This window comes from Nocardiopsis oceani, from assembly GCF_054777395.1.
On the sequence record NZ_BAAHAR010000053.1, the window covers coordinates 1 to 55,582 of the forward strand.

The 55,582-nt window shown below is 70.3% G+C and carries 54 protein-coding genes, 1 pseudogene and 1 riboswitch; of the genes and pseudogenes, 26 read left to right on the plus strand and 29 right to left on the minus strand.

What is annotated here, in order from left to right:
• Positions 1-379: 379 nt before the first annotated feature.
• The 5 genes from ACYVDG_RS27310 to ACYVDG_RS27330 all read right to left on the minus strand — a co-directional run bounded on the left by ACYVDG_RS27310 (position 380) and on the right by ACYVDG_RS27330 (position 5,905).
• Positions 380-733 carry a MerR family transcriptional regulator gene (locus ACYVDG_RS27310; protein ID WP_460760085.1) on the minus strand — a complete coding sequence of 118 codons (354 nt, stop codon included), beginning with the start codon at positions 731-733 and terminating at the stop codon, positions 380-382.
• A 57-nt stretch (positions 734-790) separates the two neighbouring features.
• The gene (locus ACYVDG_RS27315) at positions 791-2,008 is read right to left on the minus strand and encodes an MFS transporter (RefSeq protein WP_460760088.1); all 1,218 of its coding nucleotides are present in this window, start codon (positions 2,006-2,008) and stop codon (positions 791-793) included.
• A 208-nt stretch (positions 2,009-2,216) separates the two neighbouring features.
• A complete protein-coding gene (gene thpR / locus ACYVDG_RS27320) occupies positions 2,217-2,801 on the minus strand; it encodes an RNA 2',3'-cyclic phosphodiesterase (RefSeq protein ID WP_460760091.1) in 585 nt (194 codons plus the stop codon).
• A 40-nt stretch (positions 2,802-2,841) separates the two neighbouring features.
• Complete coding sequence (locus ACYVDG_RS27325; RefSeq protein ID WP_460760094.1) at positions 2,842-4,272, minus strand: MFS transporter; 1,431 nt, start codon at positions 4,270-4,272, stop codon at positions 2,842-2,844.
• Between the two features lie 169 nt (positions 4,273-4,441).
• The gene (locus tag ACYVDG_RS27330) at positions 4,442-5,905 is read right to left on the minus strand and encodes an NCS2 family permease (protein ID WP_460760098.1); all 1,464 of its coding nucleotides are present in this window, start codon (positions 5,903-5,905) and stop codon (positions 4,442-4,444) included.
• A gap of 221 nt (positions 5,906-6,126) precedes the next feature.
• Here ACYVDG_RS27330 and ACYVDG_RS27335 point away from each other — a divergent pair, with 221 nt between their 5' ends.
• Positions 6,127-6,402 (plus strand): DUF2530 domain-containing protein, encoded by a 276-nt coding sequence (locus ACYVDG_RS27335; protein ID WP_460760101.1) that lies wholly within the window; start codon positions 6,127-6,129, stop codon positions 6,400-6,402.
• A gap of 52 nt (positions 6,403-6,454) precedes the next feature.
• Complete coding sequence (locus tag ACYVDG_RS27340) at positions 6,455-7,951, plus strand: DUF7059 domain-containing protein (protein WP_460760106.1); 1,497 nt, start codon at positions 6,455-6,457, stop codon at positions 7,949-7,951.
• 74 nt (positions 7,952-8,025) lie between these two features.
• Here the strand turns inward: ACYVDG_RS27340 and ACYVDG_RS27345 are convergent, their stop codons facing one another.
• Complete coding sequence (locus ACYVDG_RS27345; RefSeq protein ID WP_460760110.1) at positions 8,026-9,612, minus strand: MFS transporter; 1,587 nt, start codon at positions 9,610-9,612, stop codon at positions 8,026-8,028.
• Positions 9,609-10,247 (minus strand): TetR/AcrR family transcriptional regulator, encoded by a 639-nt coding sequence (locus ACYVDG_RS27350; RefSeq protein WP_460760113.1) that lies wholly within the window; start codon positions 10,245-10,247, stop codon positions 9,609-9,611. The genes ACYVDG_RS27345 and ACYVDG_RS27350 overlap by 4 nt, the downstream gene beginning before the upstream one ends.
• 149 nt (positions 10,248-10,396) lie before the next feature.
• Between ACYVDG_RS27350 and ACYVDG_RS27355 the strand changes: the two genes are divergently transcribed.
• The 4 genes from ACYVDG_RS27355 to ACYVDG_RS27370 all read left to right on the plus strand — a co-directional run bounded on the left by ACYVDG_RS27355 (position 10,397) and on the right by ACYVDG_RS27370 (position 13,615).
• The gene (locus ACYVDG_RS27355) at positions 10,397-11,281 is read left to right on the plus strand and encodes an MOSC domain-containing protein (RefSeq protein WP_460760118.1); all 885 of its coding nucleotides are present in this window, start codon (positions 10,397-10,399) and stop codon (positions 11,279-11,281) included.
• A 1,085-nt stretch (positions 11,282-12,366) separates the two neighbouring features.
• Positions 12,367-12,873 (plus strand): hypothetical protein, encoded by a 507-nt coding sequence (locus ACYVDG_RS27360; protein ID WP_460760122.1) that lies wholly within the window; start codon positions 12,367-12,369, stop codon positions 12,871-12,873.
• Positions 12,874-12,956: 83 nt separating this feature from the next.
• Entirely contained in the window at positions 12,957-13,268 is a 312-nt protein-coding gene (locus ACYVDG_RS27365) for a hypothetical protein (RefSeq protein WP_460760126.1), read from the plus strand.
• Entirely contained in the window at positions 13,265-13,615 is a 351-nt protein-coding gene (locus tag ACYVDG_RS27370) for a hypothetical protein (protein ID WP_460760129.1), read from the plus strand. The genes ACYVDG_RS27365 and ACYVDG_RS27370 overlap by 4 nt, the downstream gene beginning before the upstream one ends.
• A gap of 66 nt (positions 13,616-13,681) precedes the next feature.
• Here the strand turns inward: ACYVDG_RS27370 and ACYVDG_RS27375 are convergent, their stop codons facing one another.
• The 4 genes from ACYVDG_RS27375 to ACYVDG_RS27390 all read right to left on the minus strand — a co-directional run bounded on the left by ACYVDG_RS27375 (position 13,682) and on the right by ACYVDG_RS27390 (position 19,717).
• Positions 13,682-16,822, minus strand: a complete 3,141-nt coding sequence (locus ACYVDG_RS27375) for a sacsin N-terminal ATP-binding-like domain-containing protein (RefSeq protein WP_460760132.1) — start codon at positions 16,820-16,822, stop codon at positions 13,682-13,684.
• A 303-nt stretch (positions 16,823-17,125) separates the two neighbouring features.
• Entirely contained in the window at positions 17,126-17,881 is a 756-nt protein-coding gene (locus ACYVDG_RS27380) for a DUF3027 domain-containing protein (protein ID WP_460760280.1), read from the minus strand.
• Between the two features lie 234 nt (positions 17,882-18,115).
• Positions 18,116-18,499, minus strand: coding sequence for a cold-shock protein (locus tag ACYVDG_RS27385; protein WP_460760135.1), 384 nt, complete (start codon positions 18,497-18,499; stop codon positions 18,116-18,118).
• A 456-nt stretch (positions 18,500-18,955) separates the two neighbouring features.
• On the minus strand, positions 18,956-19,717 hold the full coding sequence (locus ACYVDG_RS27390; protein WP_460760138.1) for a hypothetical protein: 762 nt from the start codon (positions 19,715-19,717) through the stop codon (positions 18,956-18,958).
• A gap of 165 nt (positions 19,718-19,882) precedes the next feature.
• Between ACYVDG_RS27390 and ACYVDG_RS27395 the strand changes: the two genes are divergently transcribed.
• The 5 genes from ACYVDG_RS27395 (at position 19,883) to ACYVDG_RS27415 (ending at position 25,606) form a co-directional block, all read left to right on the plus strand.
• Positions 19,883-22,330, plus strand: a complete 2,448-nt coding sequence (locus ACYVDG_RS27395) for a helicase C-terminal domain-containing protein (RefSeq protein WP_460760141.1) — start codon at positions 19,883-19,885, stop codon at positions 22,328-22,330.
• Positions 22,331-22,467: 137 nt separating this feature from the next.
• Positions 22,468-22,911 carry a hypothetical protein gene (locus tag ACYVDG_RS27400; RefSeq protein WP_460760145.1) on the plus strand — a complete coding sequence of 148 codons (444 nt, stop codon included), beginning with the start codon at positions 22,468-22,470 and terminating at the stop codon, positions 22,909-22,911.
• A gap of 104 nt (positions 22,912-23,015) precedes the next feature.
• Complete coding sequence (locus ACYVDG_RS27405; protein WP_460760148.1) at positions 23,016-23,474, plus strand: hypothetical protein; 459 nt, start codon at positions 23,016-23,018, stop codon at positions 23,472-23,474.
• Positions 23,467-23,886 (plus strand): CD225/dispanin family protein, encoded by a 420-nt coding sequence (locus tag ACYVDG_RS27410; RefSeq protein ID WP_460760151.1) that lies wholly within the window; start codon positions 23,467-23,469, stop codon positions 23,884-23,886. Before ACYVDG_RS27405 ends, ACYVDG_RS27410 begins: the two co-directional genes overlap by 8 nt.
• A 73-nt stretch (positions 23,887-23,959) precedes the next feature.
• The gene (locus ACYVDG_RS27415) at positions 23,960-25,606 is read left to right on the plus strand and encodes a DNA repair helicase XPB (protein WP_460760154.1); all 1,647 of its coding nucleotides are present in this window, start codon (positions 23,960-23,962) and stop codon (positions 25,604-25,606) included.
• Positions 25,607-25,679: 73 nt separating this feature from the next.
• Here the strand turns inward: ACYVDG_RS27415 and ACYVDG_RS27420 are convergent, their stop codons facing one another.
• Positions 25,680-25,916 carry a hypothetical protein gene (locus ACYVDG_RS27420; protein ID WP_460760157.1) on the minus strand — a complete coding sequence of 79 codons (237 nt, stop codon included), beginning with the start codon at positions 25,914-25,916 and terminating at the stop codon, positions 25,680-25,682.
• A gap of 222 nt (positions 25,917-26,138) precedes the next feature.
• On the opposite strand from ACYVDG_RS27420, the gene ACYVDG_RS27425 reads away from it, so the two are divergent.
• The gene (locus ACYVDG_RS27425; RefSeq protein WP_460760160.1) at positions 26,139-27,110 is read left to right on the plus strand and encodes a R2-like ligand-binding oxidase; all 972 of its coding nucleotides are present in this window, start codon (positions 26,139-26,141) and stop codon (positions 27,108-27,110) included.
• Positions 27,111-27,189: 79 nt separating this feature from the next.
• Here the strand turns inward: ACYVDG_RS27425 and ACYVDG_RS27430 are convergent, their stop codons facing one another.
• Positions 27,190-27,777 (minus strand): LURP-one-related/scramblase family protein, encoded by a 588-nt coding sequence (locus ACYVDG_RS27430; RefSeq protein WP_460760163.1) that lies wholly within the window; start codon positions 27,775-27,777, stop codon positions 27,190-27,192.
• Between the two features lie 11 nt (positions 27,778-27,788).
• Positions 27,789-28,889 (minus strand): zeta toxin family protein, encoded by a 1,101-nt coding sequence (locus ACYVDG_RS27435; RefSeq protein WP_460760166.1) that lies wholly within the window; start codon positions 28,887-28,889, stop codon positions 27,789-27,791.
• Positions 28,890-29,030: 141 nt separating this feature from the next.
• On the opposite strand from ACYVDG_RS27435, the gene ACYVDG_RS27440 reads away from it, so the two are divergent.
• Positions 29,031-29,480, plus strand: coding sequence for an NUDIX hydrolase (locus ACYVDG_RS27440; protein ID WP_460760170.1), 450 nt, complete (start codon positions 29,031-29,033; stop codon positions 29,478-29,480).
• A 55-nt stretch (positions 29,481-29,535) separates the two neighbouring features.
• Here the strand turns inward: ACYVDG_RS27440 and ACYVDG_RS27445 are convergent, their stop codons facing one another.
• From ACYVDG_RS27445 to ACYVDG_RS27460, 4 genes and pseudogenes are all read right to left on the minus strand, one after another.
• Positions 29,536-30,414, minus strand: a complete 879-nt coding sequence (locus ACYVDG_RS27445; RefSeq protein ID WP_460760173.1) for a lysostaphin resistance A-like protein — start codon at positions 30,412-30,414, stop codon at positions 29,536-29,538.
• Positions 30,415-30,549: 135 nt separating this feature from the next.
• A complete protein-coding gene (locus ACYVDG_RS27450; RefSeq protein ID WP_460760176.1) occupies positions 30,550-31,164 on the minus strand; it encodes a Uma2 family endonuclease in 615 nt (204 codons plus the stop codon).
• 132 nt (positions 31,165-31,296) lie between these two features.
• Positions 31,297-31,644: pseudogene (locus tag ACYVDG_RS27455) on the minus strand (DUF488 family protein, N3 subclade); the annotation flags it as partial.
• A gap of 234 nt (positions 31,645-31,878) precedes the next feature.
• Positions 31,879-32,274, minus strand: coding sequence for a RidA family protein (locus ACYVDG_RS27460; RefSeq protein WP_460760284.1), 396 nt, complete (start codon positions 32,272-32,274; stop codon positions 31,879-31,881).
• 176 nt (positions 32,275-32,450) lie between these two features.
• Between ACYVDG_RS27460 and ACYVDG_RS27465 the strand changes: the two genes are divergently transcribed.
• Positions 32,451-33,440, plus strand: coding sequence for a helix-turn-helix transcriptional regulator (locus ACYVDG_RS27465; RefSeq protein WP_460760179.1), 990 nt, complete (start codon positions 32,451-32,453; stop codon positions 33,438-33,440).
• A 36-nt stretch (positions 33,441-33,476) separates the two neighbouring features.
• Positions 33,477-34,586 (plus strand): protein-L-isoaspartate O-methyltransferase family protein, encoded by a 1,110-nt coding sequence (locus ACYVDG_RS27470; protein WP_460760183.1) that lies wholly within the window; start codon positions 33,477-33,479, stop codon positions 34,584-34,586.
• A 252-nt stretch (positions 34,587-34,838) separates the two neighbouring features.
• On the opposite strand, the gene ACYVDG_RS27475 is transcribed toward ACYVDG_RS27470, so the two are convergent.
• Together ACYVDG_RS27475 and ACYVDG_RS27480 are read right to left on the minus strand one after the other, a co-directional pair.
• Positions 34,839-35,021, minus strand: coding sequence for a DUF397 domain-containing protein (locus tag ACYVDG_RS27475; RefSeq protein ID WP_460760186.1), 183 nt, complete (start codon positions 35,019-35,021; stop codon positions 34,839-34,841).
• Positions 35,008-35,898 carry a helix-turn-helix domain-containing protein gene (locus ACYVDG_RS27480; RefSeq protein WP_460760189.1) on the minus strand — a complete coding sequence of 297 codons (891 nt, stop codon included), beginning with the start codon at positions 35,896-35,898 and terminating at the stop codon, positions 35,008-35,010. Before ACYVDG_RS27480 ends, ACYVDG_RS27475 begins: the two co-directional genes overlap by 14 nt.
• Positions 35,899-36,177: 279 nt before the next feature.
• On the opposite strand from ACYVDG_RS27480, the gene ACYVDG_RS27485 reads away from it, so the two are divergent.
• The 6 genes from ACYVDG_RS27485 (at position 36,178) to ACYVDG_RS27510 (ending at position 39,248) form a co-directional block, all read left to right on the plus strand.
• Complete coding sequence (locus tag ACYVDG_RS27485; protein ID WP_460760192.1) at positions 36,178-36,705, plus strand: hypothetical protein; 528 nt, start codon at positions 36,178-36,180, stop codon at positions 36,703-36,705.
• Positions 36,705-37,046, plus strand: a complete 342-nt coding sequence (locus ACYVDG_RS27490; RefSeq protein WP_460760197.1) for a hypothetical protein — start codon at positions 36,705-36,707, stop codon at positions 37,044-37,046. The genes ACYVDG_RS27485 and ACYVDG_RS27490 overlap by 1 nt, the downstream gene beginning before the upstream one ends.
• On the plus strand, positions 37,043-37,243 hold the full coding sequence (locus ACYVDG_RS27495) for a hypothetical protein (RefSeq protein ID WP_460760202.1): 201 nt from the start codon (positions 37,043-37,045) through the stop codon (positions 37,241-37,243). Before ACYVDG_RS27490 ends, ACYVDG_RS27495 begins: the two co-directional genes overlap by 4 nt.
• Positions 37,244-37,439: 196 nt before the next feature.
• Positions 37,440-37,772, plus strand: coding sequence for a hypothetical protein (locus tag ACYVDG_RS27500; RefSeq protein WP_460760208.1), 333 nt, complete (start codon positions 37,440-37,442; stop codon positions 37,770-37,772).
• Between the two features lie 90 nt (positions 37,773-37,862).
• Complete coding sequence (locus tag ACYVDG_RS27505) at positions 37,863-38,618, plus strand: SAM-dependent methyltransferase (RefSeq protein ID WP_460760211.1); 756 nt, start codon at positions 37,863-37,865, stop codon at positions 38,616-38,618.
• A gap of 144 nt (positions 38,619-38,762) precedes the next feature.
• Positions 38,763-39,248 (plus strand): NUDIX domain-containing protein, encoded by a 486-nt coding sequence (locus ACYVDG_RS27510; protein ID WP_460760214.1) that lies wholly within the window; start codon positions 38,763-38,765, stop codon positions 39,246-39,248.
• A gap of 171 nt (positions 39,249-39,419) precedes the next feature.
• On the opposite strand, the gene groL is transcribed toward ACYVDG_RS27510, so the two are convergent.
• The 3 genes from groL to ACYVDG_RS27525 form a co-directional block, all read right to left on the minus strand.
• Positions 39,420-41,051 (minus strand): chaperonin GroEL, encoded by a 1,632-nt coding sequence (groL, locus tag ACYVDG_RS27515; RefSeq protein ID WP_460760218.1) that lies wholly within the window; start codon positions 41,049-41,051, stop codon positions 39,420-39,422.
• 353 nt (positions 41,052-41,404) lie between these two features.
• Positions 41,405-42,211 (minus strand): ABC transporter permease, encoded by an 807-nt coding sequence (locus ACYVDG_RS27520; protein WP_460760222.1) that lies wholly within the window; start codon positions 42,209-42,211, stop codon positions 41,405-41,407.
• Positions 42,208-43,173 (minus strand): ATP-binding cassette domain-containing protein, encoded by a 966-nt coding sequence (locus tag ACYVDG_RS27525; protein WP_460760225.1) that lies wholly within the window; start codon positions 43,171-43,173, stop codon positions 42,208-42,210. The genes ACYVDG_RS27520 and ACYVDG_RS27525 overlap by 4 nt, the downstream gene beginning before the upstream one ends.
• A gap of 323 nt (positions 43,174-43,496) precedes the next feature.
• Between ACYVDG_RS27525 and ACYVDG_RS27530 the strand changes: the two genes are divergently transcribed.
• On the plus strand, positions 43,497-44,627 hold the full coding sequence (locus ACYVDG_RS27530) for an endonuclease/exonuclease/phosphatase family protein (protein WP_460760228.1): 1,131 nt from the start codon (positions 43,497-43,499) through the stop codon (positions 44,625-44,627).
• A 133-nt stretch (positions 44,628-44,760) separates the two neighbouring features.
• Here the strand turns inward: ACYVDG_RS27530 and ACYVDG_RS27535 are convergent, their stop codons facing one another.
• The 3 genes from ACYVDG_RS27535 to thrC form a co-directional block, all read right to left on the minus strand.
• On the minus strand, positions 44,761-45,348 hold the full coding sequence (locus ACYVDG_RS27535) for a PadR family transcriptional regulator (RefSeq protein WP_460760232.1): 588 nt from the start codon (positions 45,346-45,348) through the stop codon (positions 44,761-44,763).
• 116 nt (positions 45,349-45,464) lie between these two features.
• Positions 45,465-45,743 carry a ubiquitin-like small modifier protein 1 gene (locus ACYVDG_RS27540; RefSeq protein WP_460760235.1) on the minus strand — a complete coding sequence of 93 codons (279 nt, stop codon included), beginning with the start codon at positions 45,741-45,743 and terminating at the stop codon, positions 45,465-45,467.
• Positions 45,744-45,799: 56 nt separating this feature from the next.
• Complete coding sequence (gene thrC, locus ACYVDG_RS27545) at positions 45,800-47,059, minus strand: threonine synthase (RefSeq protein WP_460760238.1); 1,260 nt, start codon at positions 47,057-47,059, stop codon at positions 45,800-45,802.
• 13 nt (positions 47,060-47,072) lie between these two features.
• Positions 47,073-47,217: riboswitch (SAM riboswitch) on the minus strand.
• Positions 47,218-47,602: 385 nt separating this feature from the next.
• Between thrC and ACYVDG_RS27550 the strand changes: the two genes are divergently transcribed.
• A complete protein-coding gene (locus ACYVDG_RS27550; protein ID WP_460760243.1) occupies positions 47,603-49,048 on the plus strand; it encodes an alpha,alpha-trehalose-phosphate synthase (UDP-forming) in 1,446 nt (481 codons plus the stop codon).
• A 63-nt stretch (positions 49,049-49,111) separates the two neighbouring features.
• Here the strand turns inward: ACYVDG_RS27550 and ACYVDG_RS27555 are convergent, their stop codons facing one another.
• Together ACYVDG_RS27555 and ACYVDG_RS27560 are read right to left on the minus strand one after the other, a co-directional pair.
• Entirely contained in the window at positions 49,112-49,717 is a 606-nt protein-coding gene (locus ACYVDG_RS27555) for a GrpB family protein (protein ID WP_460760248.1), read from the minus strand.
• A gap of 193 nt (positions 49,718-49,910) precedes the next feature.
• Complete coding sequence (locus ACYVDG_RS27560) at positions 49,911-51,074, minus strand: S8 family serine peptidase (RefSeq protein WP_460760254.1); 1,164 nt, start codon at positions 51,072-51,074, stop codon at positions 49,911-49,913.
• Between the two features lie 231 nt (positions 51,075-51,305).
• Between ACYVDG_RS27560 and ACYVDG_RS27565 the strand changes: the two genes are divergently transcribed.
• Both ACYVDG_RS27565 and otsB read left to right on the plus strand, forming a co-directional pair.
• Positions 51,306-51,590 (plus strand): DUF3263 domain-containing protein, encoded by a 285-nt coding sequence (locus ACYVDG_RS27565; protein ID WP_460760259.1) that lies wholly within the window; start codon positions 51,306-51,308, stop codon positions 51,588-51,590.
• 137 nt (positions 51,591-51,727) lie between these two features.
• On the plus strand, positions 51,728-52,591 hold the full coding sequence (gene otsB, locus ACYVDG_RS27570) for a trehalose-phosphatase (RefSeq protein ID WP_460760262.1): 864 nt from the start codon (positions 51,728-51,730) through the stop codon (positions 52,589-52,591).
• Here the strand turns inward: otsB and ACYVDG_RS27575 are convergent.
• Complete coding sequence (locus ACYVDG_RS27575) at positions 52,560-53,594, minus strand: serine hydrolase domain-containing protein (protein WP_460760267.1); 1,035 nt, start codon at positions 53,592-53,594, stop codon at positions 52,560-52,562. The two genes, otsB and ACYVDG_RS27575, sit on opposite strands and share 32 nt — an antisense overlap.
• Positions 53,595-53,789: 195 nt before the next feature.
• Between ACYVDG_RS27575 and argJ the strand changes: the two genes are divergently transcribed.
• Positions 53,790-54,950 carry a bifunctional glutamate N-acetyltransferase/amino-acid acetyltransferase ArgJ gene (argJ, locus tag ACYVDG_RS27580; RefSeq protein WP_460760271.1) on the plus strand — a complete coding sequence of 387 codons (1,161 nt, stop codon included), beginning with the start codon at positions 53,790-53,792 and terminating at the stop codon, positions 54,948-54,950.
• Positions 54,951-55,582 lie beyond the last annotated feature (632 nt).

Here is a 55,582-nt window from a genome sequence, read left to right on the forward strand (position 1 = left end):
CGCAGCGAAGCGGGTCAAGGTGGAGCGCCAATGACGCGCGAAGCGCTCGATGGCGACGACCTTGACGCGCGCAGCGGAGACGGCCACCATCAAGCGGCAGGAAACGGGGAAACCCGCACCCGCAGGGGACCTCCCACACTCACAGGAAACGTGGCAACCCGCACCCGCAGGGGACCTCGGACCTTCCCCCTGAGTAGTGGACATCTCCCACACTCACAGGAAACGTGGCAACCCGCACCCAACAACAAACCCCCGCCACCCTCAGCCCCACCCACGGAGCCCCCACCCCGGACCCCATGCCCGCGCGGAATCCCGCACCTGCGTGGAAAGGGGCACACCCCAAGGGCAGGGGAGCCCAAGACCCCTTGCCAAAAGGCTCTCAGGCCCGGCGCCCTTCGGAAAGGCGGCGTTCGAGCCGCTCCTCGGTCGCGGCGAGGGCCTCGATGCGCTCCCGGACGGCCTGGAGCCGCTGTTCGTACAGGGCGACGGCCTCGGCGCAGTCGGGTTCGCGGGCCAGGTCGAGTTCGAGGCAGGACCGCAGTTCCTGGATGTCCTCTGAGGTCAGGCCCGACTCCAGGAGCAGCCGGATGTTGCGCACGCGCTCGACCGCTTCGGGCCCGTACTCCCGGTAGCCGTTGGCGGCCCGCTCCGAGGTGAGCAGGCCGCGCTGTTCGTAGTACCGCAGGGATCGTGCGCTGGCGCCGGTACGTCCGGCGAGTTCCCCGATGCGCATACCGCCTCCGCTTCCGTCGACGACTGCGCCCAGCCTAGGGAACTCCGCGGCCCCGGGTCAGGCCGCGTCGGCCTTGTGTTCCAAGGTCCCGGGCACGGCCGTGGGGAAGCGCCGGACGGAGAGCGCCATGGCGGTCAGGGCGAGCAGGCCGATCGCGGCGGCGGTCGCCGCCACCCCCGCTCCCCCGTACCCGGCGACGACGGCGCCGCCGACCGCGCCGGCCACCGCCGTCCCTACGTAGAGACCGCCGGTGTTCAGGGCGAGGGCCTCGGTGCCCGCGTCCCCGGCCAGTCCCAGCAGCCGTGCGCTCATGGGGGCCGCGAAGCCCCAGGCGGCGAAACCCCACAGGGCAAGCACGAACGCCAGGGCCCACACCGGGACGCTGCCCGCACCGAGGTATCCGAGCGCAGCCAGGACCAGGCTGGTCGCGACCATCCCCGCAAAGCTGACGAGGAGGATCCGGTCGGCGCCCCACCGGTCGGTGGCACGGCCGCACACGAGGGTTCCGACGGCGCCCGCGGCACCCACCACCGCGATCAGCGGGGCCAGGGCCACCCCTCCGGCGCCGGTGAGGTCCCGTGTGAGCGGAGCGATGTAGGTGTAGACCATGAAACCGGAGCTGGCGCCCATGACGGTGCCGGTCACGCAGGTCAGGATGGCCGGTCGGCCCAGCTGGCGCAGCTGCTGGCGGACCCCGGCCTCGGGGGCGCCGGGCAGGGCAGGCAGGCGCAGGGCCGACGCGGCGAGGACCGCCAAGGTGAACAGGGCCACGGCCACGAAGGCCGAACGCCACCCGAAGACGGAGCCGAGGAAAGCGCCGATCGGCACCCCCAGGAACAGAGAGACGGTCAGGCCGGCAGCGACCATGCCGACGGCGCGCCCGGTCCGTTCGGCGGGGGCCAGCCGGGCCGCCATGGAGAAGGCGGCGGGGGTGAGCACCGCGGCGATCAGCGCGGTGGCCACGCGCATCGCCATCAGGGTGGCGTAGGTGGGCGCGAGGGCAGTGACCAGGTTGGCGAACGCGAAGAGGGCGAGCCCGCTCAGGAGCAGGGTTCGGCGCGGGAACCGGGCGGTCGCCACGGCGAGCGGCGGGGCGGCCACCGCGTAGGTGAGGGAGAAGACCGTCACCAGCTGTCCGGCGGCGGCGACGCTGACGTCGAGTTCGTGGGCGATGGCGGGCAGGAGTCCCGCGATGACCAGGTCGTCGGTCCCGACCGCGAAGGCGGTCAGGGCCAGGCACACCAGCCATCCGGAACGGAGCGTGTGGGGTGACATGCCGGCACGCTAGAACCCTGACGCCGGTGTCAACGTCAAGCCCGGACTCGGGGCACCCGTGGGAGACCGGGGCGCGCGGGAACCCGGGGCGCTCCTGAGGAGGCGTCCGGGGCTCAGGTGACCAGGGCACCCAGGATGACGATGAGCATGATCGAACCGAGCACCACCGGCAACAGCCAGCGCTGTTTCCTGTTGTTGGTGAGCATGCTCATGACGTGCCCCGCTCCGGTGCTCGTTGGGATTCGCTACCCCAGGGTAGTCCCCAGGTCCGGGCGGTTCGGTAGCGGTCCTGCCTGCCGGGGCGGCTCTCCACCAGGTGGACGCGGTCGGCCCGCCAGCCGGTGGCCCCCACAGGCCCGAGTGCACGAAGGGCCTCGGTGAGGTCCCGGGGCGGCCGGGCCCGGGCCAGAGTGATGTGCGGCACGAACAGCCGTGACTCAACGGGCACCCCCGCGCTACGGGCTGCGTCGCGCACCGCGCCCGCGAGCTCGTGCAGCCCCTCCCCCGTCACCCCGCACCACAGCACCGAGGCCCGCTGCGCCCGGTTTGGAAAGGTGCCCCAGAGGTCCGCGGCAAGGTAGGGGGCGGGGTGCCCGCCGAGCGCGCGGCCCAACGCGGAGGTGAGTTCGGGCAGCCGGTCCTCGGGCACCTCGCCGAGAAAGGCAAGTGTGAGGTGCCACTCCTCCGGGCGGGTCCAGCGCAGGCCGGTGGCGCTGGGGCGGGCCGGACGGACCGCTTGCGCGAGTTCGTCGACGACCTCCTGCGGGGGCCACAACGCGACGAACAGACTCATGGCCCCTCCTCTCCGGTTCCGGCCCGCCGGCGGGTTGGCACTACCCCCGCGCGTCGGCGCCCTGCTGTTCGGCGTTCCGACCCGGTTGACCTGGGCGGTCGGGGGAATCCGCTTCCGCGGCTCCGGAGCCGGGCTCTTCCGCTGAACCGTACCGGGGCCGTTCAGGGCTTTCCGCCCGCTCAGTGTCCTCGGCCGCGGCTTCCTTCTCGGCTGCGGCTTCGCCCGAACCGGCCAGGAGGCGGCGGGGCAGCAGTTCGCGTACCCGCACCTTCTTGACCCGCATCAGCAGCACCGAGAGCACGCTGACCACCACGATGGTCACCACGCCGCCCACCATCAGGCTGGCCTGCGGGCCGAAGGCGTCAGCGATCAGGCCCACGACGGGCGCTCCGATCGGTGCCACCCCCATGAACACCAGCAGGAACATGCTCATCGCCCGGCCGCGCATCTGCGGGTCGACGCTGAGCTGGAAGGTGGCGTTGAGCGTGGTCACGAAGGTCATGAACAGCACACCCATCGGGACCAGGACCACGACGAACGCGATGTAGCCCGGCATCAGGCCGGCGACGAGCTGGGCGACGCCGAAGCCCATCGAACCGATGAGCACCAGGCGCAGCCTCGGATGGTCGCGCCGCGCGGCCAACAGCGCACCGGCCAACGCGCCGACCGCGAGCGCGGCCGCGGCCACTCCGAAGGCCTCGGCACCGGTCTCGTACACGTTGTTGACCATGAGGGCGATCTGGTTCTGCCCGTTGGCACCGAAGAACTGGACGGAGCCGGCCAGGATCAGTAGCAGGACGAGGTCGCGCCTGCCCCCGATGTACCGGAGGCCCTCCCGGATCTGGCCCTTGCCGCGCGGCATGGGTTCGGTGGGGTTGAGTTCGGCGGGCCGGATCATCATCAGGGCCACGATCGTGAAGGCGAAGGACAGCCCGTTGATCATGAAGACGGGGCCGCTGCCGATCAGGCCGATGAGCAGGCCGGCGATGGCGGGGCCCGTGACGCGGCCCAGCTGGAAGCTGGCGCTGTTCAGGGCGATCGCGTTGGGCAGCATGTCCCGGTCGACCATCTCCGGGACGAAGGCCTGCCGCCCCGGGTTGTCGAGCACGGTGATCATGCCCAGGCCGAAGGCGAACAGGTAGACGTGCCAGACCTCGGCGGCACCGAGTGTGGCCAGGATGCCCAGGCCGACGGCGAGCACACCCATGCTGGCCTGGGTGAAGATCAACAGCTTGCGCTTGCCGAACCGGTCCACCATGGCACCGCCCCAGAGCCCGAAGAAGAGCATGGGCAGGAACTGGAGCGCGGTGGTCATGCCCAGGGCGATACCGCTGCCGCCGCTGAGTTGGAGGACCAGCCAGTCCTGGGCGATGCGCTGCATCCAGGTGCCGGGGTTGGAGACCAGTTGTCCGAGCGCGTAGATCCGGTAGTTGCGGACCGACAGCGAACGGAACATCGCGATACGGCGCATCACTCACTCCCCGGACAGGAAGAGCATCGGAGAGTGACTGAAACGACCACCGGAGCGTGGATTCGGGAACCTAGAAGTAAACGGCGTTGACTCATCACTTGAGCCAACGCCGTTCACCGTGCCGTTCATTCCCCGCAACGGGAGACCGTGCCCCCGCGCCGGGGACGGGTCAGCCGATCAGGTCGTAGATCGGCGCTTCCGCGAAGTGGATCAGGAAGACGACCGAGATCAGCCACAGGAGCGGGTGGACCCGGCGGGCCCTGCCCGTGACCAGCATGACGAAGGCGTAGGCCAGCAGGCCGAAGCCGATACCGTTCGCGATCGAGTAGGTGAGGGGCATCATGATGATCGCCATGAAGGAACCCATGCCGATGGCCGGGTCCTTGAAGTCGATGTTGGTGACCTGGGTCATCATCATGAAGCCGACGATCACCAGCACCGGGGTGGCGGCTTCGAAGGGCACCAGCGTGACCAGCGGGGTGAAGAGTGTCGCGATCAGGAACATCGCGCCGGTGACGATCGGGGCGATACCCGTCCGGGCACCCTCACCGACGCCCGCCGCGGACTCCGCGTACAGGGTGGCGACCGAGGCGGAACCCAGACCACCCAGGATGGTGCCGAAGGAGTCGGCGACCAGGACCTCGCGGGTGCCCTCGATCTGACCGTTCTCGTCGGCCAGGCCGCCCTGGTGGGCGACGCCGACCATGGTGCCCATGGTGTCGAAGAAGTCGGCCAGCAGCAGCGTGAAGATCAGCATGACGACGGTGGCGACACCGACGTCGGACCAGCGGTCCAGGATGTTGAAGCCGCCGTCGGCGAACAACAGGAACAGCGAGACGTCGGGCACAGCGACCAGGTCGCCCACGCTCGTTGGCACGCTCGGGACGCTCAGCCCCCAGCCGAGGCCGTCCGCACCGTCGCCCAGAAGGGTCTCGACCACGATCGCGACGATGGTGGTGGCGACGATACCGATGAGCAGGGCGCCGCGGACGTTGCGCACATAGAGGGCGATGCTGAGCGCCAGACCGATGACGAAGATCAGGATCGGCCAGCCGTTGAGGCCGCCGTCCCCGAGCTGGACCGGCGTACCGTCGCCGGGCTGCACGAAGCCGGCGTTTACCAGGCCGATGAAGGCCAGGAACAGGCCCACGCCGACCGCGATCCCGATCTTGAGACCGGGCGGGACCGCGGCGAACACCGCGGCGCGGAAACCGGTCAGCACGAGGATGAGGAGGAGGACGCCTTCGATGATGATCAACAGGAAGACGTCGGACCAGCTCATCAGCGGTGCGATGGCGTAGGCCACGATCGCGTTCAGTCCCATGCCCGCCGCGATCGCGAAGGGGTACCGGCTGACCACACCCATGAGGACGCAGGAGAGCGCAGCGACCAGGGCGGTCATCGCGGCGACGCCCTCGATCCCCAGGGTCTCGCCGTTGACGTCCTCGGCGGTACCGATGATCAGCGGGTTGAGGACGACGATGTAGGCCATGGCGAAGAAGGTCGCCATGCCGCCGCGGACCTCCGTGCCCAGGGTGGATCCGCGTTCGGTGATCTTGAAGAAGCGGTCAAGGGAGCCCTTGGGGACTCTGTCCTGTTCCGATGTGTCTGAGGAGGGTGTTGGTGCGTTCACGTCGTCAGCCTGACCTGGTCGTGTTAAGGGACAACAAGGATTCTGGGCCACATTAGTTGCATCTTCGTACAACATCAGCCGCATGTTTCACATGGCTTTCGTAGCAAGCGCCATATGGTCGGATGATCCGCCGGTCGGGTGTGACCAACGCGTCCCCGTCCCGGGCCCGACCGAAGCGGCGGCTCTCCCGCTGTCCGGCCGGTACCGGATAGCCTGATTCCGTGCGTAAACCCCGCCAGCCAGACCCCGAAGTCCACGAGAGCGACTACCGCGTTCCGGCCGCCATCGGCACGGTCGGGTGGGCCATCGCGCTCCTGGTGCTGCTCGCCCTGGGAGACGGCCTGCCCGACACCGAGCGCTGGTGGATCGGCGTCTGTGTGACCGGGATCGCCCTCGGCGTCTTCGGTTTCCTGTTCATCCCCTACCTGTTCCGCAAACGCGACCAGGCGGGGGAACGGGCCTCCGAACGGGCCGCGAAGAAGTCCGACGCTTCCTGAGGCGAAGCTCCGGACCCGACAGGGCACGGCTCACCTGACCGATAATGGGCGGGTGTCTGAGACAGAATTCCCGCGCGGCCTCGCCGACCGCCTCCGCGGCATCCTCATCGGCGCCGACTACACGGTGTCCGGGGTCCGCGACCGGCTCGGCAACGCCGCGGCCAAAGCCCTGGCCCGCGAGCAGCTCGTGCCCGCCCTGCGTGCCACGGGCGGGGAGGAACACCTTGGACTGCTTCTGCGCCTGTGGTGGCTCCAAAGCCCCATCCCGGCCAGGGCCGCCCGTTCCATCCTGCCCGTCGAGGAACTCGCCGAAGCCGGCCTGGTCACCGTCGAAGAGGGCCGGGACGGCCCCGTGGTGCAAGCCCTCGTCCACCTCGGACCGTGGGAGCTCGAGGACGGCCGACCCGGTTTCGTCGTGTCCGACCCCAAGGTGCGCCCCGGCAGCGGTGGCGTCCCCGGCCACGACCACGTCGTGGGCGCGGGCGGTGCCTCCGCCAACCTCTCCCGCCTGATCGTCGAAGGACCCTTCGAACGCGCCCTCGACCTGGGCACGGGCTGCGGCGTCCAGGCCCTGCACCTGGCCTCCCGCGCCCGCGAGGTGGTCGCCACCGACCTCAACCCGCGCGCCGTGCACCTGGCCGGGATCAGCCTCGCGCTGTCCGGGGTCAAGGACGCCCGCCTGTCCCAGGGCTCCCTGTTCGAACCCGTCAAGGGCGAGCGCTTCGACCTGATCGTGTCCAACCCGCCGTTCGTGATCACCCCCGAGTCGGCCCGCTACACCTACCGCGAGTCCGACCTGCCCGGTGACAGCCTCTGTGCCGAACTGGTCCGCCAGGCGCCCGGCTATCTCACCGAGGGCGGCTGGGGGCAGTTCCTCGCCAACTGGACGCACACCGACAGCGACGACTGGGAGGACCGGGTCGGCGGCTGGATCACCGGCACCGGCTGCTCCGGCTGGGTGGTGCAGCGCGACGTCCAGGACCCCGCCGAGTACGTGGAGCTCTGGTTGCGCGACTCCTGCGAACACGGCACCCCCGAGTACACGAGGCGCTACGACGCCTGGCTGGACTACTTCGACCGCGAGGGCATCAAGGGCATCGGCTTCGGTTGGATCAGCCTGCGCAACGACGCCGCCCAGGACGCCACCGTCAAGGTGGAGGAGCTCCGGCACGAGGTCGAGCAGCCTGTCGGCCCCTATCTGCCCGACGTGGTGGACGGCGCGATGACCGCGCACCGCCTCACCGACGCCGCCCTACTCTCCACCCACGTGGCGCTCGCCCCGGGCGTGGTCGAGGAGCGCGTGTCCGTCCCGGGTGCGCCCGACCCCGAGAAGATCGTCCTGCGCCAGCGCGAGGGCCTCCGGCGCGTCGCACGCATCGGCACCGTCGAGGCCGCGCTCGCCAGCGTCTGCGACGGCACCATGCCGGTCGGCCCGCTCTTGGACGCCATCGCCGAACTGATGGGCGAGGATCCGGTCATGCTCCGCGAACGCACCCCCGAGGCCCTGCGCACCCTCATCTCCGAGGGTTTCTTCCGCGTCGCCCGCTAGGCGTCGCCCAGGCGCGGGCACAACCCGGCCGCAAGGGCGGGTCGGAATCTCCGTCGTTCACGACGGGGAGGACGTCAAGGGCTCGGGGAGTCCGTCTTGGCCGCCGGTGCACCCTCTCCGGTCAGCTCCTGGTCCCGCGCCGACCGGCCGGTCCCGCCCCGTTTGTAGAGGAAGCTGAAGACGCTCGCCGCGAACAGCACCGTCGCGGCGATGAGGAGGGTGGCCCGGTAGCCGTTGTCGAAGGCCTGGGTGGCTGCCTCCAGCAGGGGCACCGCAGCGCCGGGGTCCAGCTGGGCGGCGGCCGCGCGGGCCTCGTCCATGCCCTCGGCCGCCGTGTCGGGCGACTGTGCCGGCAGGGTGACGGTGCGGGCGTAGACGGCGGCCAGCAAGCTTCCGAGGACCGCGACACCGGTCAGGCTGCCCAGCTCGTAGGAGACCTCCTCCACCGAGGAGGCCATGCCCGCCCGGTGGGCCGGTGCGTTGCCCACGATGGCGGCGGAGGCCGCGGTCATCGCCGCGCCGGTACCCGCGCCGACGATCAGCAGTCCGGCGACCGTCCAGCCCAAGGGGGCGGAGGTCGACAACAGCACGCCGGCCGTTCCCAGTGCGGTGGCCAGCAGGCCCAGGACGATCACCGGTCGGGTGCCCACACGGAACAGCAGCGCACCGGCGGTTACGCCCACGGGCAGCGCGCCGAGCGCCATCGCCGCGACGGTCAGACCCGCCTGGAGCGGGGTGAACTCCAGCACCAGCTGCAGGCGCTGAGTGAGGACCAGCTGCACGCCGGCGATCGCGAACATCGCCATCCCTGCGGCGATGACACCGATGAGGATGCGCGGGTCACGGAAGAGCGTGAAGTCGATGAGCGGGTAGGTCTGACCGCGCTGGCGCCGCACGAACGACCAGAACCCGGCAACGGACGCCAGGAGGGCTACCGCGATCGCGGCCACCGACGGTTCCGGTCCGGTGACCTCCTTGATCGTGTAGACCACGCCCACCAGGCCCACCATGACCTGGGCGGAGGCCAGCAGGTCCCACGGCCGTTCGGAGCTTCCCGAACCCCCGGGCGCGACCAGGACGGCCAGGACCAGGGCGGCCAGCACGATCGGCACGTTGATGAGGAAGACCGAACCCCACCAGAAGAACTCCAGCAGCAGGCCGCCCACGATCGGCCCGATGGCGGCGCCGACCATCGCCATGGTTCCCCAGACCCCGATGGCGATCCCGCGTTCGCGCTCGTCCACGAAGGTGATGCGGATCAGTGACAGGGTCGCGGGCATCATCGCGGCGGCGCCCACCGCCAGGAAGACGCGCCCTGCGATGAGCATGGCCGGGTTCACGGCGTAGGCCGCGACCACTGAGGCGGCGCCGAACAGGACGAGGCCGATCAGGTACATCCGCTTGTGGCCGACGCGGTCGCCGAGCGTCCCCGCGCCCAGGAGGAGTCCCGCCATCACCAGGGGGTAGGCGTTGATGATCCAGAGCCGTTCCGAGGCGCTCGCCTGGAGCTCACTGCTCAGGGTCGGAAGTGCGGTGTAGAGGACCGTCATGTCCACCGCGATCAGCAGCAGACCGGCCGAGACGGCGACCAGTACGAGCCAGCGCCTGGCCTTGGAGACCGGCTGTTGCCCGGTCTCGATCGCGTCGTTCACGTCGCTCACGAGCCCTCCCCCTTGGTCCGCGGTGCCGTTCTGCCCTGCGGGCTGTCTTGCGGGCTGTCTTGCGGGACTGCTTCGCCTCGCGGTGCTGATGTGTCCGGTGGCGGAGCACCGGTCAGGCCGGTCACTCGTGCGAGCACGGCCCGTTCCACGTCCGGCGGTATCCGGCACCCGGCCGTGGACTTGTGCAGCCAGAGCCCGTCGGCGATCAGCCTGGCCAGAAACAGGTCCAGCCCGGCGGGTTCGGGGGAGCTCGGCGTGGGCGCCCACCTCTCCATGAGCTCGTTCCAGATCCGGGTGAGCTCGGGCTGGGAAACGGACTCCAGCATGAAGGCCAGGTCCGCCTGCCTCTTGCTCCCGCGCGCTATGACGCGGGCGTAGGCGGCGCCGCGCTCGGTCGGGTCGGCGTCGTCGTAGGGCTTGCCGAGTTCGGCGAGCAGGCGCTCTTCCCAGCCGTCCACGAGGTGCCGTTGGATCGCGAGGATCAGGTCCTCCCGGGTGCGGAAGTGGTAGAGCAGGCCGCCTTTGGTCAGCCCTGCCTCCTCGGCCGTCGACTCCAGGGTGAGCCCGGTGATGCCTTCGCGCTCGGTCACCCTTGTCGCGGCCTCCAGAATGAGGTGCCTCGAACTTGGTCGCATGGGAGTAACTGTACCTTCCGGAAGGTACAGTTACTGGGGTGGGTTGGCTCACCCCTACGTTCCGGTCGAGGCCGCCGATCCCCTGCCGCCCTCCACCACGGCGACGTCATTCCGAGCGCTCTCCAGAAGGCACGGGTAACGTTCTCGCCATGAGCCCCTCTCCCACGGCCCGCGTCTCCGAACTCGTCGTCCACCCCGTCAAGGGCTGTGCCGGTCTGCCGCTGCGCACAGCCGACCTCACCCCCGCCGGGATCGCCCACGACCGCTCGTTCATGGTGGTCGACGACTCCGGTGACTTCCGCAGCCAGCGCAAGGACCCCCGCATGGCGCGGATCGTTCCCGAGCTCGACGCGGACGGGTCCAGGCTCGTCCTGCACACCGGAGGGTTCTCACCGGTCAAGGTCGTCGTGGATCCCGAGGGCCGCCGCCTGGACGTGGCCGTGCACGGCCGACCCTTCGTGGGCGTCGACCAGGGTGACGAGGTCGCGGGGTGGCTGTCCGAGGTGCTCGGCGCGTCCAGCCGCCTGGTGCGGGTCCCCGAAGACCACCGGCGCGAGACCAGCGGGCTGACCCCCGGCACCGCCGGTTTCGCCGACGGCCACGCCGCCGTGGTGGGTTCGCTGTCCTCCCTGGACCTGCTCAACGAGCGCATCCTCGCCACCGGGGGCGAGGCCGTCCCGATGGCGCGGTTCCGACCCAACATCGTGGTGTCCGGCTGGCCCGAGCCGCACACCGAGGACCGGATCCGCCGGGTCCGCCTGGGCACCGCCGAGCTGGGTTACGCCAAAGTGTGCGTCCGCTGCGCGGTCACCACCGTCGACCAGGAGACCGGCGAGAAGCGCGGGCCCGAACCGCTGCGCTCCCTGGCCGGTTACCGCAGGACGGACGAGGGCGGGGTGGCGTTCTGCGCGAAGTTCGCCGTCACCGTCCCCGGCACCGTCTCCGTCGGCGACCCCCTGGACGTGACCGAGTGGGCCGAAGAACCGGACGAGGGACTGGGACCCCGACTGGCCGGAGCCCTGCACTCTCGGTGAGCCCGTTGCCTGCCGGGGCGGGGGTGCCACCCCGGGGCGGGAGGAAGCCCCGCGCGGGTGGGGGTTTGCTGTCGGGTGCGGGTAGCCCCGTTTCCCGCCGCCCGATGGTGGCCGTCTCCGCTGCGCGCCTCAAGGTCGTCGCCATCGAGCGCTTCGCGCATCATTGGCGCTCCACCTTGACCCGCTTCGCTACGACGGCGGGTCGGCGGCAGTCAGAAAACGGGGGGCCTGTGGTCGGGGCCCGAAAGGGGTCCCAAAGGGGCCCTTCGGGCCCCGGGCCTACAGCCCGGTGGGCCGGGCTTTGCCCGGTCCGGGCCGGCCGGCCCCGGCCCTCCGGCCGCGGCCGGCCGGATTCCTGCCCGTCCGCCTGGCTTCATCGGCCAGCGCGTCGCAATCCAGTGGCCAGCCAGCGACGAAGTGCCCGAGCAGGCTAGGCGCATGGTCGAGCGCGTCCCACCGGGCTTTCGGTCGGGGGTGGGCCCCCTTCTCGAAGATGATCTTGCTACCAGTAGCAATTTCGGCGCCGAAGTTGCTACTGGTAGCAAGATCATCGGGGATGAACCGGTTTCGGACGCAGCGGACACCACTAGCGGGCCAGTTTCGGACACCAGGACCGCACCGGGGCGCCCGCTACCCCCACTCGGAGGCCCCGGGGCGGTGAACCCCCCTCTCAGAAGCACACTCGGCGCCCAAAATGCTTCCAGCAGGGGGGGGTCGATGCCCTGGAAACCACACCCGCCTATACCCGGCCGGGCCACCGGCGTCACACACCCGGCAGCACCACCGGCCCGACCCGCCACCGAGCCGACAGACCGGTGGGACGCGCCCGGCCATCCAGGCACCTGATCGGGCCCTTCGTCGCCGACCGGCCACTGGATTGCGACGCGCCTGCCGACACAGCCAGACGGAAGGGCAGGAATCCGGCCGGCCAGGGCCGGACCGGGCGAAGCCCGGCCCTCCGGGCCGTAGGCCCGGGGCAGTTCCCGGCCGAAGGCCGGAGTGCCTGCCGCCCCGACCACACGCCCCCCGTTTTCTGACTGCCGCCGACCCGCCGTCGCAGCGAAGCGGGTCAAGGTGGAGCGCCAATGACGCGCGAAGCGCTCGATGGCGACGACCTTGACGCGCGCAGCGGAGACGGCCACCATCAAGCGGCAGGAAACGGGGCAACCCGGAACCCGCAGGAAACCCCCGCACAGAGGAAACCCCAGCTCACGATGCACCGGCTGCTCCTGGCCGCGGTCTGGGTAACCAAACCCCTGTGTCAGCAGGCTCTAAGAGCTGCCGCCCGGTGCGACGAACGTGCCGCGCTGCGGCAGAGTCACCACCCAGCCTTCCTCCCGCAGTACCGCAATGGCCCGTCGCGCGGTCTCCCGAGCGACCCCGTGTTCAGCGACCAGCTTCGACTCGGAGGGCAGTGGGTCACGCGGCTTGAGAACCCCGGCCTTGATCTGTTCGCGAAGCTGGTCAGCTACCTGGGCGTACAGGGGTGTGGGATCGAAACGGTCAACATGCATATCTCAGACGTTAGGCATGTGCGATACGCCTTGCATATGGCATACGTAGTAGACGACCTAGACAAGATAGACGTATAGTGAGTGCTTGAACCGAACATGAAAGCGGCCCGGCGGCGCTACCAACACCCCGGGCCCGGTCCACCTGGAAAAGGCAGGCAGACATGCTCACCCTACTGTCCATCTTCGGCGTGCTCGCACGGCTCCTCAGGCCAACGCGGGGCGCCCACACCACCGCCATCGGCTACCTGCGGGAGCTGGGCGCTGAGGTCCGACGCAACCGTTCCCGCCGGGTCCGCCGCTACGTCGACGCGCTCACCCCCGTCGAGGCCATCGAACCCGCTCCCACGATCCCCGCGCCTCGAAAGCCGGTCGAGGACGCCCACTGGGACGGGTTCCCCCGGGTCGAGATCGTGCGCGGCCCGTACCGGGCCTGGGAGGCCCACCGCGCCGAGCTCAGGGAGCTGGCCGCGTGAACGAGCACACCGAAGCCCTGGCCGCCCGACTCACACAACTCCTCAACGACCCCGAACTGTGCGCGGACGCGGTCACCCGGCTGGTCTCCGCCGACGCGGTCTTCGGCTACCTCGATGACGCGCTGCGGTCCGGCGACGCCCTGCCCCACCGCTGGACCGCCCGTGTCGGTGACCTCACCGAAATCGACGAGGTCACCGACCACTACGACGCTCTCTCCGAAGCCCTGCGCTCCGTCGGCGAACCCGTCACCTGTTGGCAGGCACTCGCCAAGGCCCGAGGCCGCTGGGCCCTACTGAAGGCCGCCATGGTGTGCGGCTCCCCGCTGCCCGAACCCTGGCAGCACTGACCGTCGAACCCAAGCAGGTCGCCCCGCCGAACCGCGGTTCGGCGGGGCGACCCCTACACCAAGCCTCTACTCCAGGTCGGCTTCGGCCAGCAGGTGCGCGGCAGCGGACGGGTCCCGCAGCACGGCGGCGAGCAGGTGGCGACGGGACCACTGTCCGGCGCGCCAGCACAGCGCACGTGCCAGCCCTTCGGTCCCGGAGGCGTGCACCGCACCGTCACCCGTGTACCACTCCACGTCCTCACCGTCGACAGTGAGCTTCCGGTGGTGCAGGTACGTGCGGTCCGGATCCTCGCCCCCGGCGAGGAACAGCGCGGCCTCGTCGGGCACCGCCCGGATCTGCCCCGCCGAGTTCACCTTCCCGGTGACGCTCTCCGAGGCCAGGTCCAGGTCGAGGACGTCGGCGAGCCGGTCGGCCGCTTCGGCGGCGGCCAGGACCAGCGGCCGGTCCTTGACCAGTGGAAGCAGGTCCGGTGAGTCGATCACTACGGCGTCCTCGGCGTCGGCGACCACGATCGCCCCGCCCTTGACCGCGCGCACGAGCGTCGGAGGGGTGACCAGGTCGGCGTCCACGTCGGCCAGGGCCGTCCACAGGCGGCGCAGCGCGAAGCGGTCCACGTGCCGGGCCGGATCGGCGAGCCGGTTCAGCAGGTCGTCGGCGCCGTCCGGATCGGCGAGCAGGTCGGCGAGGGTCGTACGTACGCCGAGGGCACGGGCGAACTCGGGGTCGACGTCCGCGGGCACCTCGTCGTAGAGCCCGGTGAGCGCGGACTCGGCGTCGGCGGTACGCAGCCCGACCGGGGCCCGGCCGCCCAGCAGCGCCCGGCTGCGCAGCCACCAGGCGGTGTAGGAGGGCACATCGACGACCCGGCCGTCCGGCATGAGCAGGCGGGCGGGGGCGGTGACGGCCTCGCGCAGCCGCCCCTGGGAGAGTATCGTCAGTGCCTGGGGCCAGGCGTCGTCGGCGATGTAGTCGAGGTCGGCGACGCACACCAGTTCGGGCACCACGGGCGGGAGGTCGGGGTCGCCGACGCGTTCGAGGACCTCGTCGGCCCAGTCGTCCAGCCCGTCGGGGCCGTCCTCTCCGGCCGCGCCGTCGAAGGCACCCGCGGGGTCCTCCCCCAGGGCCACCTCCTCGGCGCGGACCACGGTCAGGCCCCACAGCGCGCCCACGGCCCGCAGGGCGTCGGTGCCGTGGCGGCGGACGAGGTCGTCGTGGACCGTGCCGAAGGGCGAGTCGTCCACCAAGAGGTCCGCCAAGGGAGCTCCGGGAACGAGGAGTTCGGCGGCGATCGAGTAGCCGTCCTCGTCGTCGCGCAGGGCCAGTTCGGACAGCCAGGGCGCGTCCTCGACCGTCGTGCCGGACGCCGCGACCAGGTCCAGGACGGCCTCGGCGACGGGCTCGGGGTCCTCGGCGTCCAAGGAGCCGCGTACGGCGGCCTCGGTGTTCGGGTCGGCCAGCACCGTGCCCGCACCGGCTTCGGCCGCGCCCAGGCGCAGCAGGAGGGGGTGGGCGGCCTCAGGGTGCACCATGCGCACGCCCAGGGTGGCCAGGGCTGCGGGGTCGAGCCTACGGCCTTCGGTGTCGGCGACCTTGGCCCAGTCGTCGGTGGGCAGCAGCAGGGAGCGCGGCCCCCGGACGAGGCGGCCGTCGGCCAGCGGGACCGGAAGGGAACCGAGCTCGTCGATGTCGGCCCCGTCGCCCCCGGCGGTTCCCAGGGCCGCGTAGAGCGTCGCCCACCACTCCGGTTCCCGTTGGGTGTCACCGAGCAGGTCAGCAAGGTCGGCCAAGCCCAGTCGGCGTACGCGCAGCGAGGCCAGGGCCGGGTGGCGCGGGCTCCAGGTTCCGGGCAGCAGCGGCGGGACGAGTTCGGCGAGCAGGCTGACGAGGTCGGCCGAGCCGTTCGCGCCGCCGGTGTCCAGGAGCACCGCTTCACGCGGGGCTACGGGGTGTCCGGCCGCGGTGACCAGGAACGGGGCGTCCAGCAGGGGCTCGGCGACCCGGGCCCGGAAGACCGCGTCGATGGCGCCGCCGCCCACGCGGGCAGCGGGCACCAGGTCGAGAGCGGCCCAGGGCACGAAGCGGCGCAGGAGCGCGCAGTAGGCGTTCGCGGCCTCCATGAGCAGCAGGTCGGTGGCGCCTCCCGGCTGGACCGCGCGCCGGTCGGAGCTGAGCGGGAACGTGCCGATGAGGAGGGCGGGCAGGTCGAGTTCGGTGTCGGTTGGGGTGGGCGCGTGCACCACGTTCTCTACGTCGGCGGGCAGCGCGGCCACACCGCCTGCGGCGTCCACGGGGGCGGCCCAGGTCAACGACCACGCGGTGCGTTCCCGCTCCTCCGTGGGCCGGTCCGCCAGCAGGTCGGGGTCGAACTCGCCGGAGGTGCTGACGACGCGCCAGGGTGTGACCCGGGTCCCGCCGGCGTCGCGGTGGGTGGTGACCAGGTCGGTGTCGGAGTCCTCGTCGCCGGGCTCGCGGGTGAGGACGCGCTCGGCGCCGTCGACCACCACGCGGACCTCGGAAAGGCCGTCGAGGGCGAGCAGGATGGCCTCGCCGGTCCGGTCCAGCAGTTCCCGTACCCGCTCCTGTGCCTGTTGGTCTCGGAGTGCCAGGGTGACGACGGTGTCGTAGCCGCCATCGGGCCGTTCGGGGACGACGTCGGCCGGGAAAGGCAGGCGCAGCATGGGCACGTGGCCGGAACGGCGGCCCACCTCGTCGGCGAGGTCGGCGTGCGTACCGTTGCTGTCGAGCAGGTCGGTGACCACGGCACGGGCGCGCTCAGCGGAGAAATGCACCGCAGCTCCGCCGGAGTCCACGGTGACGTCGTCGCTGAGCGCCACCACCGCGGAGAAGCCGACCCCGAACCGGCCCGCGGAGCCTTGGTCGTCGCGTTTGGTGGACGCCCTCAGGGTGGCGAGGGATTCCACGCCCTCCGCGCTCAGGGGGGCGCCGGAGTTCGCGGCGGAGAGCCGGTCGCCGTCCAGGGCCAGGCGGAGGTGTCCGGGAACGCCCGCGCGGCGCGCCGCGTCGGCGGCGTTCTGGGCGAGCTCGACCACGACCCGGTCCCGGTAACCGCCCAGGGCGAAGTCCTCTTCGGCGTTGGCGTCCTCCCGGAAGCGGGCGGGCGCGTCAGCCCACGCAGAGAGCACACGTCTGCGCAGTTCAGCGGTGTTGTAAGGGTCGGCCACCGAAGCGGTCACCGGCTCGGCCATGGTGGTCTCCTCCTGCGCTGGGCGCGCGGTCCGATCGGCCCCTGCATGTTCGCGGACATGCAAGGTCCCGGCAAGGCGAGCGTGATGGTGGGTCGAGCCTAGCCGACGGTGGGGGCCGGGCGGGTTGTGGCCGTCGCGCGTGGCGCGCGTGGCGCGCGTGGCACGCGTGGCACGCGTGGCACGCGTGCCTGAGGCGCGGGCGAATACGGGAAGGGTCCCGCCGCGCACTGCGACGGGACCCCGCAATCGTTTTCGGTGGATCTGCCCGTGGTGACTGCCGTTGTCGTCGGAAGTCGGTCGTGGTCAGGAGTCGCTGGAGACCAGTTCCAGTTCCGCGGTGTCGTCGAAGACGATGTGGTCGTACCCCATCTCGTCGACGACCGGTGCGACCGGCTCGTTTTGCGGGCCGGGGCGGCGGACTTCGGAGTGTGCTCCGCATCCGTGGTCGAGGGACACGACCTTGCCGTCGTCCGGGGCGTACTCGTTGGTGCACACGCCGAACATCTGGCGCAGCTCGCCGGCGAGCGGGGTCAGGAACCCACAGGAGGTGCAGCGCGCCGGGGCTGCCGAGGCAATGGGGCTCCGCGGCCCGGCCTCGCCGTTGTACCAGCGTTCCGCGGCCTGCTCACGGCCGACCTCGGAAAGCACCTGGCGGCGGCCGAGTCCCAGCTCCCACACCATCTGCTGGTCCATGCCCTCGGCGTCGAGCTCGCTGTCGGGCACCTGCGCGTAACCGGGGACGAGGCGCTCGTCGTCCTCTTCGGTGGGGAGGAGGTCCCCCACACCGACGTCGCCCGGGCGCAGTCGCTCCTTCCACGGCACCCACTCGGGCGCGACCAGGGCGCCCTCGCCGGGCAGCAGGACCACTTCGTTGACCGTGACCTTCTTGGCCCGCGAGGCGCGGACCACGGTGACGGCGTAGGTCCACCCCGGATACGAGGGGTCCAGGCACTCGAAGTAGTGGGTGACCAGGCGTGTGTCCTCGACCTGGGCGGTGAGGTGCTCACCCACCCAATCGGGTCGCCCGACCTCCGCTGCCACCGAGCGGGCCAGATCCACCGCGTCGACACATGCCTTGTCCGGTACAGGAGAACGTCGAGAAGGGCTCACGTCCCCCATTCTCACTGATCGCGGGCACCGATTTGACCATAACGCGGGTCAAGGTTCGCCCGATTCACCCTCTTGGCGGGGTATTGCCAGCGGGCGGGGCGGACGGCACGGAGGCCGTGGCGGACCGTGTTCTCGGTCACCACGGCCTCCGTGGACGGGTTCCGGCGATCGGGTTCCGGAGTGTCAGGCCTCCAGGTCGTCGGCCACCACACGCAGAACGGCGGCGACCTTGGCCGCCTCACGCTTGTCCGGGTGGCGGCCGCGCCGGTAGCCGTTGGAGACGTTCTCCAGGAGTTTGATGAGGTCCTCGGTGATGAGCACCATCTCGTCCGGCTTCTTGCGCTGTGCCTTGGCCACCGAGTGCTGTGAGTCCAGGACTTTCACTTGGAGCGCCTGGGCGCCCTTGCGCCCCTCGGCCACACCGAACTCGACCCGTTGGCCGGGTTTCAGGGCGGTGGTTCCGGGCGGCAGGGAGGTGGAATGCACGAACACCTCACCTCCGTCGTCCCGGGTGAGGAATCCGAAACCCTTGTCGCCGTCGTACCACTTGACCTTGCCGGTGGGCACGTAGAGACCTCATGCTTTCACTGACGGGCACCCCGGGAACGGCGACCGGAAACGGTGCCGTCCACCCTTTCCTCCGCCCCGGGCGACCCCTGGTTTCCATGGGTGCGCCCAAGGCTAATGCCCAGGGCCTCGACAACGCGACCGGGTATTGGTGTGACCGATTCCCCGCACACGCGAAACGAGGCCCGGATACGGCTTACCCGGACCTCGTTGGCGTCGACGTCTCCCCTGGAACCGCTGGGTGCGGAGTGTGGGACGGTACTCGGCGGAAGCAGGGGCTCCGTCGACGGGTTGGGGCCCGGGCTGGGAGCCGGGCCGCCCGACGTGACCGCCGCGAAGCGTCACCGGCGGTGCACAGTCATGACTACCCGATACAACACGCACGAATGCGCTTTAACGGGCCGACCGGAAAAGGTATTCCCCAGCGTTTGCCAACCAATGACCGTCCGGGCCTCGTCAGCTCCCGGCGGAGCGGTCGGCGACGCGGGCCGAGCGGGCGGCCTTCGGGAAGAGGAAGAGGACGCACACCAAGGAGGCGAGCCCGAGCCCGGCGACACCGGTGACCGGCAGGGCCTGCTGGATGTACTGGTCGATGAACTTGGCGTCGCCGGTCCACAGGATCATGCCGACGACACAGGCGAACAGCGGGACGCCCACCCCGATCCACTTGTCGCGGCTGTTCCACACCGTGCTGAGCACGATGAGGGCGGCGCCGAGCACCCACAGGAAGGCGACGTCCCACCACAGCCCGGCCAGGACGTACACGGCCAGGGCTACGGCCTCGGGCGGGTGGTGCCGCACCAGGAGGAGGCTGCCGCGTGCCACACCCGGCTTGCGCGTGACCTTTCCGTCCATGCGCATGTCGGTCTGGCTGGGCCCCTCGAGGAGGGCCATGAATCCCTGGCTGGGTCCGCCGCGCCAGGGCGGGGGCGGACGGTCTGCGTGTCTGGGTTTGTTCGGGATCATCTCGTCGTCTTCGAGGTCGAACTCGCGACCGGTGAGCTCCTCTTCCACGATGTGCCGGGGGGAGCCGAAACCACGGAGAATCCGCCGCACAGTGTCAACGTCGTCGTTCTCGGCCGCCTCACGCCGCTCATCGATGCGCGCACGCAGGCTCGTCAGGTAGGCGGTCCGTTCCTTCGCCGTCACACGACCGTGCAGCGCGAGCCCGACCTTGGAGAGGTAGTCGAGTACCACTTGTTCGGAGCGCTGGGTCATGGACCCATATTGGCCCACAATGACCTGCCTTTTAACCCCTCCTCCGCAATTTCGGTCGAAGAATTCCCTCCCGATACGGCTCAGGAACGCGGTGAAGGGGGTGGCGGCAAGGGTCAGAAGGGGAGGGGTGCGCTCTCCGAGCCGCCATCGCTTAGCGTTGACACGATGACCGACAACGCGCGACCCGAGCCCGTCCAGGGCACCGGCGCCCCCGACGGCACAGCCGTTTCGGGGCGTCCCCCCACGTTCACCTCCTGGCTGCGTTCCCGCTCCGACGAAGAGCTCACCGCCCTGTTGAACGCCCGGCCGGACCTGGCCCAGCCGGTTCCCGCCGATATCGGGGCCCTGGCGCATCGCGCGACCTCGCGCAACGCCGTGCTGCGCGCCCTGGAGCGGCTCGACCGGTTCACCCTCCAGGTCCTGGAGTCCGTGGTCGCCCTCGGAGACGACCGGCTGTCCGAACCGGTCGGTGCGCGCCCCGAGGACATCGCTCGCGGGCTCGATCTCACCCCTTCCGCCTCCGCTGGGAAGGACCCGCTCGACCACGCCCTGGACACGCTGTCCTCCCTTGCCCTCGTCTGGCCCGACCAGGGGCGTCTGCGCCCCGTCCAGGTCCTGCGCGAGCTCCTCCCCCAGCCCGCCCAACTGGGTCCGCCCGCCCGTGTCCTCCTGGCCGCGCTGCCGCACGGCACCGCCAAGCGGCTCGCCGACGACCTGGTGCCGCACAGCACCGCCGACAGCCCCGTGGAGACCGTCGCCACCGCCCTCACCGACCCCTCTCAGGTGGGGGCCCTCATCTCCCAGGTCGGTTCGGCCGCCCACCGTCTGCTGGACAGCCTCGCCTGGGGACCGCCCAACGGCACGGTCTCCGACGCCCGCCGCGAGATCACCCTGGCCACCGCCTCCTCTCCGGTGGAGACGCTCATCGCCCGGGGCCTGCTCGTGGCCACCGGCGACGACACTCTGACCCTGCCCCGCGAGGTCGGTCTGCACCTGCGCTCCGGGCAGCTGTTCGGCGATGTCAGCACGGACCCGCCAGACTTGGAGGGCCGTCAAGGATCCCCCACCACGGTTGCCCGGGCCGCTGCTGGACAGGCCTTCAGCGTGCTGCGCGGGGTGGAGGAGCTGCTGGAGCGCTGGTCCGACGACCCCGCCGCGGTCCTGCGCAACGGCGGCCTGGGCGTACGCGACCTGCGCCGGGCGTCCCAGGTGATGGACACCGACGAGGACACCGCCGCCCTGTACTTGGAGGTCACGCGTGCCGCCGGGCTGATCGGGACGGACCACCGGCTGGAGGGCGAATGGCTCCCCACCCGCGAGTACGACCTGTGGCGCCAGCGCACACCGGAACGCCGTTGGCTGCAGTTGGCCCGGGCCTGGCTCGGCTCGGACCGGGTAGCGTCCCTGACCGGATCGCGTGACTCCGGCGGCCGGGTGCGCAACGTACTCGGCCCCGGCCTGGTCCGCCCGGCGGCCCCGCAGGCCCGCCGCGACGTCCTCACCGAGATGGGCGCGACCGAAGCGGGCCTGGCGCCCACAGAGGGTTCGCTGGCGGCACGGTTGGACTGGCGCCGCCCGCGCCGCCAGTCGCCGGTCTACACCGAGCTCGTGGGCGCCGCGGCGACCGAGGCGGCCGCGCTCGGCCTGACCGGGATGGGAGCGCTCGCCGAACACACGCGGCTCCTGCTCGCCGGCGACGAGGAGACCGCCGCGCGGGTCCTGTCCGCCGAACTGCCCCAGCCTTTGGACTACGTGCTGGTCCAGGGCGACCTGACCGCCGTGGCCCCGGGCCCGCTCGTCACCGAGCTGGCACGCGAGCTCGCCCTGACCGCCGACGTGGAGTCCACCGGCGGGGCCACCGTGTACCGCTTCACCGAGGACTCGGTCCGCCGGGCACTGGACGCCGGACGCGGGGTCGCCGACATCACCGGCCTGCTGGAGCGCCACTCACGCACGCCGCTGCCGCAGGCACTGCGCTACCTGGTGTCGGACGTGGGGCGCAGGCACGGCAGGCTGCGCACCGGATCGGCCTCCAGCTACCTGCGCTGCGACGAGCCCGCCCTGCTGGCCGAACTGGTGGCCGACCGCCGGGCCGCCGACCTGGAGCTCCTGCTGCTGGCCCCGACCGTGGTGGTCAGCGGGCTCAACCGGTCGGCCCTGACCGAGCGGCTCCGGCAGCTGGGCTACCACCCGGTGCCCGAGAGCGGCGACGGCACGATGCGGCTGAGCCGGCCCGAGGTCCGCCGCGCCGAGCCCGAACCCTCCTCCCCCTCCGAGAACGCGCCGACCGCGGAACTGACGCAGGCCGCCGTACGCGCTCTGCGCGCCGGTGACGAGGCCGCCAACATCGCCCGGATCCCGGTGTCCCTGCCCGAAGGAGGCACCGCCGGTTCCCGCGCCACCGCCGTCATGGAGGTGCTGGCGGAAGCCGCCGAGGGCGAGCGCAGGGTCTGGATCGGCTACACGGACACCGACGGCCGCCAGGTCAGCCGGATCGTGGAACCCACCCGCGTGGACGGCGGTTTCCTGACCGCCTACGACACCACCAGGGACGCCGTGCACCGGTTCGCGATCCACCGCATCACCGGCGTGGCCGAACTCGACGAGAACTGACCGGAAGGGAACGCCACCTCACCGTTGGAGCTCAGGCGCACCAGGGGCTGCGGCCGACCCCGCCTCCGACCGCCCAGCGGCACCAAGCCCCTAGAGTGTCCTCAGATCGGTTGGCCCGGACGCCGGAAGAGATCCCCATGAGCAACGCACCGCTGCCCCCTGGAGCCTCCTCCCCACGTGACCGGGGGCAGGGCGACCGTGCCCCGGAAGGGCGGGACCGGGCTCCCGAGCGGGAGCGCGAGGACGACCGGCCGGAACGCGGGGACGACCGCCGGGACTCGGCACCGGTGGGCACGACCGGCGGCGCCAACAGTTCGACCATGGCGCTGATCCTGCACGCGGTCACCGCCCTGTGCTGCGCCAACTGGATCTTCGGCATCGCCGGGATCACGTTCGCGGTGCGGGCCGCCCACGCCCGCGACCGGGGGCGCCCTGACCAGGCCGAGGTCCTGACCCGGTACTCCTGGTACTGCCTGGGTGCCGCCGCGGTGATGTTCTTCGTCATGCTGGTGCTCACCTTCGTGGTGTTCACGCAGGCGGGGAGCTGGATCGAGGGAATCGTCCCGGTCCCGCAGTGGTGACCCCGGTTTGACAGAACCGGACCCCCGGTGTCCGCATCCGAACAGGGTAGGACGGGTATGCGACCCCATGTGAGGATGCGCGGTGCGGAAAGAGATGGAGCGCGGTGAACGGCGACCCGAGCAACCCCAGGGCCTTCTGGGAGCGGGGACGGACCACCGTCCCGGGAAGCGCCGCGCCCACGGAAGCTCCCCGGAAGGCCGCGACCGCGCCTCCGGCGGCCCCGTTCGCCGCGCCGCCGATGGCACCGGTGCCGGGGGCCCCGCGCCCTTCGGGCCCGCCGGCGCGCGTCGGCGGGGCCGTAGCCGCCCTCGTCGTGGCGCTGTGCACCCTGGTGATCCCGGCTTTCGGCATGTACCTGGGGTTCTGGTTCTTCGCTTTGGCCACCAACCTCCCGGGCATCGCCCTGGGGATCTTCGCCCTGGCCAAGGTCCCGGACGCCGACGAAGTGGACCGCTACATCCGGTACACGTGGGCGTGCACCTTCGTCTTCCTCGCACTGTCCGCGGTCTTCCTGGTACCTGTGGTCGTCTTGGCGGTGCTGTTCCTCTTGGTCGGTGTCTGACAGCACCGGCCTCCACCTACGGGCGCGCTCCGCGCCCCTGCCGCACGGAAGCAACACCATGAGCGACAACTGGCAGTACGGCACGCCCGGCCCCGGGTACCCCGGCGACCCGAACAACCCCTACGGCGGGGGTTACCCGCCGCCCTACCCGCCGCCCGGCGGGTACTACGTCGAGCCCCCTTCCCGGGGCATCGCGATCGGCGCCCTGGTGACGTCCATCATCCTTGCGGTCTCCTGCTGCAACCTGGTCGCGATCGCCGGTCTCGTCTTCTCTTCCCTGGCCCTGAACGAATCGCACGACCACGAGAAGGCCGAGCGTTACACGCGCTACGCCTGGATCTCCAACGGGGTGGCCATCGGCATCTTCGTTTTGGTCGGCGCCCTGTTCTTCACTCTGATGCTGGCCGCCTGACGGGCATGTTCCGAAGGCCTGCGGTGTTGCACGTGGAGCCGCCCTCTTCTCCGCACCTGTAGGAAGGTCCCGCGTGTCCTGCCTGATCGTCCAGTCCGACAAGACGCTCCTCCTCGAGATCGACCACGAACTCGCTGCGGAGTGCCGCCGCACCATCGCCCCGTTCGCCGAACTCGAACGGGCACCCGAACACGTCCACACCTACCGGATCACCCCGCTGGCGCTGTGGAACGCGCGCGCCGCCGGACACGACGCCGAGCAGGTGGTGGACGCGCTCATCACCTTCTCCAAGTTCCCGGTACCGCACTCCCTGCTCGTGGACATCGCCGAGACGATGGACCGCTACGGGCGGCTCAAGCTGATCGGCGACCCGGTCCGGGGGCTGGTGCTGGAGTCCTCCGACCGCGCAGTCCTGGAGGAGGTCGTCCGGGCCAAGAAGCTCAAGGGGATGCTGGGCGAGCGCCTGGACGAGGACTCCGTCGCGGTCCACCCCAGCGAGCGCGGCAACCTCAAACAGGCCCTGCTGAAGATCGGCTGGCCCGCGGAGGACCTCGCCGGTTACGTCGACGGTGAGGCCCACCAGATCGATCTGGCCGACGGCGACTGGGAGCTCCGCGGCTACCAGCAGGAGGCGGCTGAGAGCTTCCACGCGGGCGGCTCCGGCGTGGTCGTGCTGCCCTGCGGGGCCGGCAAGACGATCGTCGGCGCGGCGGCGATGGCGATGACCGGGGCGACGACGCTGATCCTGGTGACCAACACGGTGGCGGTGCACCAGTGGAAGGCCGAGCTGCTCAAGCGGACGTCCCTCACCGAGGACGAGATCGGTGAGTACTCGGGGAGCCGCAAGGAGATCCGCCCGGTCACCATCGCTACCTACCAGGTCATGGCGGCCCGGAGAAAGGGCGCGTACACGCACCTGGAGCTGTTCGACGCCAAGGACTGGGGCCTGGTCGTCTACGACGAGGTCCACCTGCTGCCCGCGCCGATCTTCCGGATGACCGCCGACCTCCAGGCCCGTCGCCGCCTGGGACTGACCGCGACCCTGGTCCGCGAGGACGGCCGGGAGGGCGATGTGTTCTCACTGATCGGGCCGAAGCGCTACGACGCCCCGTGGAAGGACATGGAGAACCAGGGGTGGATCGCCCCCGCGGACTGCGTGGAGGTCCGAGTGGACCTGTCGGAGTCCGAGCGGTTGGCGTACGCGACCGCCGAGCCCGAGGACAAGTACCGGTTCTGTGCCTCCTCGGAGACGAAGACCGCCGTGGTACGGCGGATCGTGGAGCAGCACCCGGAGGAGCAGGTTCTGGTCATCGGTTCCTACATCGACCAGCTCGACGATCTCGGGGAGTCGCTGGACGCCCCGGTGATCAAGGGCGAGACGCGCAACAAGGAGCGCGAGCGCCTGTTCGAGGCCTTCCGCACGGGTGAACTGCGCACCCTGGTGGTCTCCAAGGTCGCCAACTTCTCGATCGACCTCCCCGAGGCCGGGGTGGCGGTCCAGGTGTCCGGTTCCTTCGGCTCCCGCCAGGAGGAGGCCCAGCGGCTGGGCCGGGTGCTCCGCCCCAAGACCGACGGCCGCACCGCGCGCTTCTACGCGGTGATCGCCCGGGACACCTTGGACCAGGAGTACGCCGCCCACCGGCAGCGGTTCCTCGCCGAGCAGGGTTACGCGTACCGGATCACCGACGCGGGCGACCTCCTCGCCGACGAGGAGACCTGACGGGGAGACCGGAAGGGCCGGGTCGGAAGGCCCGGGGCGGAAGGGCCGGGGCGGAAGGGCCGGGACCGCTGCTTCAGACCGAGGGCAGGACGCCGATGGCGTAGGTGGCGGCGGCGATGCCCCAGGCGACGAGGGAGTAGCTGAGGGTCCGGGTGCGCAGCACCCGGTCGCCTCGGACCGAGGGCGCGGTGAAGGCGGCCACCATCAGGGCGAGGCCGAGCAGCGCGGGGATCACCGAGGCCAGCGCGAAGAGCTGGGACTGGGCGGCGCACGCGGCGTAACCCGGACTGCCGGGATCACCACAGAACACGTCGTCCCCCGATCGGATCGTTCCAAGATTCGTACCCCCTGACCGTACCGTTTCGGCGGGGTCGGATCGCCGCTGGCCTTGACCGGATCGCGGGTCGGGGCGGGGATCCGGCGCACGGCACCCGCGCCCACGCCACAGTGATCCAGGCCACGACCAGGGGTTTACACGAGGCCTCTCCGTGTCCAATCATGAGGGCACCACACTCTTACGGAGGTACCCCTCATGACCGAAGCCCCCGCCACAGAGCACCGCAGTGGTTTCCACTCCCTCCGCGGCGGTGGCCTCAACTGGGACTCCCTCCCCCTCAAGCTGTTCGTCAAGGGCAACGCCAAGTTCTGGAACCCCGCCGACATCGACTTCAGCCAGGACGCCGAGGACTGGAAGAAGCTCGACGAGGAAGCCCAGACGCGCATCCTGAGGCTGTGCGCCTTCTTCGTGGCGGGCGAGGAAGCGGTCACCGAGGACCTCCAGCCCTTCCTGCGCGCCATGGCCGCCGAAGGCCGCCTGGGCGACGAGATGTACCTGACCCAGTTCGCCTTCGAGGAGGCCAAGCACGTCCAGGCCTTCCGGATGTGGCTCGACGCGATCGGCGTCCGGGACGACCTCCACGGGTTCGTCAACGCCAACCCCGCCTACCGCGCCCTCTTCTACGAGGAGCTCCCCGGTTCCCTCGAAAGCCTCCTGGACGACCCCAGCCCCCGCAACCAGGTCCGCGCCTCAGTCACCTACAACCACATCATCGAGGGCTCCCTCGCGCTGACCGGGTACTACGCCTGGAACCACGTGTGCACCGTGCGCGGCATCTTCCCCGGCATGCGCCAGATCATCCGCCGGATCGGCGACGACGAACGCCGCCACATGGCCTGGGGTACCTTCACCTGCCGCCGCCACGTGGCCGCCGACGACAGCAACTGGGACGTGGTGAGCGAGCGCCTCAACGAGCTCCTGCCCCATGTGATGGGGACCGTCGAGCGCGGTGACACCCCCTCGGACGACCCTGAGGTCCAGCGCTACGAACTCCCGCCCGGCGAGCTCCTGGAGTACGCAAGCGACCGCGCCCTGCGCCGCCTCGGTGCCATCGAGTCGGCCCGCGGCGTACCGCTCGCCCGGATCGACCTGGACGCCTCCCCGGAGGACCTGGAGGAGCAGTTCGGTGCCGAGGACCGTGCCGCCATGGCCAAGTTGGAGCCCTGAGCCCGCGCTCCTGCCGCATCCCACCGAGCCGGGGCCGGAGCCGAGGGCACGGGCCTGACCCGGCCACGTCGGCAGCGGTTCAGGAACCTTCGTGCAGGACGAGGTCGATGGCGATGGCCGAGGCCACCACGAGGGTGCGCAGGGGCTCGGGCAGCGAGGGGTAGCGGTGGTGCAGCGCGTAGCTGTCCGCGGAGGTGAAGATCTCCCCCATGTCGGGGATCTTGCGGTCCACCCGGGCGACCTCGTGCGCGGCGTGGTCGGTGATCTTGAAGTCGTGACCGACGAAGTCGCCCTCGATGTAGCCGACCGGCCTCTTCCACGGGTCCAGCAGGGTGAACTTGGACCCGAAGAACTTCAGGTCCTGCTCGATCGTGCCCACGGGCCGCCCGTCAGGGAAGTTCACGGCGGTCGTGGCGGTCATCCAGGACCAGTGCTTCTGGATGACCAGCCGGTGGTGCCCGTACAGGTCGGTCACGTAGACCCGGCGCTCGAAGCCGCCGGTGCTCCGGGCGAGGTGGCGCAACACTTGCATGCCCGCGTCGGCGCCCTGTTCCCGTGCCCAGGCGATCTGCCGTCCGTAGGCGTCGTAGACCATGTAGTCGGAGACGTCGACCATGAAGCGCTTGGGCTGCTTCACCAGGAGGGGGTTGGCGGCGAAAATATCCATGAGGGGTGATCCTAGAGTGTGTGGTCGGGGCGCCAGAGCTCGCGTCGGCCCCTTTCGGCCTCCAACGCGATCCGGCCGAACGGCTCGGTGGACCACTCCCCGTGGACCTGGTGGTTGGCGTAGAGCACCTCGCCGTCCCTGGAGAGCACGTACACGGAGTCGGCCAGACGGTGCGTCTCCAGGAACTCCACGGTGTTCGGCACACCGAGGTAGAAGCGGTCGTGGTGGATTTCCGGGAGCCAGCGTCCGAACCCCTGGTCACGGGTGGCGCGCGCGTGCCGGTCGGCGATGCCGAAGCGGCTGTTCGAGGAGTGTGTGGCCACGAAGGCGACCTCGACCCGGTAGCCGGCGTCCTTGAAGGCCAGTACCCACGAGGCCGCCCAGTCCGCGCGGCCGAGCGGGTGGCTGCACACCGCGTCGAACCGCCCTTCCCGAACGTGCTCCATGGCGTGCCCGTGCAGGCCGCCGATCTGCCGCGACACGGCGGTGGAGGCGGCCCGGTCGTCGGCGGTCATCGACCACTCGTAGTCGGGTGAGAGCCGCAGCAGGTCGTCCCCGTCGTAGCTCACCGTCCCCGGGGGCAGGACCGGCAGGACGAGGCGCTGGAGGGTGGACTTGCCGGATCCGGGCTGGCCGCCGAAGAGCAGCAGGCGGGGGTGCTCGCGCGGCTCCCCGGTGAGCCGGTCGCGCAGGACGAGGCCGAACAGGGACCCCAGGGCCTCATCGGAGAGTTCCCGCCCCAGGTCGTCCGGGCTGGCTCCCTGAGGTGCGCGCACGGGCTCGGAGCGCAGTTCGGCGATGATCCCCGGGAGGGTGTCGCACGCCTTGCCGACCTCGTCGGGGGTCATGAAGGGCAGGCGTGCCTCCTCCGCCAAGAGGAGCGCCGCCCGCTCGACGAACGAGGGTTCCTTCTCCCGCCGCGCCAAGCAGGCACCGATCGCCGCGCTGTACAGGTTGTAGGCCTGTTCGCGGGCCTCCCGCTGCTCGCCGGTCTGGGAGGGGATGCCCCCGCTGGAGCTCTCCGCGAGGAGGGGGCCGGGCACGTCGCCCGGGTGCTCGGCAGAGGGGTCGGGGCCGAGGCCCGGTTCGGTCCCGGGGGTGGATGGGGTCATAGCCGTCCGCTTCTCGCCGTGGCCCGGCCGGGGGCGCCCGGGGCCGTGCGTGTACGCAACCGTTGACACTCGGGATGCTAGCGGCTCGGTTGTCTGCCGGGCAGCGGATCGGCCGGGTCCGGCACGGCCTAAAGTGGCCAGATGTCGTCGAGTTCCCGCCCGGTTGCTGATTCCCGCCCGGTTGCTGACAGCCCACCCGTCATCGAGGCCCTCGCCTGGGTCCACGTCCGCGAAGGCCGACTGCTGTGCGTCCGGCCCGAGGGCAAGGACCTGCTGTACGTACCGGGCGGCAAGCGCGAGCCCGGGGAGAGCGATGAGGAGGCCGTGGCCCGCGAGTCCTTGGAGGAGGTCAGCGTGGTTCTGCGGGCGGGCACCTTCCAGCGGGTGGCCGTCATCGACCAGGAGGCGCACGACCAGGTCCCGGGGACACGGGTGCGGATGATCTGCTACCGCGCCGAGCACGACGGGGAGATCGTGCCCGACAGCGAGATCCTCGAGGTCACCTGGATCAACCACGCCGAACGGCACCTGTGCGCCCCGGCGGTGCGGGAGCTGGTGGAGGTCCTGCACGGCCGGGGCGAGGTGTCCTGAGGGCGCTGTCCGGAGGGCACTGTCCTGAGGGGCACGGTGTCCTGGGGCCGCGGGCTCAGTCGGCGCGGTCGGCCCCCACCGGGTCCGGGATCCGGTCGCTCCAGTTCCCGGTCTTCCTGCTGAGCGCCATGGTGACGGACACCCCGAGCACGAGCGGAAGCAGGAGGACCGTGCCCATCGCCGTGGCGACGTCGTCCACCACGAACAGGTTCCCGCCCAGCAGGGCCTGGGCCACGACCTGGAAGGCCAGGTGGAAGCCCACGCAGGCCCAGACGCTGCCGGTGACCAGGCGGATGCAGCCCATCACCAAGCCCATCCCGAAGAACAGCGGCAGGCGCTCCCCGAGGACGTCCCAGCCCGAGAGGAACACCCACAGCGCCGTCCCGAAGAGGGTGAACAGCGCCGCCTGGACGACCACGGTCAGCCAGGCCGACATCGCGGTGTTGAGGTTGCGGTAGAGGTAGCCGCGGAAGATCAGCTCCTCCGGCACTGCCTCGTAGACCAGCACCAGCAGTACCAGCACGAGCACGGTGAGTACCATCTCGCCCGGCGGGGCGTTCGGGGTGACGGAGACGCCCAAGGCGAGCGCGAGGGCCAGGCCCACCGCCGCGGGCAGCGTCCACGCGAGCACACCGAGGAGTAGCGGCCGCCAGGCCTCGCGGGGCCCGGACAGGCCCAGGCCGCTCCACGGCCGGCGGTCGAGGTAGCGGCGGGCGAGCCAGACCATGGGGACGGCCAGGGAGAAGGCGACCAGGGCGTTGACCCAGTGCGCGAGGTCGCCGCCCCCTTCACCTTCCAGGCCCAGTGCGTTGTTGATCAGGGGCAGTGAGAGCCAGATGAGCGAGGCGGCGATGAGGACGGCGGAGATCCGCAGGACGAGGTTGGGCCGGGGAGGTGCGTCGACGTGCGTGTTCCGGGGGGTGGTTTCAGCCATGGCACCAGCCTGAGCCGGGGCGCACCCCCGCACCATCGGGTGACGCCCCCACCCCACCCGGGTCCCTACCGGCGCTCCCTTAGGGCTTCACCCCGACCCCCGACCCCCGGGGGTTCCGGCCCCAGCACATGGTGCTCAGGCGGGCCACTGGTCGGGGCCGGGGAACCGCGAGGTGTCGATCTCCAGGTCGAACGGCTCCGGCAGCCGGATCTTGTCCCCGAAGTCGACCGTGGTGGCCTTGTTGTACCGACCGTTGCCGGGCTGCTCGTGCAGAGTGACTGAGGGCCCGGCCTCGTCCCAGCCGTCGACCAAAAGGTAGAGCGGAACAGGGGCGTGCGCGTAGCCCCACAGATTCTTCTTGCGGTCAGTGTCCATGCTGCTCTTGGAGACGATCTCCACCACGAGCTCGGCCTCATCAGCGGGGCAGGGGGTCCTGGAGGGGTCGAGCACAATACTCTCAGGCATGACCACGAGGTCCGGCATGTACAACCGCTCGACCTTCGACAGCTGGATCCCCAACGTCTGGTAGACGCCCCAATCGTCGGGAATCACGCGCAGCAGGGCGCGATTCACTCGATCCGCAATGATGTTGTGGGGGTCTGAAGGGGGCGCCACGAGCACGACTCCGTTGTCATCGATGATCTCGGCCCGCCATCCTTCGGGCACGTTCAGCTCTTTCCAGGTGCCCAGGACATAGTCCCATCGCGACATCCCCGTCTCCGGGGCGGTTTCCGACATCGCCAGACTCATCTCGCTCGCACCTCCGGACAGGAGATTAGCGCCCTGAGCTCCCGTCCACCCGACACTTCGCAGAATAGCCCGGGGCTTCCCGCCGAAACAGGGATCCCGTCGCCGCGTCGGCTGGTGGCCCCGCCTCGCGCGTCACATCGGGCGCAGGTGGTCGGTGGTCACGGGGTGCTGTTCGGCCAGCCGTTGGGCGATCAACGAGCGGTGGCAGGCTTCCGGGTCGCGCTCGACACAGAGCAGCGCAGCGGTCCCGCTGCTCGGCAGCACTGACACGATCGGCGTGAGGTCGACTGGGTCGAGGATCTCGGCGGTGTAGCGGCGCGTGTACTCGGCGGCGAGCTCGCGGCGGGAGCGCTTGCCGACCCGCTGGCGGGCGTCTGCGGCGTACTGGAGCTGGCGCAACTCGGTGGTGGGGGCCAGCTTGGGGTGGTGCTCGTAGGCGATCCGGGCCCGGGCAAGGGCCGCCTGTAGCCGACGCGAGTTCGCCCAGGCGTACCGGGGCCCGCGGACGCCGCGGCGCTGGCGTACCGGGGCCCGCGGACGCCGCGGCGCTGGCGTACGTCGATGAGCAGGCGGGTGTCCGCGTCCCGTAGTCGGCGCAGGAACGACTCGCTAGCGAAGCCGTAGACGCCGACGGTGACCAGATTGAGCACCGGAAATCACCCGCCTGCCTGCTCGTGCTGTTTCACCGGCAGCTCCTGCTGCGGCGGAGCGCCGTCACGCGACGGCGGTGCCCTCGAGTTCGACGATCAGGTCGCTGACCGCGAGCCGGGTCACCCCGAGCATCGTGGTGGTCGGTGCCACCCCGGCCGCGCCCAACCGGGAGGCCAGCACGCCGTAGTGCTCGAAGAGCCGGTCCACGTCGGTGGTGTAGACGTTGAGCCGCACCAGGTTGGCGAGGGACATGTCCGCCTCGCCGAGCACGGCTTCCAGGTTGTCGAGGCTCAGCGCCAGCTGCGCCCCCATGTCGTCGGCGTGCTGGGGTTTGCCGTCCGCGCTCATCGATGTCTGCCCGGAGCAGTACAGGGTCCGGGTGCTGTCGGAGACGACCTCACCCTGGTTGTAACCCAGCTCCGCTGACCACGTCCACGGGTTGACCGCCGTTCGCTCCATCGCCACGTCAGCTCCATTCGGTTCGTCGCGCTTCATCGCGGTACTTCTCGGTTCTTCTCGGTTCATCGACGGGACGGGGCCCACCGGCTCGGTGGCCGCGGCCTCCGGCGTCGTGTCGGGAAGCCTGCCAACGAATCACGACACCTCCTGTCATGATTTCTGGTAGGAGTTCTCGTATGCGCGCTGACAGGTTGGTCTCGCTGGTGCTGCTGCTCCGCGAGCGCGGCCGACTGACCGCGGACGCGCTCGCCGACGAGCTCGAGGTCTCCACCCGCACCGTGCTGCGCGACATCGAGGCGCTCTCCGCGGCGGGGGTCCCGGTCTACGCCGAACGCGGCCGCCACGGCGGTTTCGCGCTGCTGTCCGGCTTCCGGACGGAGCTCACCGGGCTGAACCACGACGAGGCCCTCGCCCTGCTGGTCGCCGGATCGGGCCGCGGCGACCAGGTCTTCGGCCTCGGACCGGCACTTGCTTCGGCGATGCGCAAGGTGGTCGACGCGCTGCCGGAAAGCCACCGGGCCGTCGCGAGCGACGCGGCCCAGCGGCTGCTCGTCGACCCGGAGACCGACCTGCTCGCGCATCCGCTCGCCTCCGAGGAAGTGCCCGACAGCACTATGGCCGAGGTCCGGAACGCGGTGCTGGCCGGGCACAAGCTGCGTATCCACTACGCGGCCAAGGACCAGGAGCCCCAATGGCGCACGGTGGACCCGGTCGGCCTGGTCACCGTGCGCGACCAGGGCTACCTGCTGGCCACCAGGTCCGGCGCAGACCGCACCTACCGGCTGTCGCGGGTACTGGCCGCCGAAGAGCTGCCCGAAGCCGCGGAGCGGCCGGACCGGGTCGACCTGGACCGGGCCTGGCGCGAACGCAGCGCACGGTTCCTGTCCGGAAGCGACCACGTGACCGTGCTGGTCCGGGTGAACCCGGCGCGACGGGAAGAGATCGTGGGCACCGCGCTGGCCGTCCGAGCCGAGGAGCCGGACGCGGACGGCTGGCTGCGGCTGGAGGTGACCTTCCAGGACGCAAGGCACGCAGATTGGGCGCTGTGGCAGCTCACCGCGGACGCGGAGGTCGTGGCCCCGGAGTGGTTGCGTGCCAGGCTGCGCGACCGCGCCACCGCGATCGCCCGCCGTTACGGGGTTTCCGTGGAGGAGCTGTCGCCGTGACTACGCTTGCACTGGCTGCAGCGGGACGGGAGAAGCGTGACGGACGACCTCGGCACACTCCACACAGCATTGGTGGAGAGGTTGGACACCGACGAGGCGATTCGGGAAGCTTTCGCCGCTCATCCCCGGCACCGCTTCATCCCCGACATGATCTGGCCCGACGCGCTCGGTCTACCGCTCTACCGAACCACCGCCCCCGACCGATGGGCGCACCTGGTCTACGGGGGCGACGCGGTCACCGTCCAGGCCAACGATGGTGGTTCCGGACCTCGTAACGAACCCAGTTCCTCGTCGTCGGCCCCGCAGGTCATGGCGGACATGATCGCCGCCGCCGGAATCGAGGAAGGCATGCGGGTGCTGGAGATCGGCACCGGCTCCGGGTGGAACGCCGCGGTCCTGTCCTCCCTTGTGGGCGAGAAGGGGTCGGTCACCAGTGTGGAGATCGACCCCGGTGTGGCGGCCCTGGCCAGGGAGCGGCTCACCGGAACCGGCGTCACCGTCCGGACTGCCGCTGCCCCTCCCGAAGGCGAGGTGTTCGACGCGGTCATCGCGACCTACGCGGTGACCCGTGTTCCGGATCCGTGGTCAGCCGCACTGGCCGACGGTGGCTCACTCGTGGTCCCTTGGAGTCCACATCCTGCCGCGCACAGCACACCGGTGGCCGCGCTGACGAAGCGAGACGGCCGGTTGCGAGGCCCCCTCGTCCGAGACGCGGCTTTCATGCGCGATCGCACCCAGCGGGTGGAAGGACTTCCCTTCCCCGGTCTCGGCCGCCCTCCGAAACCCACGGGAACTTTCCCGGTCGGTTCCGTGGAGCTGATCGGTTCGGGGATGATGCCCCATCTGCTTCTCATGATGCCGGGGGTGCGCATGGGCACGGGGGTGCGGCCGTTCCAGGACGGCCATGGTCGAATCGTGTGGATGGGCGCCGGTGATGCATGGGCCTACGTGTGGCCGGACTGCTCGGTCACCGGTGAGAAGGATCGGACCCTGAGCCGTGACCTGGCCGACGCATACCAGTCCCTGGCGGACGCGGGGTTCCCGGCTCTGGACTCCTTCTCACTGGAGATCGGCCCGCATCGTGACTCATACAGGGTCGAGTGTGCCCGAGTGGGGGAGCACTGGGACCATCCCGTCGAGCTCTGAGCCCTCGGGGCGGCGAGTCGGCGTTATCCACAGCCTGTGGAAGTTCGAGGTGACAGCCGTTACTGCTCCGGCGCATCCTGTCTGTATCGGGGAAGCTCACGCCTCGTCCGCCCCATGCTGCGCACATCTCTACGGCGCTGCAAGCTAGCCGCGCTGCCGGTTCCTTCCCTGGAGCGCCGACCAGGGGCAGAGTGATGGCGGATGAACGCAGAGAAGGCCCTGGCCCTTACCGGGGCCCTCTTACTGCGTCAGTTAGGACTTTTCACTACACGCGGTCGCCAGCAGCGCCGCCCACTCAGCGGGACCAAAGGCCAGGTGCCCAGACTCCCGATTCTGGGTGTCGCGCACAGCTGCGCCCCGGGAGGAGTCGGCGACCTCGACGCAGTTGCCCTGGCTCCCGGAGTAGGAGGACTTACGGAACTCAAGGGGTGTCATCAGGGAGACCTTCCATTACGTCAGTCACGAGGGCGCGGGTGCCCGTCGTGCCAAGTGCCGACTTACGCAAGTGCTCGAAGATTCTTCGATAGCGGGTGACGTCACCTGGGGAGTCCAAGAACAGGTTCGCGGTGGGGCCTTCCACGTAGACCGTGGCCAGCTCCGCTGCCTCTACATCCACAACCGCGAAGCAGGCCATCTCCATGGCTGCGTGGCTTCCGGCCGAGTACGGGAGAACCTGCAGGGTGAGTCGGGTTTGTTCGCGGCTCAAGTCTAGGAGGCGCGCGAGCTGGTCTCGCGTCACACTCGGGCCGCCCACCGCTTGCCGAATCGCCGCCTCACCGATGATCGCCCACAGGTGAGGCGTGCCGCGTGCCGCCCATTCCTCTTGCCGCCGCATGCGGACCTTGACGAGGTCTTCGATCTCGTCCTCGGTACCCCGCCACGCTGTGGCACCAGAAGTAATGACCGAACGCGCGTACTCCTCTGTCTGGAGCAATCCGGGGATCAGCTGAGCTTCGTAGCTGCTCATCTCGGTGGCAGCGGCTTCCAAGCCGATCAGGGTCCCGTAGTGCTTCGCCACCTCATGGCTCTGCCACCAGCCAGGGGTCTTGGCTACGGCGCGAAGCTCCATGATGCGGGCGGCCTCTTCGTCACTGACCTCGTAGTAGGCGAGGAGTCGGTCGAGGCTGTTCGCGGAGGGGACTTGTCCGTCCGCCCTGCCCGACTCCCAGCGCGCCAGGGAGGATGGCTGGGACTTGACCGCCTTGACCACGGCGGTGAACTGCCTGTCACCCCTCAGGCGCCGGAGTTCCTTGGCGAGCAGCCACCGGGCGACCGTGGGGGCTGCAGGGGCCGACGTACTCCTGTTTGCCATGAGTCAAAGGATGCCACAGGACCCAAATCCACCCAGAAAACAAAGTCCCTTAACGGAGTTTCTTAAAACGACTTGTTTTTTGAAGTTTGCAACATGAGACTTGGGTCTACGCATCAGAGAGCCCCGCGACGCTGGCACGTCCGGGGCCTGGCCAACGCTTCAGAGGAGCGCTGACGTGTACGACCCTATCCCTGCCAGGCGATCTGGCTTCGCCCTCACCCCCACCACCGAGACCCCGCATCGGCCCCAGGCGTCCGCCGCTGGACCGGAGGGGACGCGATGACCTACCTGGCTTCGACCGATCTGCTGGCCGTGCGGTCCCTGGCGGCAGAACACTCCTTCTCCCTGAACCACCGGACCGACCTGCCCCCGAAGCGGCCCGGCACCACCCGCACCACAGCGGAGACCGCAGAGGTACGCGGCTCCTCCCGAGGGCGCATCTTCCGTCCGGGCCTGTCGGGCCTGTCCTCCGAGCACGAACCCGGCAACACACTGATCGACCTGAGCGAACGCGGTATCGGGTGGCGAGTGCGCACCGATGACGCCAACACCGGCGCTGCCAGCGAAGGCCGGTGCAAGAGCAGCACCGCCGTGGTCTTCGAACTCGATGCCTTCCGCGGACAACGAGCGCCCCGAACGTCAGCGGACACCGCTCCCACCGGGGCGGCGGGCAGGGTGGGGCGTAGGCGCGGTTCGCGGGTGCGCGGCTACGTGCGCGACCTGGCCCCGGACGAGCGCTCCGAGTTCGCAACTCTGCGCAACACCGTCCGCACCTACCTCCACCAGCAGGAGAGGCGGGCCGCCTGATGCGACTGTGCGAAGCCCAAGGCACCACCGACCACCACCAGCGCTGGCACTGCATCCGCCAGGCCGATCACCTCGGCGACCACATGGACGACCACGGGCGCTCCCACCGACGGCCGGGCGACGTCCTCCGAGAACTCGCCGGTCGCTGGGGCCGTACCCACAGGTTCGCCTACACCGGCACGCTCTGGGTCGCCACCCACCGCAGCGCCCGCACCCACTGGCGCACCGAGATCGAACCCACCAGCGAACTCCTGGAAGCACGCCTGCGCGCCCACCACGGCCCTCCGCCAGGCCCCGCACCCCATCCCCCGGTGGTCCCGGAGCCGAGGAGGGGGACGTGAACACCCAGCCACACGAAACCGGCAAGGCCTACGACCCGGCCCACTACATCCCCGACTACGACGAACACGGCCTCGATATCAACCGCCCTCTGGACGATGAGGAGACTGCCGCGCTCCATCGTTTGGACACCGGGGAGGGCTGGCTCGACCAGGGCCAGCACCGGATCCCGGTGCGCCACCTTCACCACTGGCCCTAGCGGCACCCTTCCCCGCCTGTCCGCGCCTGATCGACCCAGGTGATCAGCCCTGATCAGGCGGGGATGGGTGGTGGGACCGGGTGCCGTCGGGGCCGGAGCCGGTCGGTGGACGGCCGCCTCCGGCCAAGGGCGGGTCCGTGCAGGGGCGTGCGCTCTAACCTCGGGGCGATTGTCCGTCGCAACCTGGAGGATTCCTATGGCTGCCGCCACCCTGCCCTTTTCGAACGGCCTCCCCCACGCGCTCCCCTTCACCCTCCCGGACGCTCTCGCTCGCCCCCTACCGCAACGGCTCGCCTCTGACAATGACGATCCAGGTGTCGGTGGGGCACTGCGCCCGATCCCGCACCGGATCTACTTCCGCCGCCTGGCCCTGAGCGGCTCCGGCTTCGGCTTCCTGTTCTCACTCGTCTTCGGCGCGGCCGCACTCATCAGCTCCGAAAGCGACCTCTCCAACTACAGCGGAATCGCCGCCGCCAGCGGCGTCGCACTCCTGCTCGTCGGCCTCTTCACCCGCACCCGAGGCTGGTGATGGTGGGGTGGGCACGGCGTCGATCGGCTGAGCACCCCGGCTACGGAAAACCAATGGACAGGCCGGGCCGGGGCAGGTCACTCTGCTCGGATGGCAACCCCCGCGATTCCCCCTTTGTACCGAGACCTCGACTTCAACGGCCCGCTCTCCGATGAGCGGGCCGCTCGTCTGATCCGCTCGCTCGGCCCGCTCGAGGGCCGCCACGTCGTGGACGTCGGCTGCGGTTGGGCGGAGTTTCTGCTCCGCACGCTGGCCACCGAGCCCAGGGCCACCGGTTTCGGCATCGACCTGGGCGAGGGCAACATCCGGCACGGGCTGGCCAACGCCGAGAAGCGCGGGCTGGCCGACCGGGTCGAGCTGGTGGCCGGGGACGCCGGCGAGTGGAAGGGCGAGCCGTCCGACGTGGTGTTGAACGTCGGCTCGACGCACGTGTGGGGCGGCGACCCCGTCGTGCACACAGCGAACGCCCTCGAGGCCCTGGCCGACCTGGTGAGGCCGGGAGGTAGGGCGCTGTTCGGGGAGTGCTACTGGAAGCGGCCGCCGAACGACGCCGAGTTGGCCGCGCTGGAGGATGTGCCCTGGGACCAGTACCGACCGCTGCCCGAGCTTGTGGACTTCGCGGTCTCCCACGGCTTCCGGCTGTACGCGGTGGAGCAGGCCACCGTGGACGAGTGGGACGTCATAGAGAACGGGAACGCCAAGGGCTGGGAGGACTGGCTCCTGGAGAACCCGGACGCCCCCGGCGCCGACGAGATCCGGGCCCGCGCCGACGGGCACCGGCACTTCCGCCTGCACGGCGCCCGGGAGACCATGGGCTTCGCCTACCTGACCCTGGTCCGGGTCTGAGGCCGACTGTCCACAGGTTCCCCCGAACCGGTTCGCCCGGGGTGCGTTCCTCCCCGCATACTCGGTATCGGGGGAGCCTGACCTTCCGCGCGCTTCAGCCTGCCCGCGCCCGTCCACTCGCACCCGGCCCGCTAGGTTCGGAGCATGGACGTCACGCACCTTGTCGAGAGCGCACGCCGGAACGGGATCGAGCGGTTCGCCGTGGGCGCGATCGTCCACCGGGACGGCGAGATCCTGCTGCTCCGGCGGCGCACGGACGACACCTCGTACCCGGGCGCCGAGGACCTGCCCTCGGGCGGGGTGGACCCCGGTGAGAGCCTGCTGGAGGGCTTGGCGCGCGAGCTGGCCGAGGAGATCGGCATGAAGCCAGGCGTCCTCGGTCTGGAGCCCGGGCCCTTCGGACCGAACCCCGGACCGCTCGCGTTGGAACCGTTCGTCACCTGGTTCGACTACGACTCGCGGCGCGGCACGCGCAAGCGCCAGTTCACCTTCGCCCTGCCGTACGACGGCAGCGCGGTGGTCCTGTCCGAGGAGCACACCGGTTACCGCTGGGCTCCCGCCGAGGACTACGCGGCCAGCGATCTCACGCCCCAGGTGAAGCTCGCCGTCCGGGACTGGCTGGCGCTCTGAACCGCCCCGGAGCCCTTCCCGGGCTGGACTGAGCGCTCCCGGGAACGACAGCTCCCCGGAAAGAGCGAAACCGGGCGGCCCCCGTGGGAACCGCCCGGTCGTCGCGGGCGAGGTCGCGTATCCGGACCTCAGGCGCGTCCGGGCCCGTGGGCCCGGGATATCACGGACCTACTAGAAGTCCATGCCGCCCATGCCGCCGGTCGGGTCGCCGGCCGGGGCCGCCGCCTTCTCCGGCTTCTCGGCGATGACGGCCTCGGTGGTCAGGAACAGACCGGCGATGGAGCCGGCGTTCTGCACAGCCGAACGGGTGACCTTGGTCGGGTCGATGACGCCGTCCTTGAACAGGTCGGTGTACTCGCCGCTGGCGGCGTTCAGGCCGAACCCGGGCTCCAGGTTCTTGACCTTCTCCGCCACGACGCCGCCCTCGAGGCCGGCGTTGATGGCGATCTGCTTCAGCGGCTCGGCGATCGCGCGACGCACGATGTCGGCACCGATGGCCTCGTCGCCCTCGAGGTCCAGCTTCGCGAACGCGGGGACGCTGGCCTGCAGCAGCGCGACGCCACCGCCGGGCAGCATGCCCTCCTCGACCGCGGCCTTCGCGTTGCGGACGGCGTCCTCGATGCGGTGCTTGCGCTCCTTGAGCTCCACCTCGGTGGCGGCACCGGCCTTGATGACGGCCACGCCGCCGGCCAGACGCGCGAGGCGCTCCTGGAGCTTCTCGCGGTCGTAGTCGGAGTCGGTGCGCTCGATCTCGTTGCGGATCTCGTTGACGCGACCGGCGATGGTGGTGGCGTCACCGGCACCGTCGACGATGGTGGTCTCGTCCTTGGTGACGACGACCTTGCGCGCGCGGCCCAGCAGCTCGAGCTCGGTGTTCTCGAGCTTGAGGCCGACCTCCTCGGTGATGACCTGGCCGCCGGTCAGCACGGCGATGTCGGCGAGCTGGGCCTTGCGGCGGTCACCGAAGCCCGGGGCCTTGACGGCGACGGACTTGAAGGTGCCGCGGATCTTGTTGACCACGAGGGTCTGCAGGGCGCCGTCGGCGACGTCCTCGGCGATGACCATCAGCGGACGGCCGGACTGCAGGACCTTCTCAACAACGGGCAGGAACTCGTTGTTGTTGGAGATCTTGGAGTTGACGATGAGGATGTAGGGGTCCTCGAGGACCGTCTCCATGCGCTCAAGGTCGGTGGCGAAGTAGGGCGAGATGTAGCCCTTGTCGAAGCGCATGCCCTCGGCGAGCTCCAGCTCGAGCCCGAAGGTCTGCCCCTCCTCGACGGTGATGACGCCTTCCTTGCCGACCTTGTCCATCGCCTCGGCGATGGTGTCACCGATCTGGTTGTCACCAGCGGAGATGGAGGCGGTGGAGGCGATCTGCTCCTTGGTCTCGACCTCCTTGGAGAGGTTGCCGAGCTCCTCGTTGATGCGGGCCACGGCGGCTTCGATGCCGCGCTTGAGGCCGATCGGGTTGGCGCCGGCGGCGACGTTGCGCAGACCCTCGCGGACGAGTGCCTGGGCCAGGACGGTGGCGGTGGTCGTACCGTCACCGGCGACGTCGTCCGTCTTCTTGGCGACCTCCTTGACCAGCTCGGCCCCGATCTTCTCCCAGGGGTCCTCGAGCTCGATCTCCTTGGCGATGGAGACACCGTCGTTGGTGATCGTGGGGGCGCCCCACTTCTTCTCCAGCACGACGTTGCGGCCCTTCGGGCCGAGCGTGACCTTCACGGCGTCCGCGAGCTGGTTCATGCCACGCTCGAGGCCGCGACGGGCCTCCTCGTCGAACGCGATCAGTTTGGCTGCCATTGAGTTCTTGTCCTCCCGTGACCGGGCTGATACGCGATGGGACGAGGCATGCGCCCGCGACGGACGACCGTGCGCGCACCGGCAACCCTGCTGCCGGAGGCCCACGATCTCGCAGCCTCGCTCCGGCTTAGCACTCGGCAATGATGAGTGCTAACCACTCTTATTTTTAGCACTCGCCCATGGAGAGTGCAAACGATGTGGTCACGATTTCCACTCCCCGAAGAACGCCCGACACCTGCGTAAACGTCCCGTTTCCTGGAGGTTTGTGCGCTCGGCGAACAGCAGGGGTCCCCCAAGGGAGGCCGAGGGGCGCGGGTGCACACCCCTCAACTACCCCGCGGGCGCGCGGATACTCAGCTGCTCAGCCGACGCATGGAGCGCGCACCCAGCGCCAGCGCCAGTACGGCCATCCCGGCTGCCATGGCCCAGCCGAGCAGAACCGTGGTGTCCCAAGCACCACCGCTGAACAGCACCCGGGCCGCGTCCACCACGTGCGCCACCGGGTTGAACCGCGACAGCGTGTACAGCCACCCCGGCGCGAGCTCCATCGGCAGCAGCACGCCGGAGAGCAGCATCAGCGGCATGATCACGGTCTGGAGGACCGGCGCGAACACGTACGTCTGCTTGGCGGCCATCGCGGCCAGGTACGACAGCGTGGACAACCCGATCCCGAGGACCGCGAGCAGGGCGAAACCCGCGAGCGCCCCCAGCACCGTGGTCCGGAAACCGAACGGCACCACGAGCACGATGATCAGCAGCATTTGAACGAGGACGATGAGCACGTCCCGCAGGACCCGGCCGAGTAGCAGTGCCACCCGGCTGGTCGGGGTCGCCAGCATCCGTTCGTGCGCACCCGAGGCCATCTCCGGCAGCAGACCGAACCCGGCGAACCCGGCGGTGAACAGGGACAGCATGACCAGCAGACCGGGGACGAACCACTGCCAGGGGTTCTCGCCCTCGGCGCCCGCCAACCCGGTGAGCAGGGGCGCGAACAGCACCAGGTACAGCAGCGGCTGGAGCATCCCGAAGGCGACCAGGAACGGCCGGTACAGGATCGGGCGCATCTGGCGCGCGAAGACGGTTGCGGTGTCGCGCAGCATGCCCGCAAGTCCTCCGGTGGTCCGCTGGGGGTCTGCCCCGGTGCGGTCGACGGCGGTCACTGGTCCCCCTCGCGCAGGCTGCGGCCGGTCAGGGTCAGGAACACGTCGTCCAGGGTGGGCCGCTGCACCTGGACGGTGCGGAGGTCGAGGCCGGCGGCGTCGAGAGAGCGGAGCAGCTCCGGCAGGGCGGTGTCGCCGCGCTCCGTTCGGAAACGCACCTCAGGGGCGGCCCGGTCACGGATCTCGACCCCGCCGGGCGGCGAGGTCCGTTCGGCCACCTCGGCGGCGCCCTTGGCCTGGGCCTGGTCGGCGAAGCCGAGGGTGATGAGGTCGCCGGACACCCGGCTCTTGAGCTGGTCGGGGGTGCCGTCGGCGATCACCCGGCCGTGGTCGATGACCAGGACCCGTTCAGCTGTGGAGTCGGCCTCGTCCAGGTAGTGGGTGGTGAGGACGACCGTCGTCCCGTACTCCTCCCGCAACCGCGCGACGTGCTCCCACAGGTTGGCCCGGCTGTGCGGGTCGAGGCCGGTGGAGGGCTCGTCGAGGAACAGCAGTCCGGGCCGGTGGATCAGCCCCATCGCGATGTCGAGCCTGCGTCGCTGGCCACCGGAGAGCTTGGTGACCTCGCGCCCCGCGGCGGCGGAGAGGTCGAGCACCTCCAGCAGCTCCTCGGTACGGCTGCGTGCGGTGCGCCGGTCGAGCCCGTAGAGGATGCCTTGGGTGTAGAGCTCGTCGCGGGCGCGCTGGTCCTCCCCGGCACCGTGCCCCTGCCCGACGAACCCGATCCGGCGGCGCACCTCCGCGGGCTCGGTGCGTACGTCGCGCCCGGCGACGGTGGCCGCTCCCGACGTGGGTTCGAGCAGGGTGGTGAGCATGCGCAGGGTGGTGCTCTTTCCTGCACCGTTGGGACCGAGGAGCGCGACGAGCTCCCCCTCGGCCACGTCGATGTCGACGCCTCGCACGGCCTCGACGGTCTCCTTGCCGGCCCTGAAATGCCGGGTCAGCTCGCGTGTATGGATCATCGCCCTCTCCGTATTAAAACTTGAATACAGAGTCAGGATGCAGCACCCGGGTCAGATATTCAAGTTTTTATAAGCGGGTTGTTTGGCTACGCCCTACCCGGATTCCGACGGGCCTGAGCGGGCGGCGAACGCGGCACACCGGAGGTGGGAGATGTCGGCGGGCCCCGGCCGTGACCGCCATCAGTTGTCCACAGGGCCTGTTTTCGCGGGATCCCCGCCGGTAATCTCGAAAAGAGCTTTGCGCGCGTCCCCTGACCCCCCGGGCCGATGCCGTCCCTCGGATCGCGCAGGCGGGATCGTCACTCGAATCGAGGAGCCCCGCTATGACCAAGCCACGATTACACACCGGGCTGCGCCTGCTGGCCTCCACCGGAGCGTTGGCCCTGCTCACCGCGGGCGTGCTCACCGCACCGGGGCAGACCGCCGCCGCGGCCCCCGACACCGGCTATGGTGCCACCACCGCCCCGGCCGACTACGAGGGCATCGTCGGCCAGTTCAACATGTTCGGTTCGGTCGGCCACTACGGCCAGGCCGAAGACATCGTGTGGGCCATCGGTAGCAGCGTCCGCGACCGCGGGCCGCTGGCCCTGGCCCTGCAGGAGGTCTGCGAGAACCAGATCGAAGCCCTCGCCGACGACCTCAAGGGCTACGGGTACGTTTTCGAACCCGCCTGGGCCGAGCCGGCTGACTCCGCTGATCCGGACAACGCGAACAGGGAACCGGCCCGTTGCCGCGACGTACCCGGTGAAGGAGCGAAGGGAGAGGTGCCGCCCCGATACGGAAACGCGGTGCTCATCCAGGAGGGCCAAGGGTTCGGCACCCAGGGCGATGCCGAGGTCGGCCGGTTCGACCTGGGCTCCTTCCACGTCACTGAGTACCGGTCCATGGTGTGCACGTCGTCGGACGAACTGGCGATGGCCGTGTGCTCCACCCATCTGACCAACGGACCGAACAAGGAAGACGAGGTGGCCCGCGAAGGTGAGGTCCAAGAGGTCGCGGACCGGATCCGGGACAACTACGGTGCAGGGTCAGTGGTCCTCGGTGCCGACCTCAACATGGAGCCGAACGAGGCTTCCATGTCCTCCCTCTACCACCCGGACTACTACTCAACGCTGTTAGGGCCCGATGCCGGTCAGGGATACCTCCGCGAGCTCATGAGCGAGTGCGGCAACGAGATGAACTTCTTCTGTCGCGGGGGTGCTTCGACCTTCGGGGCGGTGCACGGTGGCACGGGCCAGCGCACCGGGGAGCCCGACCGCCAGTACGACTACCTGTTCGCCAGCCCGAACGTGCGGGTGACGGACAGCCGGGTCACCCAGCCCTCCCAGAACTGCGCCAACCCGGCGCACGGGGTGGAGCACGAGGATATCGGGTCCGGGCTGGCCTCGAACGAGTCCATCTCCTGCTCGGACCACGAGATGCTGTGGGCCCGAATCAGCGTCCACTCCCCGTAGGCCGCAGCTCGGCGGACGAGACGCATGGCGGGGGCCGCCCTCCTGGCCCCGCCACCGCCGTGGTCGACGGTTCGCGGCTGCCCAGCCGCGAACATACGTCCACGCGCGCTTGTGCACGCGGGCGGATGACCGCTCAGGCCGGAGGTAGTCCGAAGGCACGGGGATGGTCGTCGGCCATGACGTACTCCCCCGCTTCCAAGGAGTCGATGAGCTGCCGGGTCCAGGCGGCCTCGGTGGCGACCATGTGGTGCCCGAGCCGGAAGAGCTCGCGGACGTGCGGCGGCTTGCCCCACTCCGTGTCGGAGGCCCCGATGAACTCGGCGCACTCCTCGGCGTATTTCTCCAACCCGACGAGCCGCTCCGCCAGCAACTCGACCACCTCGGCGCGCGGCAGCCCGGTCATCAGGGTGACCCCGGCGGACAGCAGGGCGTAGTCCTTGCCGGCGTGGCTGAGCGCCCGGCGCATCAGCCGACGGAACTCGGCCTCACCGTCCTCGGTGATCGCGTAGGAGGTACGTCCGGCCTCCTCGTCTCCCTGCGCCACGAAATCCCGGATCTTCCCCTGCGCGGAGAGTTTGCGCAGCGCGTGGTAGATGGACCCCCACTTGGTGTTGGCCCACTCTTCGGCGCCCCAGTCCATGAGCTCGCGGCCCACCCGGTACCCGTGTGCCTGACCGTGGATCCGCACGACCCCTAGCACCAACAACCGTGTCGCCGACATCGCCACCCTCGTCCCGGAAGAATCCTCATCCCAGGCTACGAGGCTCCGGCCAGGGCCGGTCCGGGCACGAGAAAGGGGGCGGACGCCAGTGGCGTCCGCCCCCGCAGTTCACCCGGTCAGCAGCCTCCGGCCACGGCGGGGATGATCGAGACCTGCTGGCCGTCCTTGACCTCGGTCTGGAGGCCCTTCTCGAAGCGGACGTCCTCGTCACCGACGTACACGTTCACGAAACGGCGGACCTTGCCGTTGTCGTCGAGGATGCGGGCGCGAATACCCGGGTGGTTGGCCTCGAGGTCGTCGAGGATCTCGGCGAGGGTCGCGCCCTCGGCCTTCACCTCGGAGGCGTCGTCGGTGTAGGTGCGCAGGATGGTGGGCACGCGGACGCTGGCGCTCATGGTGTTCGTACTCCTGGGAAGTCGGTTCGGCGGGTGGTGGACGGGCACGGGGCCGGTCAGGCCAGGCCCTCGGCCTTGAAGGCGTCCAGGGACGGCTTGATCGTGGCGGTGACGCCCGAGTCGACGGCGTTCAGCGTCTTGAGCCCGTCGCCGGTGTTGACAATGACCGTCTCGGCCTCGGGGTCGAGCTTGCCCTCGCGGACCAGCTTCTGGAGGACACCCGTGGTCACACCGCCCGCGGTCTCGGCGAAGACGCCCTCGGTCCGGGCGAGGAGCTTGATCGCGTCGACGATCTGGTCGTCGTTGACGTGCTCGACCGAACCGCCGGTGCGCTCGGCGATGTCCAGCACGTACGGGCCGTCCGCCGGGTTGCCGATGGCCAGGGACTTGGCGATGGTGTCCGGCTTGACCGGCTGGATCACGTCGTGGCCGTCCTCCCAGGCCTTGGCGACCGGGGAGCAGCCGGTGGCCTGGGCACCGAACACCTTGTAGGGGCGGTCCTCGACCAGGCCGACCTTGACGAGCTCCTGGAAGCCCTTGTCGATCTTGGTGAGCTGGGAGCCGGAGGCGATCGGGATGACGATCTGCTCGGGCAGACGCCAGCCGAGCTGCTCGGCGATCTCGTAGGCCAGCGTCTTGGACCCCTCGGCGTAGTAGGGGCGCAGGTTGACGTTGGTGAAGCCCCAGCTCTCCCCCGCCTCGTCGCCGATGAGCTCGGAGCAGAAGCGGTTGACGTCGTCGTAGTTGCCGTCGATGGCCACGACCTTGCCGCCGTACACGGCGGCCATGACGACCTTGCCCTCCTCGAGCCCGGCCGGGATGAACACGCACGACTCAAACCCGGCGCGCGCGGCGGCCGCGCCGACAGCGCCGGCGAGGTTGCCGGTGGAGGAGCACGACAGCGTGGTGAAGCCGAAGGTGCGGGCCGCCTCCACGGCGATCGCGACGACGCGGTCCTTGAAGGAGTGCGTGGGGTTGGCCGAGTCGTCCTTGACGTGCAGGGACTTCAGGCCGAGTTCGGCAGCGAGGCGGTCCGCCCGGACCAGCGGGGTGAGGCCGGGGTTCATGTTCGGCAGCTCGGCCACGTTGGTGGGGACCGGAAGGAGGGAGCGGTAGCGCCAGATGTTGTTGGGGCCGCTCTCGATCTCCTCGCGGGTGACGCTGCCGAAGTCGTAGGCGATTTCCAGGGGCCCGAAACAGAACTGGCACGCGAAGATCGGCGCGAGTTCGTAGCGCTCGCCGCACTCCCTACAGGAGAGGGCGGTTCCCGGTCCGAAAGCGCGGACGGAGGTGGGTTCAGCGGCGGCGATCGCCATAGCGAGGCTTCTCCCCTCATCTTCCCTGGCGGCCACCTTGACCCCAGGCCGGAGTTGGCACCTGCCTCGGCGGGTTCGCACCTGACATCGCGAGTCCACATACCGAGATGGTTGCCGGGGCTTCGTCGGGCCGGTCCCTCCACCCCTCTGGATGAGCAATATGAAGTTGTCGCGTTGCCCTCGTTGGGGACGCACCGTCACTGTAACGGACGGGTTGACCGGTTTTCCATGCCGGGTGACCCGGATTACACCAACGGGCTCACATGCTGAGACGGGCGGGCCGTCCGGGCTGCTGAGCGGGCCGTAGTCCGGAACCGACGCACGGGTCCGTGTTGCGCCCGTGTGACGAGCTGTGCCGGTGGCCTCGGGCGGGTTTGGGGCGCCGGCCGGCAGGCGAGACCTATGGGAGCGCGTCGCGCCCGGCGCGCCCCCTTTGCACGCCGCCAGAGGCGGCACGGGCTCCGGACCGCACCGGTCGCGAGCCGTACGGCCCTCCCGTCCGCACCAACCACCCCATTCGCGCTTTCCCGAGAGGACGACCACGTGGACAAGGCCCAGATCCTCATTGCCTCCAACCGGGGCCCGGTCTCCTTCTCCACCGCCGACGACGGCTCCCTGGAGCACCGCCGGGGCGGTGGCGGCCTGGTCTCGGGGATGATCTCCGTAGCCAGCGAGATCGACAGCCTCTGGGTGTGCGCCGCCCTTTCCGAGCCCGACCGGCGGGCCGCCGCCGAAGCGCCGCAGGCCCGGTTGGACCGCGCCCACGATCTGGACGGCATGCGGGTTCACATGCTGGACATCCCGGAGGACACCTTCGCCGGCGCCTACACGGGTGTGGCCAATTCGACCCTGTGGTTCGTGCAGCACATGCTGTACGACACCCCGAACAAGCCCTCCTACGGCTCGGATTTCCGCAAGCTCTGGGAGGACTACACCGCGTACAACAACGCCTTCGCCGAAGCGCTGGTCAGCGGAGCCGCCGACAACGCGCGCGTGGCCGTGCAGGACTACCACCTGGCCTTGGTGCCGCGGATCCTGCGGGCGCGCCGCCCCGACCTGCGCATCGCGCACTTCTCGCACACCCCGTGGGCGCCACCGGAGTACTTCCGGATGCTGCCGACGCAGGTAGCCCGGGAGTTGTTGGAGGGCATGCTCGGCGCCGACCGGCTGGGTTTCCTGAGCCCGCGGTGGGCCGACGCGTTCCTGCGCTGCTGTGCCGAGATCCTGCGCGCCGACATCGACCTCGAACGGCGCACGGTGGAGCACGGGGGGCGTGTCGTCGAGGTGGGTGTGCACGCCCTGGGGGCTGACGAGGAAGGGCTCCGGGAGAGCGCCGCCGAGCCCGCGGTGGCGGCCCGGCGCGAGACGCTGCGCGAGGCCGTGGGCGACGCCCGCCTGATCGTGCGCGTGGACCGGACCGAGCTGTCCAAGAACATCGTGCGCGGCCTGGAGTCCTTCCGGGAGCTGCTGATGGCCCACCCGGAGTGGCGGGGCCGGGTCACCCACCTGGCGTTCGCCTACCCGAGCCGGGGTGACGTACCGGAGTACCGCGAGTACACGGATTCGGTGCTCCGGCTCGCGAAGGAGATCAACGAGGAGTTCGGTACCGCCGAGTGGACGCCGTTGGTGCTGGAGGTCAACGACGACTACCCGCGGTCGCTGGCCTCGTTCCAGATGGCCGACGTGCTGTTGGTGAACCCGATCCGGGACGGGATGAACCTGGTCGCCAAGGAGGGCCCCGTGCTCTCCGAGCAGGATTCCGTGCTGGTGCTGTCCCGTGAGGCGGGTGCGGCGGACGAGCTGGGTGCGGACGCTCTGCTGGTCAACCCCTACGACACCGTGGAGACCGCTGAGGCGCTGCACCGGGCGCTGACCATGCCGGAGGCGGAGCGCCGCAAGCGCCGGGACCGGCTGGCCGAGGCGGCTGTGGCGCTGCCGCCGCGCCGCTGGTTCCAGGACCAGTTGCGCTCGCTCGGGCTCCGTCCCTGAGCCGGGTTCCGCATTCCGGGCTCCGAGGGCCCGGAGCCCGGAATGCGGGGGTGGTGCGGGGGTTCAGCCCTCGGGGACGGTCTTCTTCCACCGGGCCTCGGCCTCGCTGAGGATTTCGGTGACGACGTCCGACTTGGCGTCCGCGTAGTCCTGGATCCTTTCCCAGGTGCGCTCGGCCAGTTCCCGCTTGACCTCGGTGTAGCGGTCGCGGGCCTCGGCGTTCGCGATGAGGTGGTCGCGGAAGAGCAGCATCCGGTCGACCTCTGCGCACCCCTCGGTGAACACGTGCAGGTTGAGGTTGATGTTGGGCCCGTCGAGAACCCGGTGCTCGTACCAGTCGGGCTCCCGGATGACCACGGAGTACCCGGCGGCTTCCAAGTCGGGTATGTAGGCGGGTTCGTCCGCGGAGTCCGCGACCGTCATGAGCAGGTCCACACAGGGCTTGGCGGCCAGGCCCGGCACCGCCGTGGAACCGACGTGGTCGAGGGACAGTACGCGGTCGCCGAGGGCTCCGCGGATCCGTGCGTCCTCCTGTTTGAACAGGTAGGGCCACTTGGGGTCGTGGTCGGAGATGCGCACACGGCCGTTCACCAGGTTGCGTGCCTGCGGGTCGGTTCCGGCCCGCTGTTCTCCTCGCGAGGGCAGAGAGGGTGTTTCAAGGGGCGACATTCAACAAAGCCTTGTCGCCTCCGGTGCAGGAGTCAAGACCGTCAACGTGCCTTACATATGCACGCGCACTTTTTCTGTGACCATCTGTTGACCAGGAATGACCGTATGCAACAGTTCGCCCGGAAGCTCCGTTCCCCGGGTCTCCCGCTCGTGTCAGGCCGGGGGCGACCCGAGCGAGAGCACCGGACATGCCCTAAGACTTGCGGCGGCGGCCGCCCTTCTTGCGCCTCGACGGGCGCTCCTCGGCCTTGGCCTGTTCGGCGCGCTCGGCGGCCAGCTGCTCGTCCTCCTCACGGCGCTCGGCATCGACCCCGTAGGGGTCGGTGCTGGTGCGGCGCACCCACAGCACCACCAGGAGCACTGCCAGGACGAGGACGACACCGGCCAGGGCGAACCAGAACCACACCGGCACGACCGCGGAGTCCTCCTCCACCAGCTCCTCGTCGATGAGCGGGATGTCCTGCGCCTCACCCGAGGCGTCACCGGCGGCGCTGGGCAGACTCAGGGAGGGCAGGCCCTCAGGGCCGTCCTGGGCGCCGTCGACCAGCGCCGCTCGGAGCTGGCCCGGGCTGAGCTGCGGGTACTCGGAGCTGAGGAGCGCGGCGGCCCCCGCGGTGACCGCGGCAGCGTAGGGGGTTCCGGTCACCTCGGTCGGACCCATGTCCAGCGCCGCGGTCTCCAGGTCACCGCCGGGGGCGACGAGTTCGATGAGCGACGCATCGGGCGAGTCCGGGATGAGCCCCCCGTTCTCGTCCACACCTCCCACCGGGAGGGCGTTCGGGTCCTCCTCGCCGCCGGCCGGCGCGACGACCAGGGCGCCGCTCCGAACCGCCTCCTCCGTGGCGTCCAGCTGGTCCTGGTCCTGCCCGACCTCGTCGGGCAGCAGGATGACCTGGGCTCCCTGGTCCGCGGCGTAGCGGACGGCGTCGGGCAGATCGTCTTCGGTGGGCAGTGCCAGCAGGTTGGCCTGCGGGGCGACTCCCAGTACGCCGCCGTCCGCGTCCATGCCGTGCCCGTGCGCCGCCACCAGGGCGGCCGCCGCGGTGCCCTGCTCCGTGTCGCCCCCGTTGTCGCCGAACTCGGTGTCGATCTCCAGGTTGTCCCGGAGGTCGGGGTGGTCCTCCTCCACCGAGGCCCCGGGCAGTGCCACGGTGATGCCGTGCCCCTGTGTGGACTCCCAGACCTCCTGTGCACCGATCGACTCCAGTGCCCACTGGGCTGGCCGGAAGTCGGGGATCTCGTCGGCGACGGCCGGAGCCGCCGTCAGGCCCAGTACGGTGAGCGCCGCACAGGCCCCCGCCGTGGTACCCAGAACATGGCGCGTGTGTTTCCTGTTACGGCTGTTGCCCCCGAGCACGACATGCTCCCTCGAACGTTGCGGTCGGCGTTCCGCCGGGCCCTCCCCCGGACCCTCGCAATTCTGTCATGAGCACAGGATTCAGGCTTGGACAAGTGACTTGGGGGCTAGGAAAGGCAACTGTATCCCCGGTGCCAGTCCTGAGTTATCCGCTCCTCATCCGGCATGTCGAGTCGCTAGCATGAGTCGCGCCGATCCGGACAAAACAATGACCCGTCCAGGGGGTGTCCCATGCCGAATATCGGTCCGTCGGAAGACGGCCAGGCGGCCCTCGCCGAACGCGAACAGCGCATCCTCGCCTTCGAACGCCAGTGGTGGAAGTTCGAAGGCTCCAAGGAACAGGCGATCCGTGACGAGTTCGGGTTCTCAGCGACCCGGTACTACCAACTCCTCAACGGTCTGGTCGAGCGCCCTGAGGCACTCGCCTTCGACCCCATGACCGTCAAACGTCTGCGCCGTCTGCGCGCCGACCGAAGGCGCCAACGCAACGCACGGCAGCTGGGTATCTACATCTGACCCTCCCGCCACGAGGCGTGTCGCCCGGGTCGATCCCCGCGTCCGCACACGCCACCCCCGCGCTCTCCCCGGCCACGACCACCGTCACCCCCGGATCCGACCGCGCGGCTTCCCTCCCGAACCAACGAGGTCCTCGCATGCCCCTGCACGAGCGAAACAGCCGCCCCGGGCCGAACGGCCCCGCCGAGCCCGGTACCCGCGCCGGGCGCGCCGGGCTCGACGCGCTGCTCACCGAACCCTCCGAAGCGCTGGCCGCCTTCGACTTCGACGGCACCCTCGCGCCCATCGTCGCCGACCCGCGTGCATCCGCACCCCAACCGGGGATCGTGGATGCGCTGGCCGAACTCGCGGAACTCGTGGGCTCGGTCGCGGTGATCACCGGCCGCCCCGCCGCCACCGCGGTGCGCCTCGGCGGACTGGACCGGGTACCGGGCATCGTCGTGCTCGGGCACTACGGTGCCGAGCGCTGGGCGGCCGGGCACGTCATCGCGGCCGAACCGCCGCCCGGTGTGGCCCTGGTCCGGGCCGAACTCCCCGGCCTGGTGGACTCCTCGGGAGCTCCGAAGGGCACGTGGATCGAGGACAAGGGCCGTTCGCTGGCCGTGCACACGCGGCGGGCCGATGACCCCGACAAGGCCTTGGCCCTGCTGTCGGGGCCCCTTGCGGAGCTGGCCGAGCGCGCCGACCTGAAGGTGGAACCCGGCCGGATGGTGATCGAGCTCCGTCCACAGGGTGTGGACAAGGGTGCCGCCCTCACCTCCCTGGTCCGGGAACGGTCGGCGCGCGGTGTCCTCTACGCCGGTGACGACCTGGGCGACCTGCCCGCCTTCCACGCGGTGACTGCGCTGCGGGAACAGGGTGTCCCCGGGTTCACCGTGTGCTCCTCCTCCGACGAGGTCACCGAGGTGGCGGGCGCCGCCGACCTGGTCGTGCACGGACCCGCCGGGCTGGCCGAGTACCTCGGTCAGCTCACGGCGACGATTCGTGGGCTTGGGGCGTGAGCGCCGAACGCGCGGCGGTGCGCAGGTCCACCAGCCCGGTCCGGTCGCGCCCGTAGTGCACGGCATTAGTGAGCACACCGACGTACCGGCCGCTCTCCGGGTGCATGAACAGGCTCGTCCCGGTGAACCCGTTGTGGTAGACGACCCCCTCCGGGGTGACCAGCCACCCGAGCCCCCTGGAGAGCCGCGCCCCGGCGTCCACCTGGGGTGACCAGCTCTCCCGCACGAACGAGCCGGGGACCGGCCCCTCGGACCCGCCCCCGTACAGGCGCAGCATCTCCCGGGCGAAGGCGCCCAGGTCGATGGCGGTGGTGAACGCCCCGGCGTGCCCGGCCACCCCGCCCATCAGCGCCGCGGCCTCGTCGTGCACCACACCCCAAGCGGGTGCGGCGCCGACCAGGCGGCGCTCCGTCGGTGCCACGCTGGGCGTACGCGCCAACGGCCCGAAGGTGGTGGCACGCATCCCCAGATCACTCCACAGGCCAGCGGCCAGCCGGTCCAAGCCCTTGCCGTACAGGCGCTCCAGGAGCAGCCCGAGCAGGATGAACCCGCGGTCGATGTACAGGTAGCCGGGCTCCTCCAACGGGTCGGCCAGGATCGCCTCGGCGAGATCCTGGTCGGTCCCCACATACCGTTCCATCCACGTCACCTGATTGAGGCGGCTCGTGTGCGTGAGGATCTGCCGGGCCGTCACCCAAGCACCCGGGAGACCGTCCGCCGGGAAGTATTCGGACATCGGGGCGTTCAGGTCCAGAATTCCTTCGGCGACCGCCCGACCGACCAAGGGCCAGGTCGCCATCACCTTCGTCAGACTCGCGACGTCGTAGGACACGTCCGGCGCCGTATCGTGCTCACCGTCGATCCGCCCGACCGCCACGAACTCCCACATGCCGCCGGTTCCGACCACGGCGGCCCCTCCCGGGACCCAGCCCGCGTCCACCAGCACCTTCAGGACTCCACGGATCTGCGCCCCAGTCTCCGTGAGCCAGTCACCATCACGCACAACACGCCTCCCCCCGAGCGGGCTCCTCCACCTTCTCGGCGGATACCCCGTTCGCTCCGGCTTGTCACACCCGCGCCGTCACCGCACAGTACGAAACCCGTGCAGGTGGCAGCCGTAACCGGGGCCCACGGGCGTGGCGGGAACCGGGCCGGTCCGCCCCGCTAGGCTTGCCGACAGCGAGTTCCGAGGAGGACGATGAGCAGCAAGACCCCCGTTCCCGCCGGTTTCGTCGGCATCGCCGGGAACATCGGGATCAAGGACCCCAAGGACGACTTCTTCACGGTGGTCTCCGAGGCCCCCGCGGTGGTGTCCGCCGTGTTCACCCAGTCCCGGTTCGCCGGGCCGAGCGTGCGCCTCAGCCGCGAGGCGGCGGCGGACGGCCGCGCCCGCGGGGTCGTGGTGATCGCCCGCAACGCCAACGTGGCGACCGGACAGATAGGCACCGACGACGCCCGGGAGGTCCAGGAGGGCGTGGCCCGCGCCGCTGGCGTGGGCCCGGAGGACATCCTGATCGCCTCCACCGGGGTCATCGGCCGCCCCTATCCGATGGACAAGGTCCGCGGATACCTGGCCGACCTGCCCAAGGAGTTCCCCGCCGCGGACCTGGACCGCTCCGCCGCGGCCATGATGACCACCGACACCGCGCCGAAGGTCGCCACCGCCAAGGTCGGCGACGCGACCCTCACCGGGATCGCCAAGGGCGTCGGCATGATCGAACCCAACATGGCGACCATGCTGACCTGGTTCTTCACCGACGCCGAACTCGAACAGCCGGCTCTGGACGCGGTGTTCCGCCGGGTCGTGGACAAGACCTTCAACGCCCTGAGCATCGACACCGACACCTCCACCAGCGACTCCGCGGCGGTCTTCGCCAACGGACTGGCCGGGCCGGTGGACGCCACCGAGTTCGAGGCCGCGCTGTACGAGGTGGCGCTCAAGCTGGTCCGGATGATCGCCTCCGACGGAGAGGGAGCGGGCAAGCTCATCGAGGTGCGGATGACCGGTGCCCGCGACGACGCGCAGGCCAAGCGCATCGGCAAGGCCGTGGTGAATTCGCCGCTGGTCAAGACCGCCGTGCACGGGGCCGACCCCAACTGGGGCCGGGTCGCGATGGCGGTGGGCAAGTGCTCGGACGAGACCGACGTCCAGCCGCAGAACGTGCGCATCGTGTTCGGGGACGTGGAGACCTTCCCGACCGAGGCCACCGACGAGACGCTGGAGCGCGCCTCCCAGCACATGAAGGGTGAAGAGGTGGTGATCAGCGTGGACCTGGGCATCGCCGACGGTGCGTTCACGGTCTACGGCTGCGACCTGACCGAGGGCTATATCCGGATCAACGCGGACTACACGACCTGAGCCCGGGCGCACCATGCGCTGACGCCCTGGTGGGCGTACCACTGGGGGCCTGCGATCAACACCGCTCTCTTCGTCTTGGGGCGGCCGTCTTGGGGCGGCCGTCTTGGGGCGGCCGTCTTGGGGGCGCCGTCTTCGGGCGGCCGTCTTCGGGCGCCGTCTTGGGGCGCTGTCTTCGGGCAGTCGGGGTTGCTCCGTTGGGGTGCCTGCTCTTGTGGCGGGGGTTCGCTCTCTGGGGTGGGGTTCCCTCCTTTCCCGCCGCCCGATTGTGGCCGTCTCCGCTACGCGCCTCAAGGTCGTCGCCATCGAGCGCTTCGCGCATCAACGGCGCTCCACCTTGACCCGCTCCGCTACGACGGCAGGTTGGCGGCTATCGGGAAAGGGGGACGGGTGGTTGAGGTCCGAGCGGTCCCGGCCTTCGGCCGGGAAACCCCGGTCGGCCTGGCGGCCGATGCCTGTCCCTGCGCCGGAGCGTTGACGGGTCGGGGGTCGCGGCTGGTCATTCTGAGCTGCAGACCCCTCGGCCTGGGGGCCGATGCCTGCCCCTGCGCCGGAGCGTTGACGGGTCGGGTGTCGCGGCTGGTCATGGTGTGCGGCGGACCCCTCGGCCTGGGGGCCGATGCCTGCCCCTGCGC

Excerpts from the sequence above, each read along its gene's own strand:
- ACYVDG_RS27535 (WP_460760232.1), bottom strand. The coding sequence starts at position 45,348 with ATGTCGGCGACACGGTTGTTGGTGCTAGGGGTCGTGCGGATCCACGGT.
- ACYVDG_RS27395 (WP_460760141.1), top strand. The coding sequence starts at position 19,883 with ATGACCGACAACGCGCGACCCGAGCCCGTCCAGGGCACCGGCGCCCCC.
- ACYVDG_RS27465 (WP_460760179.1), top strand. The coding sequence starts at position 32,451 with ATGCGCGCTGACAGGTTGGTCTCGCTGGTGCTGCTGCTCCGCGAGCGC.
- ACYVDG_RS27430 (WP_460760163.1), bottom strand. The coding sequence starts at position 27,777 with ATGGATATTTTCGCCGCCAACCCCCTCCTGGTGAAGCAGCCCAAGCGC.
- ACYVDG_RS27505 (WP_460760211.1), top strand. The coding sequence starts at position 37,863 with ATGGCAACCCCCGCGATTCCCCCTTTGTACCGAGACCTCGACTTCAAC.
- ACYVDG_RS27480 (WP_460760189.1), bottom strand. The coding sequence starts at position 35,898 with ATGGCAAACAGGAGTACGTCGGCCCCTGCAGCCCCCACGGTCGCCCGG.
- ACYVDG_RS27400 (WP_460760145.1), top strand. The coding sequence starts at position 22,468 with ATGAGCAACGCACCGCTGCCCCCTGGAGCCTCCTCCCCACGTGACCGG.
- ACYVDG_RS27490 (WP_460760197.1), top strand. The coding sequence starts at position 36,705 with ATGCGACTGTGCGAAGCCCAAGGCACCACCGACCACCACCAGCGCTGG.
- otsB (WP_460760262.1), top strand. The coding sequence starts at position 51,728 with ATGCCCCTGCACGAGCGAAACAGCCGCCCCGGGCCGAACGGCCCCGCC.
- ACYVDG_RS27475 (WP_460760186.1), bottom strand. The coding sequence starts at position 35,021 with ATGACACCCCTTGAGTTCCGTAAGTCCTCCTACTCCGGGAGCCAGGGC.
- ACYVDG_RS27325 (WP_460760094.1), bottom strand. The coding sequence starts at position 4,272 with ATGCGCCGTATCGCGATGTTCCGTTCGCTGTCGGTCCGCAACTACCGG.
- ACYVDG_RS27425 (WP_460760160.1), top strand. The coding sequence starts at position 26,139 with ATGACCGAAGCCCCCGCCACAGAGCACCGCAGTGGTTTCCACTCCCTC.
- ACYVDG_RS27435 (WP_460760166.1), bottom strand. The coding sequence starts at position 28,889 with ATGACCCCATCCACCCCCGGGACCGAACCGGGCCTCGGCCCCGACCCC.
- ACYVDG_RS27565 (WP_460760259.1), top strand. The coding sequence starts at position 51,306 with ATGCCGAATATCGGTCCGTCGGAAGACGGCCAGGCGGCCCTCGCCGAA.
- thrC (WP_460760238.1), bottom strand. The coding sequence starts at position 47,059 with ATGGCGATCGCCGCCGCTGAACCCACCTCCGTCCGCGCTTTCGGACCG.
- ACYVDG_RS27440 (WP_460760170.1), top strand. The coding sequence starts at position 29,031 with ATGTCGTCGAGTTCCCGCCCGGTTGCTGATTCCCGCCCGGTTGCTGAC.
- ACYVDG_RS27310 (WP_460760085.1), bottom strand. The coding sequence starts at position 733 with ATGCGCATCGGGGAACTCGCCGGACGTACCGGCGCCAGCGCACGATCC.
- thpR (WP_460760091.1), bottom strand. The coding sequence starts at position 2,801 with ATGAGTCTGTTCGTCGCGTTGTGGCCCCCGCAGGAGGTCGTCGACGAA.
- ACYVDG_RS27510 (WP_460760214.1), top strand. The coding sequence starts at position 38,763 with ATGGACGTCACGCACCTTGTCGAGAGCGCACGCCGGAACGGGATCGAG.
- argJ (WP_460760271.1), top strand. The coding sequence starts at position 53,790 with ATGAGCAGCAAGACCCCCGTTCCCGCCGGTTTCGTCGGCATCGCCGGG.
- ACYVDG_RS27445 (WP_460760173.1), bottom strand. The coding sequence starts at position 30,414 with ATGGCTGAAACCACCCCCCGGAACACGCACGTCGACGCACCTCCCCGG.
- groL (WP_460760218.1), bottom strand. The coding sequence starts at position 41,051 with ATGGCAGCCAAACTGATCGCGTTCGACGAGGAGGCCCGTCGCGGCCTC.
- ACYVDG_RS27540 (WP_460760235.1), bottom strand. The coding sequence starts at position 45,743 with ATGAGCGCCAGCGTCCGCGTGCCCACCATCCTGCGCACCTACACCGAC.
- ACYVDG_RS27530 (WP_460760228.1), top strand. The coding sequence starts at position 43,497 with ATGACCAAGCCACGATTACACACCGGGCTGCGCCTGCTGGCCTCCACC.
- ACYVDG_RS27350 (WP_460760113.1), bottom strand. The coding sequence starts at position 10,247 with ATGCGACCAAGTTCGAGGCACCTCATTCTGGAGGCCGCGACAAGGGTG.
- ACYVDG_RS27450 (WP_460760176.1), bottom strand. The coding sequence starts at position 31,164 with ATGAGTCTGGCGATGTCGGAAACCGCCCCGGAGACGGGGATGTCGCGA.
- ACYVDG_RS27375 (WP_460760132.1), bottom strand. The coding sequence starts at position 16,822 with ATGGCCGAGCCGGTGACCGCTTCGGTGGCCGACCCTTACAACACCGCT.
- ACYVDG_RS27390 (WP_460760138.1), bottom strand. The coding sequence starts at position 19,717 with ATGACCCAGCGCTCCGAACAAGTGGTACTCGACTACCTCTCCAAGGTC.
- ACYVDG_RS27500 (WP_460760208.1), top strand. The coding sequence starts at position 37,440 with ATGGCTGCCGCCACCCTGCCCTTTTCGAACGGCCTCCCCCACGCGCTC.
- ACYVDG_RS27555 (WP_460760248.1), bottom strand. The coding sequence starts at position 49,717 with ATGTCGCCCCTTGAAACACCCTCTCTGCCCTCGCGAGGAGAACAGCGG.
- ACYVDG_RS27365 (WP_460760126.1), top strand. The coding sequence starts at position 12,957 with ATGCTCACCCTACTGTCCATCTTCGGCGTGCTCGCACGGCTCCTCAGG.
- ACYVDG_RS27525 (WP_460760225.1), bottom strand. The coding sequence starts at position 43,173 with ATGATCCATACACGCGAGCTGACCCGGCATTTCAGGGCCGGCAAGGAG.
- ACYVDG_RS27360 (WP_460760122.1), top strand. The coding sequence starts at position 12,367 with ATGACGCGCGAAGCGCTCGATGGCGACGACCTTGACGCGCGCAGCGGA.
- ACYVDG_RS27355 (WP_460760118.1), top strand. The coding sequence starts at position 10,397 with ATGAGCCCCTCTCCCACGGCCCGCGTCTCCGAACTCGTCGTCCACCCC.
- ACYVDG_RS27460 (WP_460760284.1), bottom strand. The coding sequence starts at position 32,274 with ATGGAGCGAACGGCGGTCAACCCGTGGACGTGGTCAGCGGAGCTGGGT.
- ACYVDG_RS27315 (WP_460760088.1), bottom strand. The coding sequence starts at position 2,008 with ATGTCACCCCACACGCTCCGTTCCGGATGGCTGGTGTGCCTGGCCCTG.
- ACYVDG_RS27485 (WP_460760192.1), top strand. The coding sequence starts at position 36,178 with ATGACCTACCTGGCTTCGACCGATCTGCTGGCCGTGCGGTCCCTGGCG.